The organism is Pseudomonas sp. GM78 (assembly GCF_000282475.1).
GTDB lineage: Bacteria > Pseudomonadota > Gammaproteobacteria > Pseudomonadales > Pseudomonadaceae > Aquipseudomonas.
This window is the reverse complement of the sequence record NZ_AKJF01000063.1, coordinates 1-57,671: the sequence shown is the minus strand read 5'-3', so window position 1 is coordinate 57,671 and position 57,671 is coordinate 1. Positions and strand designations below refer to the sequence as shown.

Here is a 57,671-nt window from a genome sequence, read left to right as displayed (position 1 = left end):
CTCGAATCCTCGTGTTGCAGCGCTAAACCGTAAAAAGATCGCAGCCTTCGGCAGCTCCTACATAGGTTTACGGACATCTGTAGGAGCTGCCGAAGGCTGCGATCTTTTGTTTTTGACCAGGCAAAAAAAGCCCCGATCAAGCCGTGACAGGATCGAGGCAGAGGGTACTGTTGAGGAGCTGCCGCGGGAAGGTGACCAAACCCTCGTGAAGCAAGCTGGGTCCAGTGTGCCGGTTCTCATGGCTGGTTTATAGCCCGAAAACGACCTGTTCATAGTCAATGTTGCCATTACGACAAATCGCCCTTGCCGCCACTGCGTGCCACTACCAGAATCGAGCCACGACACCATTCCCAGAAGAAGGATTCGCGTCATGATGCACGCTGATTTGATAGACCAGGAAGACCTGTTGGGCCAGCTCAAGTCATTGGGCTTTCAAGTGCCGAGCGGCGCCACGGCCGAGCAGGCTTGTGAGTTTGCTGTGCGAGGTTTGAACAACGAACGGGCCATCGTGCTGCGCACCATGGTCAAGCAGATGTACACCAGCAGCGCGACGATCCTGCCGGCTGTGCGCCAGGCCATCGACAAGCAGTTGCTGCCAGCGTTGGCGGAATATCAACAAAGTCACGTCGCCCGTTAAAACCAATCGCGGGCAAGCCCGCTCCCACAGGAAATGCGCCATTTTCGAACCGGCGCTGTACCTGTGGGAGCGGGCTTGCCCGCGATGAATGCGACTCGGTTTTAGAGCCTTACGCTGGCGAAAGTCGACTCATTACGCGCCTGACTCAACGCCGACAACGGCCCGGACAACGGCGACAGCACCAATGCCTGCGGCAGCGGCATCATCGCCACTTGTTGCGTGGTGTTGGAGCCTACACGCTCATCGCGCGGCGGAATGCCGAAGTATTCGCGGTAGCACTTGGAGAAGTGCGGCGTGGACACGAAACCACACACCGACGCCACTTCGATGATCGACATCGGCGTTTGCTTGAGCAGTTGCCGAGCGCGGATCAAGCGCAGCTTCAGGTAGTACCGCGAAGGCGAACAATGCAGGTACTTCTGGAACAGCCGCTCCAGCTGACGACGGGACACGGCGACGTACACCGCCAGTTCGTCGAGGTCGATCGGCTCCTCCAGATTGGCTTCCATCAGCGCGACGATTTCCTGCAACTTCGGCTGGTTGGTGCCGAGCATGTGCTTGAGCGGCACGCGCTGGTGATCCTGTTCGTTGCGGATGCGTTCGTAGACGAACATCTCCGAGATCGCGGCGGACAGTTCACGACCGTGATCGCGGCTGATCAGGTGCAACATCATGTCCAGCGGCGCGGTGCCACCGGAGCTGGTGAAGCGGTTACGGTCGAGGGTGAACAGGCGGGTACTCATGGCTACCCGCGGAAACGCTTCCTGCATCGCCGCCAGGCATTCCCAGTGCACGCTGCAATCGAAACCGTCCAGCAGGCCGGCGCACGCCAAGGCCCAGCTGCCGGTGCAGACCGCACCCAAACGACGGGACTGACGCGCCTGGCTCTGCAGCCAGGACACGTGTTCGCGGGTAACAGTGCGCTGAATGCCGATACCACCGCAGACGATCACGGTGTCCATGGGAGGCGCTTTGTGCATGGAGGCGTCGGGGGTGATTTGCAGACCGTCACTGGCCCAGACTTGACCGCCATCGACGGTGAGGGTGGTCCAGCGATACAGCTCGCGGCCGGACAACTGGTTGGCCATGCGCAGTGGTTCGACTGCGGAAGCCAGGGAAATCAGCGTGAAATTGTCCAGCAGCAGAAAGCCGATGGATTGAGGCGCACGGTTCTGGGGTTGGGCCCCGGAGTTGAACGTCGTCATCGCGGTATCTCCTCACACAAAGCGGGTGATGGCCTCAGGCGGAGGCTCTTGTTATTGCCATCGTTCTCGCGTGGGAGACGGGCTTTGTAATGACAGAGCAATTGCCATGCCTAAATTTGATTACGCGTTCAATAACTCCTAAAAACGACGTCGGAATGTGTCTATATATGACGCGCAGGGAGTAGGGGTTATAAGTGCCATCAAGGGCGGCAAGTGCTCTGCCCCGTTGCGTGTGAGCAAATCGGTAGCACTTGTGGGAACAGGGCTGCGAGCAGCCTGGGAAGAGTGTCACCGCAGGCACGGGTGACGGGCGGTCGGAGCAGCAATTTTACCCGATCGCCGGTGAGGCAATTTATCTGTTAGCGACGCGCCAAAAGGTGGCGCGTTTCAAATCGGATGTTCACTTTACGCGCAGTTTTGACTGGTCTGGCCCTATCGCCAGCAGGCTGGCTCCCACAGATTTTGTGGTCGATACAAATCTACTGTGGGAGCCAGCCTGCTGGCGATAGGATCGATGCGGTCTCAGCACTCCACCGCGCTAACCGCCAACCCACCCCGCGACGTCTCCTTATATTTGTCATGCATGTCGGCACCGGTATCGCGCATGGTGCGAATCACCCGGTCCAGGGAGATAAAGTGCTGGCCATCGCCGCGCAAGGCCATCTGCGCCGCGTTGATCGCCTTCACCGCGGCAATCGCGTTGCGCTCAATGCACGGCACCTGCACCAGACCACCCACTGGATCGCACGTAAGCCCCAGGTTGTGCTCCAGGCCGATTTCCGCCGCGTTGCACAGTTGTTCCGGTGTGGCACCAAGAATTTCCGCCAAGCCCGCCGCCGCCATGGCGCAAGCCGAGCCGACTTCGCCCTGGCAACCGACTTCGGCACCGGAGATCGAAGCGTTCTTCTTGCACAGGATCCCGACCGACGCCGCGCCGAGCATGTAGTCGACGACATTGGCGTCGGTCACGTCCTCGCTGAACTTCATGAAATAGTGCAACACCGCCGGGATGATCCCGGCCGCGCCATTGGTCGGCGCCGTGACCATGCGCCCGCCGGCGGCGTTCTCTTCGTTGACCGCCAGGGCGAACAGATTGACCCACTCCATGGCGCTCAACGTCGAGCCGATCACGTTGGGCTTGTTCAGCTCCTGCAAGCTGCGATGCAATTTGGCCGCGCGACGGCGCACATTCAGGCCGCCGGGCAGGATGCCCTCGTGCTTGAGGCCTTGCTCGACGCAATCCTGCATGGCGCGCCAGAGGTGCATCAGGCCACTGCGGATTTCCTCTTCGCTGCGCCAGACCTTCTCGTTGGCCATCATTAATTCAGCCACGCGCAGGTTGTGCGTTTTGCACAGCTCCAGCAGCTCGGCGGCGCTGGAGAAATCGTACGGCAGCACGGTGCGATCCATATCGACCACACCACTGCTGGCTTGCGCCTCATCGACGACAAAACCGCCGCCGACTGAATAGTAGGTATCGCGATGCAGCTCGCCGTCTTCACCTTCGGCAACCAGGGTCATGGCATTAGGGTGGAACGGCAGGTTTTCGTCGATCAGGCGCATGTCCCGAGCCCAGATGAACGGGACAGGCAGGCGACCATCGAGCAACAGCGTGTCGGTTTCACGCAAGGTGGCGATGCGAATGCCGATTTGCGACGGATCGATCGCGTCCGGCCACTCACCCATCAACCCCATGATCACTGCGTTGTCGCTACCGTGGCCAATACCGGTGGCCGATAGCGAACCAAAGAGCTGCACTTCGACACGCCGAACCTGCTCGAGCTGCCCCCGTTCGCGCAAAACCTGCACGAACAGCGCCGCTGCCCGCATAGGCCCCACGGTGTGCGAACTGGAAGGGCCGATGCCGATTTTGAACAAGTCGAAAACACTGATAGCCATTACTGCCGGACTCCTGGATGTGCCAACTCCAGGCGCAGAAGCGCCCGGTGACGGAGCTGCTACGCTCAAGCTGCAATCCGTCAGGATGGCCGCATCATCAGGCTTTTATCCTGTCGTTCGACGTCTCACACCGACGCACTCATGTCCACGAACGCCGCGTGTCTTTCACGTCGTGTTTTCGCCGTTTTTTTGCGGCTCAGACGGACAAAAGTGGCTGAAAACATCTGTAAACGACGTCACCGACACTGGATGCGACCATCCCTGTACTGGTTACGACGCACCCTGTAGGCGTCAGATTTTCACTGGTACATGATCGTATCGACTCGATTGCAAGGCGCCGTGGTAGAGATGTCTCCAGAACGCCATCCAACCGCAACCTATAAGTGCGGTGGTTCCAGTCGGAAACACTGCCAAAAAAAACACCAAGGAGTCCATCCATGAAAGGTTCCCCGTCGTTGTTGTTGGCCGCTTTGCTTAGTCTGCCGGTTCTGGCGCAAGCCGCCGAACCGGCGCAATGCAACACCGTAAACTTCTCCGATGTCGGCTGGACCGACATCACCGCAACGACCGCCACCACCAGCGTCGTGCTCAACGCCCTCGGCTACAAGACCAAGACCACCATGATTTCCGTACCCGTGACCTACAAGTCCCTGGCCGACGGCAAGAACATGGACGTGTTCCTGGGTAACTGGATGCCGACCATGGAAAACGACATCAAGGCCTACCGCGACGCTGGCACCGTGGAAACCGTGCGCACCAACCTCAAGGGCGCCAAGTACACCCTCGCCGTCCCCCAAGCCCTGTATGACAAGGGGCTGCATGACTTCGCCGACATCGCCAAATTCAAGAAAGAACTCGACGGCAAGATCTACGGCATCGAGCCGGGCAACGACGGTAACCGCCTGATCCAGAGCATGATCGACAAGAACGCCTTCGGCCTCAAGGACGCAGGCTTCAAGGTCGTCGAGTCCAGCGAAGCGGGGATGCTTTCCCAGGTCGACCGCGCACAGAAACGCGACACCGCCGTGGTCTTCCTCGGCTGGGCGCCGCATCCGATGAACAAGCGCTTCAAGATTCAATACCTGACCGGCGGCGACGACTTCTTTGGCCCGGATTTCGGTGCCGCCACCGTGGCGACCAACACCCGCAAGGGTTACGCCGAGGAATGCAGCAACGTGGGCCAGCTGCTGAAAAACCTGGAGTTCACTGTCGACATGGAGAGCGAACTGATGGGCAACATCCTGGACGACAAGATGAAGCCTGACGCGGCCGCCAAGGCCTGGTTGAAAAAGAATCCACAGGTGCTCGATACCTGGCTCGCTGGCGTGACCACCATTGACGGTAAACCAGGCCTGGAAGCCGTGAAAGCCAAACTCGCGCCTTGAATCAGGGAGCATCGCTTATGCCGGGCGGCTCACGCCGTCCGGGCTGTTAATTTCCTTGCATGCGGACGTTCACTACCATGCTGATTGATCAGAAAATCCCTTTAGGCCAGCACATCGCGAGCTTTGTCGAGTGGTTGACGCAACACGGCGCCAACACATTCGACGCCATTGCCGTGTCGCTGGAAACGATGATCCACGGCGTGACTTTCGCGCTGACCTGGTTCAACCCGCTGGCATTGATCGGCCTCATCGCCCTCCTGGCCCACTTCATCCAGCGCAAATGGGGGCTGACCGTTTTTGTCATCGCCTCCTTCCTGCTGATCCTCAACCTGGGGTACTGGCAGGAAACCATGGAGACCCTCGCCCAGGTGTTGTTCGCCACCCTGGTCTGCGTGGTCATCGGCGTACCGCTGGGTATCGTCGCCGCGCACAAGCCAATGTTCTACACTGTAATGCGACCGGTACTCGATCTGATGCAGACCGTACCGACCTTCGTTTACCTCATTCCTACCCTGACCCTCTTCGGGCTGGGTGTGGTCCCGGGCCTGATCTCCACGGTGGTGTTCGCGATTGCCGCGCCGATCCGCCTGACCTACCTGGGCATCCGCGATGTCCCGCAAGAACTGATGGACGCCGGCAAGGCCTTTGGCTGCTCGCGTCGCCAGCTGCTAACACGGATCGAACTGCCCCACGCCATGCCGAGCATCGCGGCCGGTATCACCCAGTGCATCATGCTGTCGCTGTCGATGGTGGTGATCGCGGCACTGGTGGGCGCCGACGGACTGGGTAAACCGGTGGTCAACGCACTGAACACTGCTGATATCGCCCTGGGCTTCGAAGCGGGCCTGGCGATCGTACTGCTGGCGATCATGCTCGACCGTATCTGCAAACAACCCGACGCCAAAGTAGGGGGTGACGCATGAGCATAATTCGCTTCGAAGACGTCGACGTAATCTTCACCAAAGATCCACGCGAAGCACTGAAACTTCTCGACCAAGGCTTGACCCGCAGCGAGATCCTGAAAAAGACCGGGCAGATCGTTGGCGTCGAAAAGGCCAGCCTGGATATCGAAAAAGGTGAAATCTGCGTGCTGATGGGCTTGTCCGGCTCCGGCAAATCCAGCCTGCTGCGCTGCATCAACGGCCTCAACACCGTCAGCCGTGGCAAGCTGTTCGTCGAGCACGAAGGCAAGCAGATCAACATTGCGTCCTGCACTGCCGCCGAACTGAAAATGATGCGTACCAAGCGCATCGCGATGGTGTTCCAGAAGTTCGCCCTGATGCCTTGGCTGACGGTGCGCGAGAACATCAGCTTCGGCCTGGAAATGCAGGGCCGTCCGGAGAAGGAACGCAAGAAACTGGTCGACGAAAAACTCGAACTGGTAGGCCTGACCCAATGGCGCAACAAGAAACCCGATGAACTGTCCGGTGGCATGCAGCAGCGTGTGGGCCTGGCCCGCGCACTGGCGATGGACGCCGACATCCTGCTGATGGACGAACCGTTCTCGGCGCTTGACCCGCTGATCCGCCAGGGCCTGCAGGACGAACTGCTGGAGCTGCAACGCAAGTTGAGCAAGACCATCGTGTTCGTGAGCCACGACCTCGATGAAGCCCTGAAGCTCGGCAGCCGTATCGCGATCATGAAAGACGGCCGGATCATCCAGTACAGCAAGCCTGAAGATATCGTCCTCAATCCCGCGGACGACTACGTGCGGACCTTCGTGGCCCACACCAACCCGCTGAACGTACTGTGCGGGCGCAGCCTGATGCGTACCCTGGACAACTGCAAACGCATCAACGGTTCGGTGTGCCTTGATCCGGGCGGCGATTCGTGGCTGGACCTGGCTGAAGGCAACACCATCAAGGGCGCACGCCAGAACGGTGCGAGCCTGGACCTGCAGAACTGGATTCCAGGGCAGGCGGTAGAAGGCCTGGGCCGCCGGCCGACGCTGGTGGACTCCAACATCGGCATGCGCGATGCGCTGCAGATCCGTTATCAGACGGGCAACAAACTGGTGCTGCACGACAACAACAAAGTGGTCGGGATTCTCGGCGACAGCGAGCTGTACCACGCGCTGCTCGGCAAGAACCTGGGGTAAGGCAACAGACACAAAAACGCCGCGAGAGATCGCGGCGTTTTTGTTTATCGGGACAGCGGGCGATGCCGTGTTGAAGTTGTAGGTCCCATCGCCAACAGGCTGGCTCCCACAGGGGAATGCATTCCAATGTGGGAGCCAGCCTGCTGGCGATGATGCTGACGCGGTGCTTCAGACAGAAGCACCGCATCAGTTCAGAACTTAGCTATACACCCGGCCAAGCAGCTGCCGATGGCTTTCAAACTGATCGAGCACGTCACGGGTGATCTGATCCTGGGTGAAACCCATCAAGTCGTAGTCCTGGCTGCCGTTGTGCAGGTACACCTCGGCGCGGTAGTAACGCTGACGCGCCTCATCGGATTGCGCCGATTCGGTTGGCGTCGCCAGGTAGCCGTCCAGGCTGACTTCGTAGACAAAAGGGTTGCCCTCTTCCATCTCGACCCGCACGCCCATGCAACGCTTGGACTTGCCCAGCAGCGTCTGCACTTCCAGGCCTTGGGCACGCATTTGCGTCGTCGCATCCTGCAAAGCCGGGCTCACATGCTTGTCCATGAAGCGTTGTACCACCGACTGGCTTGGTTGCAGGTCCAGCTGCGTCAAACGCTCGCTAAAGCCACGACGACCGCGTGCCGCCAGTTCCGCCTGCTCCTGTTCGATCTGCACGTCCTGGCGCATGGCCTTGTGCAAGCCGAACATGAAGAACACCAACACCACCGAGAACGGCAGGCCGGCCAGTACCACCATGGTTTGCATGGCTTCGAAGTTACCGGCGAACAGCAGGCCGATGGTCACCAGGGTGATCACCACCGACCAGAAGATCCGCAGCCAGTGCGGCGCATCTTCGTCGACGTTACCGCCCTTGCACGACAGGTTGGCCATCATCACCGCACCGGAATCCGCCGGCGTCAGGAACAGTACAAAGCCCACGAAAATCGAGACACCGATCACCACTTTCGATGCCGGGTAATGCTCAAGCAACTGGTAGATCGCCATGGACGGCTGTTCCAGCGCCGTCTTGCCCAGCTCCACCGCCCCATGGTTCATCACCAGGTCCAGGGCCGAGTTACCGAAGATCGACAGCCACGCCAGGGTGAAACCCAGCGGAATCAGCAGCACGCCAGCGACCATTTCACGCACCGTGCGACCACGGGAAATACGCGCGACGAACATGCCTACGAATGGCGCCCAGGAAATCCACCACGCCCAGTAGAACAGGGTCCACAGGCCCAACCAGCGGTCGGACTTCTCACTGTCGCCTTCGTACACATAGAGGTCGAAGGTCTTCAGCACCACGCCGTTCAGGTAATCGCCGACGTTCTGCACGAAGCCGTTGAGCAGGTGCAGGGTCGGGCCGAACAGCAGCACGAAAATCAGCAGGCCACTGAACAGCACGATATTCAGGTTGGACAGACGACGGATGCCGTTTTCCACGCCCGACACGGCAGCGATGGTCGCCACGGTGCTCATCACGATGATCACGATCAGCAGGTTGGTGTTGCTGTGCTCCATGCCGAACAGGTTTTCCAGGCCCGATGACACCTGCAGCGAACCAATCCCCAGGTTGGTCACCAGGCCCAGCAGGGTCACGAACATGCCGAAACCGTCCACCGCATGACCTGCTGCGCCCTTGACCCAACGCTCGCCCACCAGCGGATACAGCGCCGAACGCAACGCCAGCGGCTGGTTATGCCGGTAGGCAAAGTACGCCACCGCCAGGCCGACCAGGGCGTAGATCGCCCAGCCATGCAGGCCCCAGTGCAGGAAGGTGAGCTGCACGGCCTGTCGCGCGGCCAGGTTGCTGCCGGCCACGCCTTCGGGCGGGTTGAAATAGTGATCCAGCGGCTCGGACGCACCGAAGTACAGCAGCGAGATGCCGATACCCGACGAGAACAGCATCCCCGCCCAGGCGCCGTAGCTGAAGTCCGGGGTGTCGTCCTTGCTGCCCAGCTTGAGCTTGCCGTAGGACGAGAACGCCAGGCCGACCACGAAGATCAGGTAGGCGGCAATCACCACCATGTAGTACCAGCCGAAGCTGCGGGACAACCAGGCTTGCGCCGTACCGAGCAGTCTGCCGGCCTCTTGCGGGGCGATGATCAGAATGGCGGTCAACAACAGAATCAACGCGGTAGAGGTGTAGAACACCCAACCGTTGACCGTCACCTTCTCGGGTGGGGTCTTTATTAGCGAGGCAGAACTCATGGCACAGATGCTCCGGGCAGTGCGAGAGAAGAACGCAAGACAAACGTGTTACCCGACCAATCGCTTAGTGGGCAGCCGACCAGCGGGTGATATAAAGACAGCCCGACAAAGCTCGAACCCCCTTTAACGCCGTAGCGCGTGGGTTTCGAGCATTTTCGGAAGTCGTTTTTTTCGCCGCTACGCGTAGGAAAAATCTGTAGGCAGCGACGATTTGTCGCAGATCTTATTCTTTGTTGATTGAACGTTCAATCAAAACAAAATAGACTGGCCCTCAATCCGATAGACGTCTTGCGTCTGCCGGAAGGCCTAAGGAGATGTGCAAGATGCCCAAGGTCGGTATGCAACCCATCCGTCGCCAGCAGTTGATCGAAGCCACTTTGCTGGCGGTCGACCAGGTCGGAATGGGGGACGCCAGCATTGCGCTGATCGCCCGTTTGGCCGGTGTCTCGAATGGCATCATCAGTCATTACTTTCAGGACAAGAACGGCCTGATTGCCGCCACCATGGGGTACCTGATGACGGTCCTGAGCGAGAACGTCACCGCGCGCCGCTTGGCGCTGACAGATGACAGCCCGCGGGCGCATCTGCAGGTGATCATCGAAGGCAACTTCGACGCCAGCCAGGTCAATGGCCCGGCAATGAAAACCTGGCTGGCCTTTTGGGCCACCAGCATGCACCAGCCGTCTTTGCACAGGTTGCAGCGGATCAACGATCACCGTCTGTATTCCAACCTGTGCTGCCAGTTCCGCCGCGTGTTGCCGCTTGTCGAAGCGCGCAGTGCGGCCCGGGGCCTGGCAGCGTTGATTGACGGCTTGTGGTTGCGCGGCGCGCTGTCGGGAGATGCTTTCGACACCGAGCAGGCGCAACGGATCGCTTACGAATACATGGATATCCAACTGGCCAAGCGGGTGAGTTAGAGCACAACAGAACGCTCAACCCCCGAACGCGCCAATCACTTTATGCACTTGCGAGGACTTTATGGCCCGTTTCGAACTGCAAAAACTCTACATCGATGGCGGCTACAGTGACGCTGGCAGCGACGCCACGTTCGAAGCCATCAACCCGGCTAACGGCGAAGTCCTCGCAAAAGTACAACGTGCCACTAAGGAAGACGTCGAGCGCGCCGTGGTCAGCGCCGAAAAGGGCCAGAAAATCTGGGCCGCGATGACCGCCATGGAGCGTTCGCGCATCCTGCGTCGCGCCGTGGACATCCTGCGCGAGCGCAACGATGAACTGGCCGCCCTGGAAACCCTGGACACCGGCAAGTCGTACTCCGAAACCCGCTACGTCGACATCGTCACCGGCGCCGACGTGCTGGAATACTACGCAGGCCTGGTACCCGCCATCGAAGGCGAGCAGATCCCGCTGCGCACCACTTCGTTCGTCTACACCCGTCGCGAGCCGCTGGGCGTCGTGGCCGGTATCGGCGCGTGGAACTACCCGATCCAGATCGCCCTGTGGAAATCCGCACCGGCCCTGGCCGCCGGTAACGCGATGATCTTCAAGCCAAGCGAAGTCACCTCGCTGACCACCCTGAAACTGGCCGAGATCTACACCGAAGCCGGCCTGCCAGCGGGTGTGTTCAACGTCCTGACCGGCAGCGGCCGTGAAGTCGGCACCTGGTTGACCGAGCACCCGCGCATCGAGAAAGTCTCGTTCACCGGCGGCACCGACACCGGCAAGAAAGTCATGGCCAGCGCTTCGAGCTCTTCGCTCAAGGATGTGACCATGGAACTGGGTGGCAAGTCGCCGCTGATCATCTGCGACGACGCCGACCTCGACCGCGCCGCCGACACCGCGATGATGGCCAACTTCTACAGCTCCGGCCAGGTCTGCACCAACGGCACTCGCGTGTTCGTACCGGCGCACCTGAAAGCCGCTTTCGAAGCCAAGATCGTTGAACGTGTCGCGCGCATCCGCGTCGGCAACCCGGAAGACGAAAACACCAACTTCGGTCCGCTGGTCAGCTTCGCCCACATGGAAAGCGTGCTGGGCTACATCGCCAAGGGCAAGGAAGAAGGTGCTCGCCTGCTGTGCGGCGGCGAACGCCTGACCGACGGCGAATTCGCCAAGGGCGCCTTCGTCGCGCCAACCGTGTTCACCGACTGCACCGACGACATGACCATCGTGCGTGAAGAAATCTTTGGCCCGGTGATGGCGATCCTCACCTACGAGACCGAGGAAGAAGTGATCCGTCGCGCCAACGACACCGACTTCGGCCTGGCCGCCGGTATCGTCACCAAGGACCTGAACCGCGCCCACCGCGTGATTCACCAACTGGAAGCCGGTATCTGCTGGATCAACGCCTGGGGCGAGTCCGACGCGAAGATGCCGGTCGGCGGCTACAAGCAGTCGGGTGTTGGTCGTGAAAACGGCATCAGCTCGCTGAACAACTTCACCCGCATCAAATCGGTACAGGTCGAGCTGGGCGATTACGTCTCGGTGTTCTAAGGCGATATCCGCTTCGCCTGCGAGGCCGTCATCGCCAGCAGGCTGGCTCCCACAGGAGTACGCATTCCACTGTGGGAGCCAGCCTGCTGGCGATCGAGTGCGCAGCACTCGCCGAGGCCCGACCTGACCACTATCAAAGAGGGTGCATTCAATGTCCCAAGAATTCGATTACATCATCATCGGTGCCGGCTCCGCCGGTAACACCCTGGCGACCCGTCTGACTGAAGACGAAGGCGTCACCGTCCTGCTGCTCGAAGCCGGCGGCCCGGACTACCGCATGGACTTCCGCACGCAGATGCCGGCCGCCCTGGCGTTCCCGCTGCAAGGCCGTCGTTACAACTGGGCCTACGAAACCGATCCGGAGCCACACATGGACGGTCGCCGGATGGAATGCGGCCGCGGCAAGGGCCTGGGCGGTTCCTCGCTGATCAACGGCATGTGCTACATCCGTGGCAACGCCATGGACTACGACGGCTGGGCAAAACTGCCAGGTCTCGAGGACTGGTCGTACCTGGACTGCCTGCCATATTTCCGCAAGGCGGAAACCCGCGACATCGGCCCGAACGACTACCACGGTGGTGAAGGCCCGGTCAGCGTGACCACACCGAAAGCCGGCAACAACCCGCTGTTCCACGCAATGGTCGAAGCCGGCGTGCAGGCCGGTTACCCGCGTACCGAAGACCTCAACGGCTACCAGCAGGAAGGCTTCGGCCCGATGGACCGCACCGTGACGCCCAAGGGTCGTCGTGCCTCCACCGCCCGCGGTTACCTGGACGTGGCCAAGAAGCGTTCGACCCTGACCATCGTCACCCACGCCCTGACCGACAAGATCCTGTTCGAAGGCAAGCGTGCGGTCGGCGTGCGTTACCTGGTGGGCGACGCTGAAGAACGCGTTGAAGCCAAGGCGCGCAAAGAAGTGCTGCTGTGCTCCGGCGCCATCGCTTCGCCGCAGATCCTGCAACGCTCCGGCGTCGGCCCGGCCGCGCTGCTGAACAAGCTCGACATTCCGGTGGTCCACGACCTGCCAGGCGTCGGTGAAAACCTGCAGGACCACCTTGAGCTGTACCTGCAATACGCCTGCACCCAACCGGTGTCGCTGTACCCGTCGCTGCTCCTGCACAATCAACCGGCCATCGGTGCCGAGTGGCTGTTCAACGGCACCGGCATCGGCGCCAGCAACCAGTTCGAAGCCGGCGGTTTCATCCGCACCCGTCCGGAATTCGAATGGCCGAACATCCAGTACCATTTCCTGCCGGTGGCGATTAACTACAACGGCAGCAACGGTGTGAAAGAGCACGGTTTCCAGGCGCACATGGGCTCCATGCGTTCGCCAAGCCGTGGGCGCATCCAGGCCAAGTCCAAGGACCCGCGCCAGCACCCGAGCATCCTGTTCAACTACATGGCCACCGAGCAGGACTGGCAGGAATTCCGCGACGGCATCCGTCTGACCCGTGAAATCATGCAGCAACCGGCGCTGGACGCCTTCCGTGGCCGCGAAATCAGCCCGGGCATCGACGTGCAAAGTGATGAGCAGCTGGACAAGTTCATCCGCGAACACGCCGAAACCGCGTTCCACCCGTCCTGCTCGTGCAAGATGGGCACCGACGAGATGGCCGTGGTCGATGCCGAAGGTCGCGTGCATGGCATGCAAGGCCTGCGCGTGGTCGATGCCTCGATCATGCCGATCATCACCACCGGCAACCTGAACGCACCGACGATCATGATGGCCGAGAAAATCGCCGACAAGATCCGTGGGCGCAAGCCGTTGCCGCGCAGCAAGGCCGCCTACTATGTGGCCGGCGATGCGCCGGTGAAGGGCAAGCCTGTGCGTGAAGTGAGCCAGCCCGCGTAACACCGCGTCACGGCCAATCGCGAGCAAGCTCGCTCCCACAGGTACCGGGTTGGATTGCAGATTTGTGATCCACCCCGGCCACTGTGGGAGCGGGCTTGCCCGCGATGAGGCCCTTACAAACAGCGCACCTCTACCGATCCAAGCTTGATCCTCCCCCCATGCAGGCCTACTCTAGTGCCGCGCAATCGTTCCATCCCCTCGCCGCACCGCTGCACCGCCACTCCATACCAAGGAGGTTCCCGAATGTTCGATTTCCACCCCCAGCTCAAGCAGCGCTTTGCTGCCTTGCGTACGGGCGCCGAATTCTTTTCCCTGCGATATGTGCGCGAGTCCGGCCAGTATCTGTCGGTGCGCAAGAACGTCGCCGAACCGCCGAGCCTGAGCCGCGATGAAGGCGCCATGCTGACTGTACGGGTCAACGGTGTCGAAGCCTACGCGGCCACCAACGACCTGTCGCAACAGGGCCTGCAAGCCGCCCTCGAGCGCGCCGAACAGCAGGCGCGCCGACTCAAGCCCCACGCCCTGCTGGACCTGCGCGACCAAGCGGTATCCAGCGACCGTGCCGATTACTTCTCGCCGACCCTCGACCAGCCCTTCCCCTCCCTGAGCGACTGCTACCAGCTGCTGGGGGCCGAATCCGCCGCCGTGCCCAAGGACGAGCGCCTGGTGAGCTGGCAGGTCAGCCTGGGCATGACCCACGTCGAGCAGATTTACCTCAACAGCGCCGGCGCCGAACTGCGCCAGGCCCAGCGCTTCGTCTACCCGGGTCTCGACGTCACCGCCTACGACGGTAACGACAGCCAGACCCGCAGCCTGGGTCGCGAGAACTTCGGCCAACAGGGCGGCGCGGATGTGATCAATCGCTGCGGCCTGGTCGGTGCCGGCCCGCTGGTCGCCGATCAAGCGCTGCAATTGCTGCTGGCACCGAACACCCCGCAAGGTCCGCGCGACCTGCTGCTGATGCCCGACCAGATGATGCTGCAGATCCACGAATCCATCGGCCACCCGCTGGAACTGGACCGCATCCTCGGCGACGAGCGCAATTATGCTGGGACCAGCTTCGTCAAAGCCGAAGATTTCGGCCGCCTGCAATACGGCTCGAAACTGCTCAATGTGACCTTCGATCCGGACATTCCCGAACAGCTCGCCAGCTATGGCCATGACGACGACGGCACGGCTGCCAGCAAACAGTTCCTGATTCGCGAAGGCCTGCTACTGCGCCCCTTGGGCGGTGCCCTCTCGCAGTTCCGCGCAGGCCTCAACGGTGTCGCCAACAGCCGTGCCTGCGGCTGGAACCGCCCGCCGATCGACCGCATGGCCAACCTCAACATCGAGCCTGGCGACCAGCCGCTTGCGCAACTGATCGGCAACATCGAACACGGCATCCTGATGAGCACCAACCGCTCTTGGTCCATCGACGACGCGCGCAACAAGTTCCAGTTCGGTTGCGAATGGGGCCAGTTGATTGAAAACGGCGAACTCAAGGGTGTGGTGAAGAACCCGAATTACCGGGCGATTTCCGCGCAGTTCTGGAAGAGTCTCAGCGCAGTCGGCGATGCCAGCACCTTCAAGGTCCTGGGCACGCCCAATTGTGGCAAGGGCGAACCGAATCAGGTGATTCGCGTCGGCCATGCCTCGCCAGCCTGCGTATTCAGCAACGTTGATGTTTTTGGGGGAGACAGCTGATGACCACGTCGAAAGCCCAGGCCGATGCGTTCAAGGCATTGGTCAGCCGATTGCGCGACGCGTTGCGCGAGCCCGAGCAATTCACCCTCAGCTACGCAGCCGAATCGTCGGCCTTCGTGCGCTTCAACCACGCCAAGGTGCGTCAGGCCGGGCAGGTGCAGCAGGCGAGCATCGGCTTGAAACTGATCAACGATGGCCGCCACGCCGACCTGCAAATCACCCTGGCGGGCGATCCTGCAGTCGACCATCAGCGCCTGGCCGAAGGCCTGCAACAACTGCGTGAAACCCTGCCGTTATTGCCCCAGGACCCCTACCTGCTGCTCAACTACAACGGCTGGCAGAGCCAGAACGTGCAGGAGCATCCGCTGCCGGACACCGAGCAAGTGGTTGCCGAAATCACCCAGGCCGCCGAAGGCCTGGATCTGGTCGGGTTCTATGCGGCCGGGCCGATCAGCCGTGGTTTCGCCAGTTCCGCCGGCGCCTTCGGCTGGCACCAGGCCAACAGCTTCAACTTCGATTTCAGCCTGTTCCATGAAAACGGCCAGGCGGTGAAGGCCAGCTATGCCGGGCACGACTGGAACAGCGAAGGCTTTGCCAAACGCTTCCAGCAGGCACGGGAACAGCTTGAATACCTGGGACGGCCGCTGCGCACCTTGGCGCCGGGTCAGTACCGCGCCTACCTGGCGCCCGCCGCGCTGGAAGAAATCATGGGCATGCTGTGCTGGGGCGGTTTTTCGGCGCAGTCGATTGCCAGCAAAAGCAGTCCGCTGCAGAAGCTCTATGGGGGCGACCAAGCGTTCAGCCCGTTGGTCTCGCTGGACGAAAAAGTCAGCGGTTCGCTGAGCCCGGCATTCTCCGACGAAGGCTACCCACGCAGCGACCTGGGGCTGATTGTCGAAGGCAAGGCCGGTGCACAACTGGTGGGCTCACGCAGCGCCGCCGAGTACGGATTGACCGCCAACGGCGCCAGTGGCGGGGAATCGCCAACGGCCCTGAACATGCAGGCCGGGGATTTGCCCGAGGCACAAATCCTCAAGCAACTCGGCACCGGCTTGTACATCAGCAACCTGTGGTACCTGAACTTCTCGGATCAACCGGCGGCACGCCTGACCGGCATGACGCGGTTTGCGACCTTCTGGGTCGAGAATGGCAAGATCCAGGCACCGGTCAGCACCATGCGTTTCGATGACAGCGCCTACAGTCTGCTGGGCACACAGCTGGAAGCGCTGACCGCGGAGCGCGAATTGCTGTTGTCGGCGAGCACCTACAGCCAGCGGGCGACGGCATCGGCGTTGTTGCCGGGGGCACTTGTCAGCAGGCTTACATTGACCCTGTAAAAGCATCGCGGGCAAGCCTTGCTCCTACAGGATCGGGAGTTGCCCAGGTTTTGCGGACGACGCAATACCTGTAGGAGCAAGGCTTGCCCGCGATGAAGCCCCCACGGTTTACCTGATTCACACTGACAAGAGGTTCCATGCCCAACCGCCCGCCTCTCGACCCTGTCACCGCACGCTGGGTGCCCTGGGTCGTCGCCATTGCCTTCTTCATGCAGTCCCTCGACGGGACGATCCTCAACACCGCCCTGCCCGCCATGGCCCGCGACCTGGCGGAAGATCCACTGCGCATGCAGGGCGTGATCATTGCCTACATGCTCACCGTCGCCTTGCTGATCCCCGCCTCCGGCTGGATCGCCGACCGCTTCGGTACCCGGAAAATCTTCTTCGGCGCCATCCTGCTGTTCAGCTTCGGCTCGTTGCTCTGTGCAATGTCGAACACCCTGAGCATGCTGATCGGTGCCCGGGTCATCCAGGGGCTGGGCGGTGCGTTGATGTTACCGGTCGGGCGATTGGTGGTACTGCGCGCCTACCCACGCTCGGAGCTGGTGCGAATCATGGGCTTCATCACCATTCCCGGCCTGCTCGGGCCGTTGATCGGCCCGACCATGGGCGGCTGGATGGTGCAGTACCTGACCTGGCACTGGATCTTCCTGATCAACCTGCCAGTGGGACTCGTGGGCTGCTACGCCGTGTGGAAATTCATCCCGGACCTGCGCGGCTCCGAGCGTACCCGCTTCGATAGCCTGGGTTTCCTGCTGTTCGGCGCGGCGATGATCCTGATCACCATCGCCATGGAAGGCCTGGGCGAACTGCACCTGCCGCACCTGCGGGTGATGTTGCTGCTGTTCGCCGGCATGGCTTGCCTGGCGGCCTACTGGCTGCGCGCCGGGCACATCGACAATCCGCTGTTTTCGCCGTCGCTGTTCAAGACCCGGACCTTCGCCGTCGGCATCCTCGGCAACCTTTTCGCCCGGCTCGGCAGCGGCGCTCTGCCCTTCCTCGTGCCGTTGCTGCTGCAAGTGGCGCTGGGCTATTCACCGTCCCAGGCCGGGATGAGCATGCTGCCGCTGGCCGCTGCGGCGATGGTCGCCAAAGGGGTGGCGCGACCGCTGATCGAACGCCTGGGCTACCGCATCGTGCTGACAGGCAACACCCTGGCGCTGGGGATCATGCTGGCGAGCATGGGGCTGGTCAGCGAGCAGACACCGTACTGGCTACTGCTGTGCCTGCTGGCGATCCTCGGGGCGATCAACTCCTTGCAGTTCACCGCGATGAACACCGTGACCCTGATCGACCTCGACGACGCCAGTGCCAGCAGCGGCAACAGCCTGCTGTCGGTGGTGGCGCAATTGTCCCTGAGCCTGGGCGTGGCCTGCGCCGGTGCACTGCTCGGCGGTTTCACGGCAGGGATCGGGAACGATGGCGTCGAGACCGTGCTGGGTGCGTTCCAACTGACGTTTGTCACCGTCGGAATCATGGCCATGCTGGCCGCAACGATCTTTTCCCAGCTCTCAAAGGAAGACGGACGGCGCGTCAAGCGTCCGGAAGAGCACATCGAACCTTAGGGCGAATGGCCATCGGACTGGTACACTGCGCGACATTTTGTTTTGCAGGCCAGTCCCGTGACCACCATCGCCACCGAATTTAATACTTTGCCGCTGTCCGCCGCCATGCTGGCTAACCTCGACTCCCTCGGTTATGCCCAGATGACGCCGATCCAGGCGCAAAGCTTGCCGGTGATCCTCAAGGGGATGGACCTGATCGCCCAGGCCAAGACCGGCAGCGGCAAGACCGCCGCGTTCGGCATCGGCCTGCTGAACCCGATCAACCCGCGCTACTTCGGTTGCCAGGCGCTGATCCTGTGCCCGACCCGTGAGCTGGCCGACCAGGTCGCCAAGGAAATCCGTCGCCTGGCCCGTGCCGAAGACAACATCAAGGTCCTGACCCTGTGCGGCGGCGTGTCCCTCGGCCCGCAAATCGCTTCGCTGGAACACGGCGCGCACATCATCGTCGGCACCCCTGGGCGCATCCAGCAGCACCTGCGCAAGGGCTCGCTGGTCCTGCACGGCCTCAACACCCTGATCCTCGACGAAGCCGACCGCATGCTCGACATGGGTTTCTACGACTCCATCGAAGAAATCATCATGCAGGCCCCGGAACGTCGCCAGACCCTGCTGTTCTCCGCCACCTATCCGGTGGGCATCAAGCAGCTGGCGGCGAAGTTCATGCGCAACCCGCAACAAGTGAAGGCCGAGGCGTTCCACGACGATACGCAGATCGAGCAGCGCTTCTACGAAATTTCCCCGGACGATCGCATGAGCGCCGTGACCAAGGTGCTGGGCCACTTCCGCCCGGCGTCCTGCGTGGCGTTCTGCTTCACCAAGCAGCAGGTCCAGGAAACCGTTGACCACCTGACGGCCAAGGGCATCTCCGCCGTCGGCCTGCACGGCGATCTGGAACAGCGTGATCGCGACCAGGTGCTGGCGATGTTCGCCAACCGCAGTACTTCGGTCCTGGTAGCCACCGACGTCGCCGCGCGCGGCCTGGACATCGATTCCCTGGACATGGTGATCAACGTCGAGCTGGCCCGTGATTCGGAAATCCACATCCACCGTGTCGGCCGTACCGGTCGTGCTGGTGAGAAAGGCCTGGCCATCAGCCTGGTCGCGCCGTCCGAAGCACAGCGTGCCCAAGCCATTGAGCAATTGCAGAAGTCGCCGTTGACCTGGGATCAGGTGGACAACCTCACCTCCAAGGGCGGCGGCCCGCTGCTGCCGCAGATGAGCACCCTGTGTATCGGCGCAGGCCGCAAGGACAAAGTGCGTCCTGGCGACATTCTGGGTGCACTGACCGGTGAAGCCGGCATCCCGGGCGCCCAGGTCGGCAAGATCGCGATTTTCGACTTCCAGGCCTATGTGGCCGTGGAGCGCGGCGTCGCCAAGCAGGCCTTACAGCGCCTGAACGACGGCAAGATCAAGGGCCGTTCGTTGCGCGTGCGCATCCTGTAAGAACTGCACGTACCCCTGTGGGAGCGGGCTTGCCCGCGATAGCGGACTGACAGACAACATGTATGTTGGATGTGCCGGCCTCATCGCGGGCAAGCCCGCTCCCACAGTTTTTTGTGGTGACACATTAAGAGGACACCGTTTTGCGCTCTACCGAAGTCGTGATCATTGGCGCTGGCGCCGCAGGGTTGATGTGTGCACTGACCGCCGCCGGGCGCGGGCGCAAGGTGCTGCTACTTGACCACGCCAACAAGGCCGGCAAGAAAATCCTGATGTCGGGCGGTGGCCGCTGCAATTTCACCAACATGTACACAGAACCTGGCAATTTTCTCTCGCAGAACGCCCACTTCTGCAAATCGGCCCTGGCGCGCTACACCCAGTGGGATTTCATCGGCATGGTCGCCAAGCATGGCGTGCCGTACCACGAGAAAAAGCTCGGCCAACTGTTCTGCGATAACAAGTCCAGCGACATCCTCGAAATGTTGCTCGATGAGTGCAGTCAGGTCGGTGTCAGCCTGCACCTGGACACCTCGATCCAGACCATCGAGAAGCTTGAGAAGGGCTACTTGCTGGACACCACCCTGGGCCAGATCACCTGCGAATCACTGGTCGTCGCCACCGGCGGCCTGTCGATTCCAACCCTGGGCGCCACCGGTTTTGGCTATCAAGTGGCCAAGCAATTTGGTCACGAATTGCTCCCGACCCGCGCCGGCCTGGTGCCGTTCACCATCACCGATCAGCTCAAGGAACTGTGCACCGAGCTGTCCGGCACGTCGGTGGATTGCCTGGTCAGCTGCAACGACCAGAGCTTCCGCGAAAACATCCTGTTCACCCACCGCGGCCTCAGCGGCCCGGCGATCTTGCAGATTTCCTCGTTTTGGGAATCCGGCGATACGGTTGAAATCAACCTGATGCCGGACCACGACGTACCTAGCTGGCTGCAACAGCAACAAGCCGAACGCCCGAACAGCGAACTGAAAACCCTGCTGGGTGAAATCTTCACCAAGAAGATGGCCAATTTGCTGGCGGACAACTGGTTCGTCTCCAAACCGATGAAGCAGTACACCCACGCCGAACTGGCCGATGTCGCGGAAAAACTGGCGAGCTGGAAAGTCGTGCCTGCGGGCACCGAAGGCTATCGCACTGCCGAAGTGACCCTAGGTGGCGTCAATACCAATGAAGTGTCGTCCAAGACCATGGAATCGCTGAAAAGCCCTGGCCTGTATTTCATCGGCGAAGTGCTCGACGTCACCGGGCACCTGGGCGGTTTCAACTTCCAGTGGGCCTGGGCTTCCGGTTACGCGGCTGCGCAGTACGTCTGATTCAACGCAATACCTGTGGGAGTGAGCCTGCTCGCGATGGCGGTCTGACAGTCGACATGAATGTTGAATGTAACGGCCTCATCGCGAGCAGGCTCACTCCCACATTGATTTTGCACTGATCGATAAAGGAACAGATTTTGCTGTCAGATGTGATCGCCGCCATTGCGTCGGCGTCATTACTGGCTCAATTTAGCGTCATTGCCTCGGAAGGCCTTCGCACTTCATGTCATCGACCTCGCTCCGTCAGTCTCTGCGCCGCCTTTGGGCGCTGGATAAATTCAGCTACAGCGTGCGGGTATTCATCGCCCTGACCGGCACCATGGCGTTGTGCTGGTATCAGGATGAAATGGGGCTGTTGATCCCGTTGTTCCTGGGGATTATCGCCAGCGCCCTGGCTGAAACCGATGACAGCTGGCAGGGGCGCCTCAACGCGCTGGCGGTGACGCTCGTATGTTTCGCCGTCGCCGCGCTGTCGGTCGAACTGCTGTTCCCCTACCCCGTTCTCTTTATCATCGCCTTCGCCCTGGCCGCCTTCTGCCTGACCATGCTCGGCGCCTTGGGCGAACGTTATGGGGCGATTGCCTCGGCGACGCTGATTCTTTCGGTCTACACCATGATCGGCGTCGATCAGCGAGGCGGCGCGGTCACCGATTTCTGGCATGAGCCGGTGCTGCTGGTGGCGGGCGCCGCCTGGTACGGGTTGCTCTCAGTGCTGTGGCAGGCGATGTTTTCCAATCAGCCCGTGCAGCAGAGCCTGGCGAAACTGTTCCGGGAGCTGGGTTATTACCTGAAATTGAAGTCGTCACTCTTCGAGCCCATCCGCCAGATGGACGTGCAAGCCCGTCGTCTGGAACTGGCCCAGCAGAACGGCCGCGTGGTTGCGGCACTCAACGCGGCCAAGGAAATCATCCTGCACCGGGTCGGCAACGGTCGCCCCGGCTCGAAAGTCAGCCGCTACCTGAAGCTGTACTTCCTCGCCCAGGACATCCACGAACGCGCCAGTTCCTCGCACTACCCTTACAACGCCCTGGCCGAAGCCTTCTTTCACAGCGACGTGCTGTTCCGCTGCCAGCGCCTGCTGCGCCAGCAAGGCAAGGCCTGCCGCGCCCTGGCCGAATCGATCCAGATGCGCCAGCCATTCACCTATGATGCGAGTTTCGCCGAAGCCCTCGGCGACCTGCACGCCTCCCTCGAACATCTGCGCATCCAGAGCAATCCCGCCTGGCGCGGGCTGCTGCGCTCACTGCGAGCACTGGCGGCCAACCTGGGCACACTCGACCGCCTGCTCAGCGATGCCAGCAACCCCGACACCCTGGCCGACGCTACCGACAGCAGCCTGCTCGACCGCTCGCCACGCAATTTGAAGGATGTCTGGGTACGCTTGCGCACGCAGCTGACGCCGACCTCGCTGCTGTTCCGTCATGCCCTGCGCTTGCCCCTGGCCTTGAGCATCGGCTACGCGATGGTGCATTTGATCCACCCGTCCCAAGGTTACTGGATCATCCTCACGACGCTGTTCGTCTGCCAACCGAACTACGGCGCAACAAGGCGCAAGCTCGGCCAGCGGATCATCGGCACCGCGATCGGCCTGACCCTGGCCTGGGCCCTCTTCGACCTGTTCCCCAACCCGCTGATCCAGTCGTGTTTCGCGATTGCCGCCGGGGTGGTGTTCTTTACCAACCGCACCACACGTTATACCTTGGCGACGGCGGCGATCACCCTGATGGTGCTGTTCTGCTTCAACCAGGTGGGCGACGGGTACGGGCTGTTCCTGCCTCGCCTGTTCGATACCTTGCTCGGCAGCCTGATCGCCGGCCTGGCGGTGTTCCTGTTCCTCCCGGACTGGCAGGGTCGGCGCCTGAACAAAGTGCTGGCCAACACCCTGACCTGCAACAGCATTTACCTGCGCCAGATCATGCAGCAATACGCCGCCGGCAAAAGCGATGACCTGGCGTATCGCCTGGCGCGGCGTAACGCACACAATGCCGACGCGGCGCTGTCGACCACCCTGGCCAACATGCTGATGGAGCCGGGGCATTTCCGTAAGGAAGCGGATGTCGGGTTCCGCTTCCTGGTGTTGTCGCACACCTTGCTCAGTTATTTGTCCGGGCTGGGCGCACACCGGGAAACTCAATTACCGCAGGATGTACGCGAACACCTGATTGAAGGCGCGGGGGTGAAACTGGCCGCCAGCATCGATGAAATCGCCCAAGGCCTGGCGAGTAAAGCCGCCATTGCCATTCAGAGCGATGAGGAGGAAGCGCTGGCCAACACGCTCGAGCAGATGCCCGATGAAATCGACGAGGGGCAGCGATTGGTGCAGACGCAACTGGCGCTGATCTGCCGACAGTTGGGGCCGTTGCGCACGCTGGCGGCGCATTTGATCAAGGACACCAGCGAGGATTGAGCGCGGTGGTGGCAGCCACACCTTACATTCCGTGTCGCTTCATCAGCCGTGCATAACTGCCGTCGGCCTTCATTGCCGCTATGGCGCGGTCAAAACCGGCGACGATCTGCTCATGCTGCGGATTTTTCAGGCTGACCAGGATGTGCAAGCCATTCTCGGTCAACGGCTTGGGCAAGAACTCCACCGCATTACGGACCTTGGGGGACTCGCGGGCCAAGTAGTAACGAGCGACGTATTCGTCTTCCAGGGTCAGCTTGACCCTATCGGCAGCGACCATGCGCACAGCCATGGCGAAGTTGTGTACCGGAATCTTCTGCAATGACACATCTTGATCGAAGCTGGGTGAGTAGGCGTAGCCACGAACCACCGAAATCGGGTAGGTGTAGAGCTGCTGCAAATTGGCGAATTCGATGGGCACATCTTTACGCTTGAGAAAGCGCACGCGATTGACCAGGTACTCGCCCGAAAACTGACCGAGCCTTGTGCGCTCCTCGTCGAACCAGGCATTGACCAGAACGTCATAGCGGCCCTCGCCCACTCCCAGCAAGGCCCGGGCCCAGGGCACCTGCTCGAAATCACTGGCATAGCCGGCCCGCGCCAGGGCGGTACTGACAATATCCGTGGCCAGCCCGCCGTTATACAACGTGGCGTCGGTAAAGGGCGGCCAGGCATCCGCCACCAGCCGCAACTTTTCTGCTGCCACCGTTCCGGTCAGCAACAGCAATCCAATCAAGGCAAAGGCTCGATGCAATCGCGGCATGCCAGAAAATCCTTAGCGGGCGGGTTGCCCGACGTGTTTTCAGCCAAAACGCCAAGACCCCGTACCGGCACCCCCAGGCCCTCGATGTCAGCGCGTTGCAGCACTGCACATCGCTTGATTTCAGATTACACAAAGAAGACAGCGTCGCGTTAAATGAATGATGGCATTTTGGTCATTGTTTCAGATTCCTACGCCATCAAGACATCTGTCGTCGAGGCGCCTAGTATCACCAGGACGTTTTCAGGGAATCGACACATGACAATCAACTGGGTCTGCAAACACCACAGCGATCTGGGCAAAGAGCAGCTGTATGCCATTTTGCAGCTGCGCGCCGAAGTGTTCGTCGTGGAGCAGAAATGCATCTATCAGGACATCGATGGCCAGGACCTGGAGGGCGATACCTGCCACTTGATGGCCTGGGACGAAGATCGGCTGGTGGCCTACCTGCGCTTGCTCGATCCCGAGCTACAGGGCGGAGATGTGGTGATCGGCCGTGTGATCATTGCGCCACAGGCGCGAGGCACCGGGCTGGGCCATGAGATGATGGCCCAGACGCTGAAGCAGATTGAAAAGCGCTGGCCCGAGATGCCGGTCTATCTCTCGGCCCAGGCGCATTTGCAGGGGTATTACGGGCGGTACGGGTTTGAGGTCGCGGGTGAGGAGTATGTCGAGGACGGGATTCCACATATCGGCATGCGGCGTTCCTGAGGCCCCCATCGCGAGCAGGCTCGCTCCCACAGTAGATCTTTGCTACGCCGAAGATCTGTATGGGAGCGGGCTTGCTCGCGAAGGAGTCAGATCAAACACCGCGGAAATTCAGGGATACTCCAACACCGCCTTGATCTGCCGAAGATTGCGCTCGATCCAGCCGCGATCAATCGCTCCCCACCCGCGAATCCGATAGCGCCCGGCATGGTTGCGCGCGCCCTCTTCCTGCTCGAACTCGCAAACGATATCCAGATCCGCCAGGGCGGCGATGGTGTCCTGGGCTGTGCGCCGGGGCATGCCGGTGACTTCGGTCAATGCCGGAACGCTGCTGGCCAGGCCGCTGTCGATCAGGTACGCCACGTACAGGCGGCGGTAGAAGCTGCTCCTGGTCTTGCTTACTTCTGTCACGTTTGCTCCTTTTTAAGATCAAGAGATCGCAGCCTGCGGCAGCTCCTACGCGCCTGTGGGCGCCGGCAAATCCCGCCAGGTCAGGTACACCCGCACATCGAACTCCACCTGGTGATACCCGGGCAACATGTGCTCGCACAGTTTGTAGAATGCCTTGTTGTGGTCGGATTCCTTGAAGTGCGCCAACTCATGCACCACGATCATTTTCAGAAACTCCGACGGCGCCTCCTTGAACAATGAGGCAATGCGGATTTCTTTCTTGGCCTTGAGCTTGCCGCCTTGCACCCGGGAGATCGTGGTGTGCAGGCCAAGCGCACGATGGGTCAGGTCCAGACGGTTGTCGAAGAGCACCTTGTCGATGGATGGGGCGTTACGCAGGAATTCCTGCTTGAGGTCCAGGGCATAGGTATACAGCGCCTTGTCGCTCTGCACGGCATGCTTTTGCGGGTAGCGCTGGTTCAGGTAATCGCCCAGCCGGCCGTCGGCGATCAACTGACGCACCTGGTCCTGCAAGCTGGCCGGGTAGGCCTGGAGGTATTTCAACGCAGTCATCTGGGCAGCAACGTAAATCAGCAAAAGGCGGCCAGTGTAGCGAATTCAGCGGCTCAGCGCGCCCCAGTCGAAGGGCTGTACAAAGCTTTCGGTGTCTTCGGCCATCATCGGCCGGGCTACCAGAAAACCTTGCACATATTCGCAACCGTTGGCTTGCAGCCACTGGTATTGCGCCAGGGTTTCGACCCCTTCGGCAATCACCAGCATCCCGTACTCCTTGCACAGGTCGATCACATTGCGCACCAGGGCCGCATCCCTCGAGGACGCAGGAAGACGGCTGATCAGATGGCGGTCGAGCTTGAGCGTATCCATTTCCAGATCGCGCAAGTGGGACAAAGAACACGGGCCAGAGCCGAAATCATCCAGCGCCACCCGCACCCCCAGATTGCGCAGCAAACGCAGCTGTTTACGTGTTTCCTCAGGGTTATGCATCAAGGCCGCTTCCGTCACTTCGACTTCCAGATGACGCGACTTCAAACCATGCCGTTCCACGACCTGGCGCAACTCGGTGACCAGGTTGGGCATGGCAAACTGGGTGTTGCTCAAACTGACGCTCACCACCAGATCCTCGCCAAACAGGCTCTCCCAGGCTTTGCGCTGCCCGGCACTGTGCTGGTAAATCCAGCTGCCCAGGCGACTGATCAATCGCGCCTCTTCCAGCAGCGGTAAAAACAATCCTGGTGGAACGTCGCCGACGCTCGGGTGCTGCCAGCGCAGCAACGCCTCGAACCCGCGCGTGCGCCCATCGGCAACAGCCACCTGGGGCTGATACACCAGATTAAAATCACGATTCTCGATGGCCGTGCGCACGCTTTCTTCGAGCATCAGCCGCGAGCGCGCCCGACCGTTCATTTCGTGATCGTAAAACCGATACTGTTGACGACCGGCGCGTTTGGCTTCGTACATGGCGATGTCAGACGCGCGCATCAAGCCGTCGAGATTGGCGCCACAGTCGGGAAACGTGGCAATGCCAATGCTTGCACCAAGGACGATATCCAGGCCGTCGATTTGCTGGCAGATCGACACCCGTTCGATGAGCTTCTCCGCAATTTTCGCCGCTTGCTCGGGAAACTCCAGGTCCAGCAGCGCCGTGAATTCATCGCCGCCCATGCGGGCGAGGATATCGAACGGGCGCAAGCAAGCCTTCAACTGTTCGGACACCCAGCGCAATACCCGGTCGCCGGCATCGTGGCCGAGAGAATCATTGACCCGCTTGAAGCCGTCGAGATCCAGGTACAGCAGGACCCACGCGCTGTCCGAGCGTTCGCCGCGCAACAGCAGGTTTTCCACGGTCTGGTAGAAGCCGCGACGGTTGAGCAGCCCGGTCAGCGGATCGGTGACCGCCTGGAATTCGAGTTGCTGATGCAGGTGGCGCACCACCGACATGTCCAGCACTGTCACCACCATCGCGTGCTGATCCGACGGCAGTGGCGCGCAAGACAGTGCCACCGGTACCTGTTGCCCGGGGGCGGTACGCAGCAATGCGTCGTGCAGGCGCAAGGTCTCGCCGCGCTTGTAGCCGGTTAACAGATCGGAATCGGCCCAGACCGGTATGTGCGGTTTTTGCAGGAAATCCAGGAACTCCTTGCCCTGCAGCTCCTGCACCGTTGCGCTGAGCAGCCGCGACATCGCCGGGTTGGCAAAACGAATCAGGCCGTCCTCACCAACCACCAGGATGCCTTCGGCGGCATTATCGAGCACCGAGGCGTTGAACGCGCGAGCGGCCTCCAGGTCCTGACTAAGACGCTGCAAGGCCCGGCGATTACGCTGATGTTCGAGCAGCGCCTGGACCTTGGGCTTGAGAATCTGCGGGTCGAAGGGTTTGAACAGGTAATCCACTGCGCCACTGGCGTAACCCTTGATCACGGCGTCCTGGGACTGTTCATTGGCGGTCAGGAAAATGATCGGTGTCAGACGCGTCCGTTGACTGCCGCGCATCAGGCGCGCCACTTCGAAACCGTCCATGCCCGGCATTTGCACATCCAGCAACACCAGGTCGATATCGTGTTCAAGCAACAGCCCGAGCGCCTCGAAACCGGAGGCAGCGGTGATGACCTGCCAATCCTGGCGCTGCAGCAATGCACGCATGCTGACCAGGTTTTCTGGGTAATCATCGACAATCAACAGGGTTGAATGGCCTTCAGCTGGCATTGGGTGCGCGCATTCCATGCTGCTTCTCTAGGTCTGGATGTCAGGCCGACTTCTCGTGAAAACCGGACAGATACTGTGCCTTCACTCTAGACCGTGATCAGTGAAAGCAGTAGGTGTCAGAGCGCCATCATTCGACCGAAGCGTTATTTGCCGACTAACGGTCAGCCATGCAGCCCGCTAAAACCGGGAAGGATGGCATTTCGACAGGATGTTGACGCCAATTAACTGCCCGGCGGGCGTTAACAAAATAACCCGCTACGCTTATAAAGACCGCCCCAAAAGGCACGTGCTAGAGCCATTGGCACGTGCGTGCAGAAATATTTCGCGGAAGCTTTGACTATGATTGACCTCGCAACCTGGAATCTCAGTGTCCCTGTCGGCAGCCCGCCATACACTGTTGAAACCTCAAAACTGGTGGACGGCTTCAAGGATCAATACTTCCATTCTGACACGGGCACCCTGTTTTTCTGGTCACCGGTAACCGGTTCACGCACTGAAAACGCGATCTACCCCCGCACTGAGCTACGTGAAACCTATAGCAACGGCACGCTGCGCAACTGGTACTACCCGGATGCCGACAACTTGCTTCACGCCACCCTGGCAGTGAACCAGGTCCCTAGCTCGGGCAAGATCGTGATCGGGCAGATCCACGCCTATAAAAGCCAGAAGCCGATGGTCAAACTCGAATACCAATACAAAACATCAACCGAGACCGGCAACCTCGTCATCAAAGTGCGCATGCACCCCGACGACTCCGAAAGCAGGGTCATCACCCTTGCCACCGGAATCAAGCTCAATCGTGAGTTCAACTACCTTATTCACCTGAGCCCCGGCGGCGCACTGGGCGTCAGCGCGGCGGGCTACCAGTGGGACACCAATATCAGCGCCACCTGGCGCGACAAGCCGCTGTACTTCAAGGCCGGCGTGTATGTGCAGGACAACACCGGGTACACCAGTGAGGGTGGGAAAGTGACGTTCAGCAAGCTGGATATTGATCACGATAAGTAGCCTTACAGTGATCGTTCCCACGCTCTGCGTGGGAATGCCTCAAGGGACGCTCCGCGTTCCAGTTCCAGAAGGGACGCAGAGCGTCCCGGACTGCATTCCCACGCAGAGCGTGGGAACGATCTGGATAAAAAAACCCGCATTTCTGCGGGTTTTTTGGGTTGGGCTAGAACGCGGAAGGCTTAGTTGACCTTGGCGTTCAACTCACCTTTCAGATAACGCTGATACATCCCTTCCAGGGAGATCGGCTTGATCTTCGAAGCGTTGCCCGCGGTACCGAAGGCTTCGTAACGGGCGATGCACACGTCGCGCATGGCGGTCACGGTGGCGCCGAAGAATTTACGTGGGTCGAATTCGCTCGGGTTGGTGGCCATCAGGCGACGCATCGCACCGGTGGACGCCAGGCGCAGGTCGGTGTCGATGTTGACCTTGCGCACGCCGTGCTTGATGCCTTCGACGATTTCTTCAACCGGTACGCCGTAGGTTTCCTTGATGTCGCCGCCGTACTGGTTGATGATCGCCAGCCACTCTTGCGGAACCGAAGACGAACCGTGCATCACCAGGTGAGTGTTCGGAATGCGCTTGTGGATTTCTTTGATGCGATCGATCGCCAACACGTCGCCAGTAGGCGGCTTGGTGAACTTGTAGGCGCCGTGGCTGGTGCCGATGGCGATGGCCAGGGCGTCGACCTGGGTACGCTTGACGAAGTCAGCGGCTTCTTCCGGGTCGGTCAGCATCTGGCTGTGATCCAGAACGCCTTCAGCGCCGATACCGTCTTCTTCACCGGCCATGCCGGTTTCCAACGAGCCCAGGCAGCCCAGCTCGCCTTCCACCGATACGCCGCAAGCGTGAGCCATGGCTACGGTTTGTTGGGTAACGCGCACGTTGTAGTCGTAGTCGGTCGGGGTCTTGCCGTCTTCGCCCAGGGAACCGTCCATCATCACCGAGCTGAAGCCCAGTTGGATGGAGCGCTGGCAGACGTCAGGGCTGGTGCCGTGGTCCTGGTGCATGCACACCGGGATGTGCGGGAATTCTTCGATGGCGGCCAGGATCAGGTGACGAAGGAATGGTGCGCCGGCGTATTTGCGAGCACCGGCCGAAGCCTGGACGATCACCGGGGAGTCAGTCTTGTCAGCGGCTTCCATGATGGCGCGCATCTGCTCAAGGTTGTTGACGTTGAAGGCTGGAACGCCGTAGCCGAACTCGGCTGCGTGGTCCAGCATCTGGCGCATGCTGATAAGTGCCATTGTGTGTGTGTCTCCCGGTTTGGGTCGTTAATCGTGCCAGCCTGCCGTAGCGGCGGCGGCTATTCAAGTTATTGCAGATCGAGGGTTGGTCCCGGGCTGCGAATTCGGTGTTGTGTCAGTTACTGCGCCTTACAGCCACGGCCAATCAAATCATTGGTGGCGACCCAATAAACCAGGCCTTCCTCACCTTTCATGTGAAACGCCAGCATGTTGTCGCTGTACAGCGAACCCGACGCGCCCGGCTCCTGCTTCAGGCGATGGACCTGATCGGCGCCGCCCAGGCGTACATCGACTTCGTTGCGGCTGTCGTCGGTGTAGCGCCACACCACCTTGGCTTGGCTGTCGCAAGTCCAGGTGGTCCAGTCATCCGCCGGGGCGGACGACTGGAACGGGTTCAAGTTAGCGCACCCGCCCAGCAATGCCAGCGCCGTAATGGCGATAAAGCCTTTCATCCGTGTCCCTCGACTGACGGCAAACACCGCCAGCCCTGAGTAAAGAGTCAGACCCGTCAAGGACAACCATGTTCCTTGGCGGGAGTCTGTGTCTCGTATTTGTCCAGGCCATCAGGCCCGGAACGCTTGTTGAGCACCGGGTTGGTTTCCGCCTGCCAGTCGGCTTGATAGCAACCGCCCTGGGGCGCGGACGGCGCGGGTTCCGGCGTGGCTTTGGGGTTACTCCCGCAAGCCGCCAGCGAACCCGCGACGATCAACAGCGCTAAGGTCTTGACCATGTCAACACTCCCTTGCCTGGTCAAACGGGCGACCCTCAGGCCTTGGCCCGGCTTTCCAGGACTTCAACGGCTGGCAACACCTTGCCTTCGACGAACTCCAGGAACGCGCCGCCACCGGTAGAAATGTAGGAGATTTGCTCGGCAACGCCATATTTATCGATGGCCGCCAGGGTGTCGCCGCCGCCAGCAATGGAGAATGCCGCGCTGTCGGCGATCGCCTGGGCCAGCACTTTGGTGCCGTTACCGAACTGGTCGAATTCAAACACGCCAACCGGACCGTTCCACAGGATAGTCTTGGACGATTTCAGCAGTTCGGCGAAATTCGCCGCCGTCTGCGGGCCAATATCGAGAATCATGTCGTCAGCGGCAACATCGGCGATCAACTTGACCGTGGCCGTCGCGCTTTCAGCGAACTCCTTGGCAACCACCACGTCCACCGGCAGCGGCACGCTGACTTTGGCGGCGATGGCGCGAGCGGTGTCCAGCAGGTCCGGCTCGTACAGCGATTTGCCAACCGGGTGACCGGCAGCCGCCAGGAAGGTGTTGGCGATACCGCCGCCGACGATCAACTGGTCGCAGATCTGGCTCAGGCTGTTAAGAACGTCAAGCTTGGTCGATACCTTGGAGCCGGCAACGATCGCGGCCATCGGCTGGGCCGGTGCGCCCAGGGCCTTGCCCAGCGCGTCCAGTTCGGCGGCGAGCAGCGGGCCCGCGGCGGCAACCTTGGCGAACTTGGCCACGCCGTGGGTCGAACCCTCGGCACGGTGCGCGGTGCCGAAGGCATCCATCACGAACACGTCGCACAGGGCGGCGTATTGCTTGGCCAGCTCGTCGGCGTTCTTCTTTTCGCCCTTGTTGAAACGCACGTTTTCAAACAGCACGATGTCGCCGGCTTTCACCTCGACGCCGCCCAGGTAGTCAGCTACCAGCGGCACTTCGCGACCCAGAGCCTTGCTCAGGTAGTCGGCGACTGGCTTGAGGCTGTTCTCGGCCGAGAATTCGCCTTCGGTCGGACGGCCAAGGTGCGAGCAGACCATCACGGCCGCGCCTTTTTCCAGGGCCAGCTTGATGGTCGGCAGCGAAGCCAGGATTCGCGCATCGCTGGTGACAGCACCGTCCTTGACTGGGACGTTGAGGTCTTCGCGAATCAGTACGCGCTTACCTTGCAGATCGAGGTCGGACATCTTCAACACGGTCATGGGTCGCATTTCCTGAGTAGCTGTTCTTAGAGAGCAGGTTTTGTTGAGGCTGTGTGCAGATAGTGTTCCGCAACATCCAGCATTCGGTTGGCAAAACCCCATTCGTTGTCGAACCAGGCCAGGATGTTCACCAGCCTTGGGCCGGAAACTCGGGTCTGACTGGCATCGACGATCGCCGAATGTGGGTCGTGGTTGAAATCACAACTTGCGTGGGGCAACTCGGTGTAGGCCAGAAGGCCTTTGAGCGGGCCGCGGGTGGCAGCCTCGCGCAGGATCCGGTTGACCTCGGTGGCGTCGGTGTCGCTCACGGTCTGCATCGTGATATCGAGGCAAGACACGTTAACCGTCGGCACACGTACGGCTTTGGCCTGAATTCGCCCGGCAAGTTCCGGCAGCAAGCGTTCAATGCCGCGCGCCAGACCAGTGGACACCGGAATCACCGACTGAAACGCCGAACGGGTGCGGCGCAAATCTTCGTGATGATAGGCGTCGATCACCGGCTGGTCATTCATGGCCGAATGGATGGTGGTAATCGACACGTACTCGAGCCCGATGGCCTGATCCAGCAGTCGCAACAACGGCACGCCGCAGTTGGTCGTGCAGGAGGCGTTGGACACCAGCAACTCATCACCCGTCAGGCAATCCTGGTTCACGCCGTACACGATGGTGGCATCGACATCCGCTTCGCTGGCCATCGGCTGGGAAAACAGCACGCGCGGTGCGCCGGCGTCGAGGAACCGCTGGCCGTCTTCGCGAGTGTGGTAAGCGCCGGAGCACTCCAGCACCAGATCGACGCCCAACGACGCCCAATCGATGCCTTCGGGAGTGGCACTGCGCAGGACCTTCACGCAGTCGCCATTAATATGCAGACAATCGCCATCGACCTTCACCTCACCGGGAAAGCGCCCGTGGGTAGAGTCGAAGCGTGTCAGGTATTCGATGCTGGCCATGTCAGCCAGATCGTTGATCGCGACAATCTCGAACCCGGCCTTTTCGCCTCGCTCGAACAACGCACGCAAGACGCAACGACCAATCCGGCCGTAGCCGTTGAGTGCAACTTTGTAGGGACGCGGTTGAGGCATGGGGGTTCTCGATAGACGCAGTCAGACGAAATCTCGTTAATAACACAACCCCCTGTAGGAGCGAGCCTGCTCGCGATGGTGGCCCAGACAACGCGGGCATTCAGGCACCCAGCGTTATCGTTAACGACCATCGCGAGCAGGCTCGCTCCTACAAGGGACCGCGGTGGTCGTGAGACCACCGCGCCGTGTTTTAGTCTTCCAGCAGCTCTTCAGCCTGACCCAGGATGTTTTCCAGGGTGAAGCCGAACTCTTCGAACAAGGCAGGCGCAGGCGCCGACTCGCCGTAAGTGGTCATGCCGATCACGCGGCCTTCCAGGCCGACGTACTTGTACCAGTAGTCGGCGATCGAAGCTTCGATGGCGATACGGGCGCTGACCTGCAACGGCAGGACCGATTGCTTGTAGCCGGCATCCTGGGCGTCGAACACGCTGGTGCAAGGCATGGAAACCACACGCACCTTGCGGCCCTGCTCGGTCAGCTTGTCGTAAGCCTGAACGGCCAGGCCGACTTCGGAACCTGTGGCGATCAGGATCAGCTCAGGCTCGCCTGCGCAGTCCTTCAACACATAGCCACCACGGCTGATGTCGGCGACCTGCAGGGCATTGCGGGTCTGGTGCTGCAGGTTCTGACGCGAGAAGATCAGGGCCGAAGGACCGTCTTTACGCTCCAGCGCATACTTCCAGGACACCGCCGATTCAACGGCATCGGCCGGACGCCAGGTGTCGAGGTTCGGCGTGCAGCGCAGGCTGGCCAGTTGCTCGATTGGCTGGTGAGTCGGGCCGTCTTCGCCCAGACCGATGGAGTCGTGGGTGTAGACGTGAATCACACGCTGCTTCATCAGGGCCGACATGCGCACTGCGTTGCGCGCGTATTCCATGAACATCAGGAAGGTCGCGCCGTAAGGCACCAGGCCGCCGTGCAGGGCAACGCCGTTCATGATCGCGGTCATGCCGAACTCGCGCACGCCGTAGTACATGTAGTTGCCGCTGGCGTCTTCGGCGGTGACGCCTTTGCAGCCTTTCCACAGGGTCAGGTTGGAACCGGCCAGGTCAGCCGAACCGCCGAGGAACTCTGGCAGCAGCGGGCCGAACGCGTTCAGGGCGTTCTGGCTGGCTTTACGGCTGGCGATGGTTTCGCCCTTCGCGGCCACTTCGGCGATGTAGGCATCGGCCTTTTCGCTGAAGTCGGCCGGCAGTTCGCCGCTCAGACGACGGATCAGTTCGTTGGCTTCGGTCGGGAACGCCGCGGAGTAGGCCGCGAAACGCTGGTCCCACTCGGCTTCGACCGCACGGCCGGCTTCCTTGGCATCCCACTCGGCATAAATGTCGGCCGGGATTTCGAACGGGCCGTGGTTCCATTTCAGCGCCGCACGGGTCAGGGCGATTTCCGCGTCACCCAGTGGGGCGCCGTGGCAGTCTTCCTTGCCTTGCTTGTTCGGCGAACCGAAGCCGATGGTGGTCTTGCAGCAGATCAGGGTTGGCTGCGGGCTTTTACGCGCCGTCTCGATCGCGATCTTGATCTCTTCCGGGTCATGACCGTCGACGTTGCGGATCACTTGCCAGTTGTACGATTCGAAACGCTTTGGCGTGTCATCGGTGAACCAGCCTTCGACTTCGCCGTCGATGGAGATGCCGTTGTCATCGTAGAAGGCGATCAGTTTGCCCAGGCCCAGGGTACCGGCCAGGGAGCTGACTTCGTGGGAGATGCCTTCCATCATGCAGCCATCACCCAGGAACACGTAGGTGTGGTGGTCGACGATGTTGTGGCCAGGACGGTTGAACTGCGCCGCCATGACTTTTTCAGCCAGGGCAAAGCCCACCGCATTGGCCAGGCCCTGGCCCAGGGGACCTGTGGTGGTCTCGACGCCCGGGGTGTAGCCGAATTCCGGGTGACCCGGGGTGCGGCTGTGCAGCTGGCGGAAGCTCTTGAGGTCATCAATGGTGACGTCATAGCCGGTCAGGTGCAGCAGCGAGTAGATCAGCATCGAGCCGTGGCCGTTGGACAGCACGAAGCGATCACGGTCGGCGAACGATGGATTGCTCGGGTTGTGCTTGAGGTAGTCGCGCCACAGCACCTCGGCGATATCCGCCATACCCATAGGGGCACCGGGATGGCCGCTGTTGGCTTTTTGCACGGCATCCATGCTGAGGGCACGAATGGCGTTGGCACGCTCACGACGGCTAGGCATCGCTGTTCTCCTGCGGGTTCTGAATCGAGAGTGATAAAAATGAAACGGAAAAAAGGCGAGCATTTTCCCTCACCGGGACGCCTCGGGGCAATGACAGAAAGTCATCTGGAGGCGTTTTTCCAACGCTTGACGACGGATTAGGCGGGTGAAACCTTTCCGCTATCGGTTTGTAGAGTTAACCAGTTCGTGAGAAGTGCCATCTATCGATCAATATCAAAACTTTTTGATATTGATCTTGCGATGCTTCCGGCGCGTGACTAGACTGCCGCCCTATGAATTTACGCGCGCCCTCCATTCGCCCAGACGATTGTGATGAGCTGGCGGCCTTGTGCAAGGCCGGCGGCGATCCCTTGCGCCTGAATGTCTTGCGCGCACTGACCAACGATTCGTTCGGCGTACTGGAACTGGCGCAGATCTTCGGCATCGGCCAATCGGGCATGAGCCATCACCTCAAGGTGCTGGCCCAGGCCGATCTGGTCGCTACTCGCCGTGAAGGCAACGCGATTTTCTACCGTCGCGCCCTGCCCCACACCGAGTTACCAGGGGGCAAACTGCACGCGGCCTTGCTCGAAGAAGTGGACAACCTGACCTTGCCTGCCGACGTGCAGATGCGGATCACCCAGGTTCATAAGCAACGCGAGGCGGCCAGCCAGGATTTTTTCTCACGGGTCGCCGAGAAATTTCGCGCTCAGCAAGACTTGATCGCCGGCCTGCCACAGTACCGCGAAAGCGTGGTGGCCCTGCTCGACAAATTGAGCTTCTGCAGCGCTGCCACGGCGATCGAAGTCGGCCCCGGCGACGGTGCATTCCTGCCGGAACTGGCACGCCGCTTCACTCAGGTCACGGCACTGGACAATAGCCAGGCGATGCTCGAACTGGCGCGCCAGGTATGCGAACGCGATTCGCTGACTAACGTTAGCCTGCAACTGGCCGATGCCCTGAACGGTGTCAGCCTCAAGGCCGATTGCGTTGTACTGAACATGGTATTGCATCACTTTGCCGCGCCGGCCGATGCGCTCAAGCACATGGCCAACTTGCTGCAACCAGGCGGCAGCCTGTTGGTGACAGAATTATGTAGCCACAACCAGAGTTGGGCCAAGGAGGCCTGCGGTGATCTCTGGTTGGGGTTTGAACAGGACGATCTGGCCCGTTGGGCCACCGCTGCGGGGCTCGCCCCCGGAGAAAGCCTCTATGTAGGCTTACGTAATGGTTTCCAGATTCAGGTCCGCCATTTTCAGCGGTCGGCTGGCGACACTCACCATCGGTAATTTCAGGAAAACATCGAGATGAGCGAATACTCCCTTTTCACCTCCGAGTCCGTGTCTGAAGGGCATCCGGACAAAATCGCCGACCAGATTTCTGATGCGGTGCTGGACGCCATCATCGCTGAAGACAAGTTCGCCCGCGTGGCGTGCGAGACTCTGGTGAAAACCGGCGTGGCGATCATCGCTGGCGAGGTCACTACCTCGGCCTGGGTTGACCTGGAGCAGATCGTTCGTGACGTCATCACCAACATCGGCTACACCAGCTCCAACGTCGGCTTCGACGGTGCGACCTGCGGCGTGATGAACATCATCGGCAAGCAGTCCCCTGACATCAACCAGGGTGTCGACCGTGCCAAGCCTGAAGATCAGGGCGCTGGCGACCAGGGCCTGATGTTCGGCTACGCCAGCAACGAAACCGACGTGCTGATGCCAGCACCGATCACGTTCTCGCACCAGCTTGTGCAACGTCAGGCCGAAGCCCGTAAATCCGGCCTGCTGCCTTGGCTGCGTCCGGACGCCAAGTCGCAAGTGACCTGCCGCTATGAAAACGGCAAGGTTGTCGGCATCGACGCGGTGGTCCTGTCGACCCAGCACAACCCGGAAGTGTCGTACACCGACCTGCGCGAAGGCGTGATGGAACTGATCGTCAAGCACGTGCTGCCTGCCGAACTGCTGTCCAAGGACACTCAGTTCCACATCAACCCGACCGGCCAGTTCATCATCGGTGGCCCGGTGGGCGACTGTGGCCTGACCGGCCGCAAGATCATCGTCGACAGCTACGGCGGCATGGCCCGCCACGGTGGCGGTGCATTCTCCGGTAAGGATCCATCGAAGGTTGACCGTTCGGCTGCCTATGCCGGTCGTTACGTGGCCAAGAACATCGTCGCCGCCGGCCTGGCCGAGCGCTGCGAGATCCAGGTGTCCTACGCCATCGGCGTCGCTCAACCGACTTCGATCTCGTTGAACACTTTCGGCACCGGCAAGATCAGCGACGACAAGATCGTCAAGCTGGTCCGCGAAGTGTTCGACCTGCGTCCTTACGCAATCACCACCATGCTTGACCTGCTGCACCCGATGTACCAGGAAACCGCGGCGTACGGCCACTTCGGTCGCACCCCGGCAACCAAGACGGTTGGCGATGACACCTTCACCACCTTCACCTGGGAAAAAACCGACCGCGCCGACGACCTGCGTACCGCTGCCGGCCTGTAAGACTTCCCAGTGGTACCTCAAGCCCCGCACGGTTCGCCGTGCGGGGCTTTTTAATGGGTGGAAACAATCCGAAAAACAGCATTAAGCCCATCAGCCCGCCGCTGACTAACCTTCAGGCACCTCCATCGAGCAAGGAAGCTCACGATGCTGCCCCGCCTGCTGACCGGCTTACTCCTGACCTGCCTGTGCCTGAACACTGCTGCTGGCGAATGTCCTGCCTGGCCCCCTGCGCGCGCCGCGCAAGAACTCGCTGCGCTGCAAAAACAAATCGACCTCTGGGATGACAGCTATCACCGTGAAGGTCGTTCGCTGGTCGCCGACGAACTCTACGATCAATCCTTCGCACGACTGACCCAATGGCGCCAATGCTTCAGTCCCGGTTCGGGCACCGATCCATTGCGCACCGCGAGCGGCCCGCTGGCCCACCCGGTGCCGCATACCGGCCTGGAAAAACTGCCCGGCGGCGGCGCAGTCGAACACTGGCTGCGTGATCGTGCGCAGGTCTGGGCCCAGCCCAAGGTCGACGGTGTGGCGGTAACCCTGGTCTACCGCAACGGTCTGCTGACTCAGGCGATCAGTCGAGGCGATGGTGTGCATGGCCAGGACTGGACAGCCTCGGCCCGCCAGATCGGCGCCATTCCTCAACGCCTGCCCGAGCCACGGGACCTGGTGGTACAGGGCGAGCTCTACTGGCGCCTGACTGACCACGTGCAAGCCATCGCCGGCAGCCTGAACGCCCGCGGCACGGTAGCCGGCTTGATGGCCCGCAAGACGTTGAGTATCAAGCAGGCCGAGGGGATCGGCCTGTTTGCCTGGGAATGGCCCCACGGGCCGACAAGCTTGCCAGCCCGTATCGCGGAACTGGAAAAACTCGGCTTTGCCAGCACCGCACAGTACACCCAGCGCATCAGTTCAATTGCCGAGGTCGAGCGCTGGCGTGATCACTGGTATCGCTCGCCCCTGCCATTTGCCAGCGACGGGATTGTCCTGCGCCAGGAGCAGCGCCCGCCCGCCGAGCGCTGGCAGGCAAAAGCGCCGTACTGGATCATTGCCTGGAAATATCCCTTCGCCCAGGCACTGGCCGAGGTGCGCAAGGTTCATTTCAAGATTGGCCGCACGGGACGGATCACCCCCGTGCTGGAGTTGGTCCCGGTGACCCTTGATGACCAGCAGGTCAAGCGCGTCAGTGTGAGTTCCCTGCAGCGCTGGCAAACGCTGGATATTCGACCGGGCGACCAGGTCTCCATCAGCCTGGCCGGCCTGACCATTCCCAGGCTCGATGGCGTTGTGCTGCGCAGTACCGAACGCGCTGAAATGAATGTACCGCTGGCAGCCGACTTTCATCCATTGAGTTGCTGGCAGCCGACCCCTGGATGCGAAAGCCAGTTTCTCGCGCGCCTGACCTGGCTCAGCGGCAAGCACGGATTGGGCCTGCCCCATGTCGGCCCCGGCACATGGGAAAAACTTCTTGAAACAGGTCGCCTGAACAGCCTGTTGGATTGGTTGACCCTCGATGCCCAAGAGCTTGCTAACATTGACGGTTTAGGCGAGCTCAGCGCTGCCCGGCTGGCCAATAGTTTCAACGGTGCCCGGCAACGCCCATTCGCCCGCTGGCTTAAAGCCCTGGGCATGCCGCCGACTGGCCAGGCGCACCTCGGCGATTCATGGCGGGAGCTGGCGCAACGAGACATCGAGCAATGGCAGACCCAACCCGGCATCGGACCAGGCCGCGCAGCGCAATTGAGTGCATTTTTTCGCGATCCGCAGGTCCTGGCCCTGAGTGAAACACTGCGCCGGGCCGCCATGGACGGTTTTTAGTTTTAGCCCCGGTGATGCCCTTGCGCCCGGGAACCCCGAAGTCCCGATGGGCTCAAACATGCCATCGCTGCATCGACACGAATGCTTTTTCACCTGGAGCTTTTATGAAATTTCTTCCATCGCTGGCCCTGTTGACCCTTTGCAGCGTTATGGCCACTCCATTGATGGCTGTCGAAGAGGCCCCGGGCCTGACCGGCTGCGCCGCCAAGAAGCAAGGCATCATCAATCAGATCGAACTGGCCAAATCCCACGGCAATGCCGAACAGCAGGCCGGCCTGGAGAAAGCCCTGAGCGAAGTCAGCGCCAATTGCACCGATGCCTCGCTGAAGAAAGAACGGGAAAACAAGGTGCTCGACGCCAAGCACGAAGTCAGCAAGCGTCAGGCCGACCTCGACAAAGCCATGAAACAAGGCGACGCCGAGAAGATCAACAAGCGCAAGGACAAACTCGCCGAGTCCCGCAAGGAGTTGCAGGAAGCGGTGGATGAGCTGGATAAATAAAAGCGCTTTTCAAGCGCTTTAATGATCCCGAAACTCTTTATGGCACGCACTGCAGGCATCTTCGACCTTCTGTACCGCCGGCCCCAGATTACTGGCCTTGTAGGGTTGAACCTGACTGGCGATTACCAACTCGCCGGTCGCGGTTTCAAGACTGCGAGCCATTTGCTCGAAGCGTGCCTGCTTCTCCCAGACGTCACTTTTGGCGCTGGTGTGGTCTTCTTCGCGCACCTGCGGAAAATGTTTCCACGGCTCACGGGACAGCGCATCGAGTTTCACCGCGCCGTCAGCGAATTTGGGGCCATCGAACGCAATACGGCCACGCAACATGCCGCCCAGGTCTTCACCGGTCTTGAGCATCTGCTTGAAAATGGCCTTGCGCTGCCCGAGGGGCGAGTTGGGGTCGACGCCGCCACAAGCGGACAGCGTCAGGCAGGCCAGCAATACAACAGAAAGTCTTTTAAGAGTCATGGTGGCTTCAGGTCACGGAAAACGTCGGCCAGTATCCTCGCGTCACCGGCAAACACCAATACCCCTATCATCAATACGGATTGCATGAACGCACACCACACTCAGGCAACCGGCAAAGGAATTACCCCATGAACAGCCGTTTCAAGGCCTGGTGTCACCCCCTGGCCTGGACGCTTCCAATAGTGGCCGTGCTCGCGGGCTGCACCGGCGGCGAAGACAAGCAACCGAAGACCCACGCCCTGGCCACCTACTCCAGCGCCACCTGGGAAGCGTTGCCGGTGGTCTCCGACAACGACCTCGTGGCCGGTTTCGGCTCCTGGCGCAGCGCCTGCACCCGACTCAAGGCCGACCCGGTCTGGGGTGGCACCTGCGCAGCGGCGGCCAACGTGCCGCAGAGCGCCAGCGACATCCGCGGCTTTCTCAAGCAGAACCTGGATGTCTACGGCCTGCGCGCCGCCAACGACAATCCCAACGGATTGATCACTGGCTACTACGAACCGGTCTACCCCGGCAGCCTGACCCAAACCGCAACGGCGAACATCCCGGTATATGGCGTGCCTGAGGACATGATCATCGTCTCGCTGGACAGCATCTACCCGGAACTCAAGGGCAAACGCCTGCGCGGCCGGCTTGAAGGCCGTGTGCTCAAGCCTTACGACGATGCCGCAACCATCGGCAGCAACGGGGTCAAGGCGCCGGTCGTGGCCTGGCTGACCGATCCGATGAACCTGCAGTTCCTGCAAATCCAGGGCTCAGGTCGGATCCAGCTCGACGGCGGTCGCCAGCTGCGAATCGCTTACGCCGACCAGAACGGTCACCCTTACCGACCGATCGGGCGCTGGTTGGTGGAGCAAGGCGAGTTGAAGAAAGAAGACGTGACCATGGGGGCGATCAGCAACTGGGCCAAGGCCAATCCTTCGCGCATTCCAGAACTGCTCGGCAGCAACCCGAGCTATGTGTTTTTCACCAGAAACCCCGATAGCAACGAAGGGCCGCGCGGCTCGCTGAACGTGCCGTTGACGGCCGGTTACAGTGCGGCGGTGGATCGCAAGGTGATTCCGCTGGGCAGCCTATTGTGGCTGTCCACCACCAAGCCGGACGGCACCGCACTGGTACGCCCGGTAGCTGCCCAGGACACCGGCGGTGCAATTGCCGGCGAGGTTCGTGCAGATCTGTTCTGGGGTACCGGCGACGCAGCCGGGCAACTGGCTGGTGACATGAAACAGCAAGGGCAAATCTGGATGTTATGGCCCAAAGGCGCGGCACTGCCACAGGTGCCGCAAGTCGCCGACAAGCTTTAAATCAAAAGATCGCAGCCTGCGGCAGCTCCTACATTGACCGCATCCGCCGCATTATCGTGGATGCACTCGATCGCTGCAGGAGCTGTCGAGTGAAACGAGGCTGCGATCTTCTGATCTTGCCTCTAAACCGAAACGACAAAGAAGCTGATGATCAACCCCATCCCCACAAACCACACCAACGACCGCAAGGTCGCCCAGTCCGCCAGATAGAAAATGATGTAGAGAAGCCGACTGGTGATGAACAACACCGACAACACATTGAGGGTCACCAGCTCCGCATTGCCGACCAGGTGCGCCACGATCACGGCTGCCGCGAACGCCGGGGCCACTTCGAAGCTGTTCAGTTGCGCCGCATGCGCCCGCTTGCCCAAGCCCTCCAGGGAATCGAGGAATCCCCGGGGATCATGATTGTGTCTCAAACCGTAGCCGCCGCTGATCTTGGCCACCGCTATACACACATACGGCAGGATGATCGCGATTAAAATGCACCACAGAGCAACATTCATTCAGCAGTCCCTTTCTCAGATTTTGACCCGTCAAAATTTCATCACCAGCATACCGACCAGGACCAGCCCGCAGGCCAGGAGCCTTGGCCCGCCGAAAGGCTCTTTCAGGTAACGCATGCCGAACAGCACCACCAGAATCACGCTGATCTCGCGCAAGGCCGCCGCTTCGGCAATCGAGCCCAGCTGCATGGCCCACAGCACCAGAGCGTAGCTGAACAACACGCAGAACCCGACCGCCAGCCCCAATCGCCATTGCTCGCGCCAGAACAGTTTGAACGCCGGGCGCTTGCGCACCCAGGCCAGCAACGGAAAAGGCCAGGCACTGAGCAACGTCACCCAGACCAGGTAATCCAGTGGATGCGACCAGCGCCGCAAGGCCTGACCGTCGATGAAGGTGTAGCAACCAATGCACAAGCCGATCAACGCGACCACAGGCAGCATCGACCACGGCAAGCGCGCACCGCCTCCCCCCTGCCAGAGCAGGCAAAGCATGCCGAGCGGGATCAGCAGAATGCCGAAGATCTGCTGGTGGGTCAGCACTTCCCCGGCAAACACCAGGGTCAGTGCCAACACCACCAGCGGCGACAGCCCACGCATCAGCGGATAGACCAGACCGAGGTCGCCGACTCGATAGGCCTGGATCAGCAAGTAACGGTAGAGCAACTCGAACGCCGCCGAGGCGAGAATCCACGGCCAGATGTCCAGTGGCGGCAGCTCCACGAACGGCAACATAAGCGCGACGAAGAGCATTGCCACGCTGTCCATGCAGGCCACCACCAGCAAACGCTCGGCACTGAACTTGATCAGGGTATTCCACGCCGCATGCAGCAGCGCCGCCACCAACACCAACGCCGTCGCAAGCACGGCCTACTCCTTTTGTTGTCCCGCGCTCCCCCTGTAGGAGCGAGGCTTGCCCGCGAAGAACGATAACGCGGTACAGCAGATACACCGCGGTGACTGGTTCGCGGGCAAGCCTCGCTCCTACAGGGTCAGAGTCTGGGCAGAGAATTGATTCGCCATATGTCAGCAGCTGTTTATACTGCAACCGACCACGCCGCACTCAGTTGCGCACAGACTAATTCCAATAACAATGCCCTTGGCCGTTCTCATCGAGATCGGCCTTTGGCATGCGTATGCCTGATCAGAGCGTCAAGACTACCGACAGAGACCCTGCGCATGCCACTCGCTTTGCTTGCCCTCGCTGTTGCCGCGTTCGGCATCGGCACCACTGAATTTGTCATCATGGGCTTGTTGCCCGATGTTGCCCGCGACCTCGCGGTCAGCATTCCCCACGCCGGATTGCTGATCACCGGCTATGCCCTGGGCGTGGTGTTCGGTGCGCCGATCCTCGCAGTCGGTACGGCCAACATGCCACGCAAAGCGACACTGCTGGGCATGACACTTATGTTCATCCTCGGCAACGTGCTTTGCGCACTAGCGCCGAACTACGCCACCCTGATGGCCGCACGCGTGATTACCGCGCTGTGCCACGGCGCGTTCTTCGGCATCGGTTCGGTGGTTGCCGCGGGCCTTGTGGCGCCGAACAAACGAGCCCAGGCGATTGCCATGATGTTCACCGGCCTGACCCTGGCCAACGTGCTTGGAGTGCCACTGGGTACCGCGCTCGGGCAGTACGCCGGCTGGCGCTCAACGTTCTGGGCGGTGTCGGTGATCGGCGTGATCGCTGCCATTGCGCAGTGGGTCTGGCTGCCGAAGCACATCGTGATGGATAAAGCCAACCTGGCGAGCGAGTTCAAGGTACTGGGCAAGGCCAACGTGCTGCTCGCACTGGGCATGAGCGTATTGGCCTCGACCAGCCTGTTCAGCGTATTCACCTACATCGCGCCGATCCTGCAGGACATCACCGGTGTCAGCCCCCATGGCGTGACCATCATGCTGTTGTTGTTCGGCGTGGGCCTGACCGCGGGCAGCATGCTCGGCGGGCGATTGGCCGACAGCCGCTTGCTGCCTTCACTGGTCGGCATGGCGCTGGCCGTGGTGGTGGTCCTGGCCGCGTTCAGCCAGACCAGCCACTCAGTGATTCCCGCAGCGATCACCCTGGTGTTGTGGGGCATTTTCGCCTTCGCCCTGTGCCCGATCCTGCAACTGCTGATCATCGATCAGGCCCATGAAGCGCCCAACCTGGGTTCGACGCTGAACCAGAGCGCATTCAATCTCGGTAACGCCGCAGGTGCCTGGATCGGCGGGCTGGTGGTCGCCAGCGGTGCAGATCTGGCGGACCTGCCGTGGACCGGCGCACTGGTCAGTGGCTTGACCGTGTTGGCCGCGCTGTACTTTATCCACCTGCAAAGGCGTGGTGCCGCTGCGCTGGATGCGGCCGGCTGACCTGGCCTCCGCAAGCTGGTCAGAAACGGGTTGCCTTACACCAAGGTAATCTGGACGCACGTTGTGCGACATTTCTTCAGGTCTTTTGATCGATAGCCTTGAATCCAGCTGAAAGCCCCATGGCAGAGCCATTCGAGTAATGCCAAGGGGGCTTCCCAACCGACTGCAGGCAAGTATTTCAAGTTAATGCATCGCGCTCCCCGGGCATTCACCACTCTCCTAAAGTGCAGCTTCCGAACCGCCCTCAAAGGAAGAGGCACTTATGAGCAACCCAATACCTACCACAACGCCTTCAACACTCCCCTCGATCAACGAGGGCACTGCCACTCAAGGCTCATCTTCAGGTCCGATTGACAGTCACTGGAGTGATTTCATGAGCGGGTCGGCGCAAGTCGGTCAGGGCCACGCCGAAACCCTGTTGCGGTCATTGAGCGATCAAGGCCTGTCAATCCTTCGCTATGAAAACGGCGTAGTCGAAATACACCTCAAGCGCCCCCAACGATTCGCCTTCTCCGGCCATGAACCCAACGAAAAATACACCTTCAACTCCATGGGTGACGCTCTCTTGGCCCTCGATGACCAAATGTTCGAAGCGGCGACGCTGGAGCTGCAGAACGATCAAGCCTGCGAAGCAGTCATCGCCTTCCGACAGCAAGCTCAACATGCCTTGGACGACTTGAAACAGGCAGTGATTGACGCCTTTTCCATATCGAGGGAAAGATTGGAACTCTCAGGAGAAATGCACCAAGCGATGCATTACCTGGATCAACTTGGCGATACACCAGGAAAAACCGCGTGGCTGGCGATCAAGCTCAACCACAGAAGCGCCCCGGGCTTTCGGGAGCTGCTTCAAGCTGTCAAACGCCTGCATGCTGAAACTCCGGGTCCGAAGCCTGCGGTGTTGACCGAGGCAATCAAACGAATGGACATCCGCGATATCTGAGACCTGCACAGTTCCGTAAAGGCCGGCCGAGCACTGAAACCTCATCCGGCCTGCTACCTAGCGCTCCTCGGGTGTCGACTTGGCTTCGCTCCCCTTGTCTTTAGGCGCCCCGCTCTCGCTGCGAATCTGTGCATGGCTGATCAACGCAAAAATAAAGCTGCCACCCACGATGTTCCCCACCAGCGTGGGACCGGCGAACACCAGCCAGAAATCCTTCCACGGCAATTGGCCCGCAAACACCAGGTACGAGACCTCCAGCGAACCGACCACGATGTGCGTGAAATCCCCCAGCGCCATGAGGTAAGTGATGAGGATGATGATCCACATCTTGGCGCTCTCCATGGACGGGATCATCCAGACCATGGTGGCGATCATCCAGCCCGAGATGATGCCCTTGGCGAACATCTGGCTGGCGTCGTTCTCCATGACCTTGCGGCCGATGTCGAGGAAGGCCACGTCGGTCTTGCTGTCGAAAATCGGCAGCTCCAGCATGACGTAGGCCACCAGTATCGTGCCGCAGAGGTTACCCACCAGCACCACTCCCCACAGCCGCAGCAATCGGCCGAAGTTCCCAAGCGTGGGCTTGCTCATGATCGGCAGCACGGCGGTCAGGGTGTTTTCGGTGAACAGTTGCTGGCGGGCCAGAATCACCGCGAGGAAGCCGGCGCAATAGCCGAAACTGGCAATCACCTTGAAACCTTCGCCGTCCGGCAGGCGGGAATTGAGCAAGCCCATGCCCATCAACGACAGGCCCATGGTCAAGCCGGCGGCCAGTGCCGACCACCACAGCGCGGCAACGCTGCGTTCCAGTTCCTGATCGCCCTGGGTGCGGATGATTTCGTGCAGCACCGCCGCGCGCGGTGGCTGGTTCTTTTCGACTTCGTGCTGCTCTTTTGCCGAGAGGTCGGGGGTCTTGCCGTCTTTTTTAGTGTCCATGGAACTCCTGAACCGCTGGCGTGCGATTTAATTACGACCCCTGCGGTTCAGCTTACGTTCTTACACGCCGAACATTATTCGACGGCGCCCTCATCCTTGAACTGGTCCTTGACGTACTTGATCTCGGTGCGCCCGTGGGGCGCAGGCAAGCCGTCTTCACCCAAGTTGACGAAAACGATCTTCTCCACCGTCAGGATGCTTTTGCGGGTGATCTTGTTACGCACTTCGCACTTGAGGGTGATCGAGGTGCGACCGAACTCGGTGGCGGTGATACCCAGCTCGATGATGTCGCCCTGGCGCGAGGCGCTGACGAAGTTGATCTCGGAAATGTACTTGGTGACCACGCGCTGGTTGCCCAGCTGGACGATGGCGTAGATCGCCGCTTCTTCGTCGAGCCAGCGCAGCAGGCTACCGCCGAACAGCGTTCCATTGGGGTTCAGGTCTTCGGGCTTGACCCATTTGCGGGTGTGGAAATTCATATGCACTCCTGAGCGTCTTGCCGAATGATGGACGGTATCTTGGCAGACCCCGGGCCAGAGCTCTATTCGGCATCTTCTATGGCCACCATTACCGTTCGCACATTGACCGACAGAAACCCTTTGGAAGATCAGCATAGCCCGCTATAATCGCCCCCGTTTCAAAACGGTAATCTTCACTTGCTACCGTTTTCCCGCCACCTGTCCGAGGGGCGCTGCAGCAGGCTAGGCCTGTCAGGCTCGGATGGGGCGTTGCTTGGCCATCACCGGCCAGACACTAAACGCACAACGGCGCCCATTCGCATACATTACGAATGGAGGCTCTTCATGAGCGCTGTTATCACGCCTGCAGATTTTAACGATTACAAAGTCGCCGACATGTCCCTGGCTGCCTGGGGCCGTCGCGAAACCATCATCGCCGAATCGGAAATGCCAGCCCTGATGGGTCTGCGTCGCAAGTACTCCGAAGAGCAACCGCTCAAGGGCGCGAAGATCCTCGGCTGCATCCACATGACCATTCAGACCGCCGTGCTGATCGAAACCCTGGTTGCCCTGGGTGCCGAAGTACGCTGGTCGTCCTGCAACATCTTCTCGACTCAAGACCAGGCTGCCGCGTCCATCGCCGCTGCCGGCATTCCGGTTTTCGCCTGGAAAGGTGAAACCGAGCAGGAGTACGAGTGGTGCCTGGAGCAGACCATCCTCAAGGATGGCCAGCCATGGGACGCCAACATGATCCTCGACGACGGCGGCGACCTGACCGAACTGTTGCACAAGAAGTACCCACAGGTACTGGATCGCGTTCACGGCGTGACCGAAGAAACCACCACCGGCGTGCACCGCCTGCTGGACATGCTGGCCAAGGGCGAGCTGAAAATCCCGGCCATCAACGTCAACGACTCGGTGACCAAGAGCAAGAACGACAACAAGTACGGCTGCCGTCACAGCCTGAACGATGCAATCAAGCGCGGTACCGACCACCTGCTGTCCGGCAAGCAAGCGCTGGTCATCGGTTACGGTGACGTGGGCAAGGGCTCGGCTCAGTCCCTGCGTCAGGAAGGCATGATCGTCAAGGTTTCCGAAGTCGACCCGATCTGCGCCATGCAAGCCTGCATGGACGGTTTCGAACTGGTTTCGCCGTTCATCGACGGTATCAACACCGGTACCGAAGAAAGCATCGACAAGGCCCTGCTGGGCAAGATCGACCTGATCGTGACCACCACCGGTAACGTCAATGTTTGCGACGCGAACATGCTCAAGGCCCTGAAGAAGCGCGCTGTTGTCTGCAACATCGGCCACTTCGACAACGAAATCGACACCGCTTTCATGCGCAAGAACTGGGCATGGGAAGAAGTGAAGCCGCAGGTTCACAAGATCCACCGTACCGGCGCTGGTGCATTCGATGCCCAGAACGACGACTACCTGATCCTGCTGGCCGAAGGCCGCCTGGTTAACCTGGGCAACGCCACTGGCCACCCGAGCCGCATCATGGACGGTTCGTTCGCCAACCAGGTACTGGCGCAGATCTTCCTGTTCGGCCAGAAGTACGCCGACCTGTCGCCAGCCCAGAAAGCCGAGCGCCTGACCGTTGAAGTACTGCCGAAGAAACTCGACGAAGAAGTGGCCCTGGAAATGGTCCGCGGTTTCGGCGGCGTTGTGACTCAACTGACCAAGACCCAGGCCGACTACATCGGCGTGACCGTCGAAGGTCCGTTCAAGCCGCACGCTTATCGCTACTAAGAGCAGCTGCAAGCTTTAAGCTTCAAGCGGCAAGCAAGTGCCAAAAGCCGACCTTGCCGCGCGAAGCCGATCGCTTTGACCCAATTTGCCAAAACAGTTTCAGGCAGCAGGTTCCAGGCACAAGAGACAAGCGCACCTCCGCTTCTCTTGCAGCTTGTAGCTTGTAGCTTGTAGCTGGAGGTCCCCTCCATGTCCCAAGATCGTCGCTACAGCTTCGAGTTCTTCCCTACCAAGACCGACGCTGGGCATGAAAAGCTGCTCGCCACTGCCCGTCAGCTGGCCACGTACAACCCCGATTTTTTCTCCTGCACCTACGGTGCGGGTGGCTCGACCCGCGATCGCACGCTCAACACCGTGTTGCAGCTCGAAAGCGAAGTCAAAGTCCCGGCCGCACCGCACCTGTCGTGCGTGGGCGACAGCAAGGCCGACCTGCGCGGCCTGCTGAGCCAGTACAAGGCCGCCGGCATCCAGCGCATCGTCGCTTTGCGCGGTGACCTGCCTTCGGGCATGGGCATGGCCAGCGGTGAAATGCGCCACGCCAACGACCTGGTTGAATTCATCCGTGAAGAAACTGGCGACCATTTCCACATCGAAGTCGCCGCCTACCCGGAAATGCATCCGCAGGCGCGCAACTTCGAAGACGATATCAACAACTTCGTGCGCAAAGCCAACGCTGGCGCCGACAGTGCGATCACCCAGTACTTCTTCAACGCCGACAGCTACTTCTACTTCGTCGAGCGTGTACGGGCCAAGGGCGTGAACATCCCGATCGTGCCGGGGATCATGCCGATCACCAACTACAGCAAGCTGGCACGCTTCTCCGATGCCTGCGGTGCGGAAATCCCGCGCTGGATCCGCAAGCAGCTGGAAGCCTACGGTGACGACACCCAGAGCATTCAGCGTTTCGGCGAGCAAGTCATCACCGAGATGTGCGAACGCCTGCTGCAGGGCGGCGCGCCAGGGCTGCACTTCTACACACTGAACCAGGCTGAAGCGAGCCTGGCGGTGTGGAACAACCTGAAGTTGCCGCGTTAAACAAAGCAAGATCAAAAGATCGCAGCCAGCGACGGCTCCTACAGGAAATAAACATTCCAACGTAGGAGCTGTCGCAGGCTGCGATTTTTGCTTTCAACGCACTTTTATTGTGCGGCAATCCACGGAGTTAGAGCATCTGCTGCCAGTTTCTGGCTCTTTCGCGTTTCTCGTCGTAATCTCAAGCCCATGCCTTTGATCACGCAGTTCGTCGCCCTGCTTGTTTTCACTTGCCTTAGCTTTGCCGCTAGGGGCGAGAAGCTGCGCATTGTCACCGAACCCTGGGCACCTTACGTGTACGAGGAGAACGGCAAGGCACAGGGACTGGACTACGAAACCACCGCCATCGTCTTCAAGCGCTTGGGCATCGAAGTGGAATGGCAGTTCCTGCCATGGAAACGCTGTCTGTCGATGCTTGAAACCGGTCAGGCCGATGGCGCGCTGGACATCTTCCATAGCGATGAGCGCGATGCGACCCTGCTCTACCCCAGCGAACCGCTGTCGGACGTGCAGTTCGTGATGTTCTACGCCAACGCCAGGCCCCACCCGTTTCGCACCCTCGACGAACTGCGCGGCCTGACCATCGGCATCTCTCCTGGCTACCTGTACAGCCAGGACTTCAGGAACTCGACCCTGTTCACCCGGGAACCCGCGCCGAGCCATGAGGCGAACTTCGGCAAACTGGTGCGCGGGCGGATCGACTTGCTGATCACCGACCGCAGGGTGGGCCAGCACTTGCTCGACGAACTGAATATCCGCAACCAGATCACCGAAAATCCCGTCGTCATCAGTCAGCAGAGCCAGTTCCTGGCGGTGCGACGCAATGCCGGCATGGACTTGCTGGTGCAGCGCTTCGGCGCCGAACTCAAACGTTTCAAGCGCGAACCCGCCTACGCCGAGCTCAGCGCGCGATATGGCGCCGCCCCGGCCGATACCCCCAACGCCGGACGGACCACGGCCAACACGGAAAAAACCGTTGAGCAGCAGGAAAGCGGCGCGCAGTGATTGCTCTGTTATACTCCGGCCTTCCCGCCAGGCTCACGCCCGGACGCTCGGAACCGTTCAAGGCATCTCGACCCCGCTACAGCGCAGCTTTTCAGCCCGCGCGAGCGCTCCAGACGAGCCTTCGTGACCGAAGCAGGACCGGACGGGATTGCGTTCCTCATAAACGCCATTCGCGCCAGGCAAGACTCCCATTGGGCCAAGCCCTAACTTAAAACAGGATTACTCATGTCCTTTGCTTCCCTCGGTCTCTCCGAGGCTTTAGTCCGCGCCATCGAGGCAGCGGGCTATACCGAGCCTACTCCGGTGCAACAGCGGGCCATTCCCGCCGTGTTGCAAGGTCGCGACCTGATGGTCGCGGCACAGACAGGTACTGGTAAAACCGGCGGTTTCGCCCTTCCGATCCTGGAGCGGTTGTTCCCCAACGGTCACCCGGACAAATCCCAGCGTCACGGCCCGCGCCAACCGCGCGTACTGGTCCTGACCCCTACTCGCGAACTCGCGGCGCAAGTGCACGAAAGCTTCAAGGTCTATGCCCGTGACCTGAAGTTCGTCAGCGCCTGCATCTTCGGCGGCGTCGGCATGAACCCTCAGGTCCAGGCCATGTCCCGTGGCGTAGACGTGCTGGTGGCCTGCCCTGGCCGCCTGCTCGACCTGGCCGGCCAAGGCAGCGTCGACCTGTCCCACGTGGAAATCCTCGTGCTGGACGAAGCCGACCGCATGCTCGACATGGGCTTCGTCCATGACGTGAAGAAAGTCCTCGCCCGTCTGCCGGCCAAGCGCCAGAACCTGCTGTTCTCGGCGACCTTCTCCAAGGACATCACCGACCTCGCCGGCAAGCTGCTGCACAACCCGGAACGCATCGAAGTCACGCCGCCGAACACCACGGTCGAGCGCATCGAACAGCGCGTATTCCGCCTGCCGGCCAGCCACAAGCGTGCACTGCTGGCGCACCTGATCACCGCTGGCGCCTGGGAACAGGTGCTGGTGTTCACCCGCACCAAGCACGGCGCCAACCGCCTGGCCGAGTACCTGGACAAACACGGCCTGAGCGCCGTCGCGATCCACGGCAACAAGAGCCAGAACGCTCGCACCAAAGCCCTGGCCGACTTCAAGGCCGGTACCGTGCGCATCCTGGTTGCCACCGACATCGCCGCCCGCGGCCTGGACATCGACCAGTTGCCACACGTGGTCAACTTCGAACTGCCGAACGTCGATGAAGACTACGTGCACCGCATTGGCCGTACCGGCCGTGCCGGTCGTTCGGGCGAAGCGATCTCGCTGGTGGCCCCGGACGAAGAAAAACTGCTGAAAAGCATCGAGCGCATGACCAAGCAGAAAATCGCCGACGGCGACCTGATGGGCTTCGATGCCAGCGCCGTGGAAGCCGAGAAACCCGAGGCACGCGAGCGTCCGGACATGCGCAACCCGCGCAATCCACGTGGCCCGCGCGGCGACGGTCCGAATGGCAGCGGTGGTGGTGGCGGTCGCAAGGACAAAGGCAAGGACAAGGGCAAGGAAAAACCGGCAGGCGAGCGCGGTGAGCGCCCAGCCCGTCAGCAAAAGCCGCGCGAAGGCACCCCGGCCCGCGAACAGCGTCAGCCAAGCCAGCCGCCGCGCGCCGCAGCTGATCGTGCTCCTGACGAGTTCCTGGACGACGATATCGATAACTTCGGTAACCGCGTCGACTACGTGCCACAGCAGAAACCGGCCCAGGGCCGCGGCCGTCGCCCAGGTGCTCCGGCACAAGGCACAGCTGCAGGTGCAGGCGCACCACGTGGCGGCAAGCCACAGGGTGGTCGCCAGAGCGGTCCGCGCAACAGCGATGGCGCCAGCACCGGCACCCCGCCAGCCAAGCGCAGCGGTCCACGCAGCGGCGCACCACGTGATGGCCAGGCCCGTCGCGAAGACTCGCGCAACCGCCGCCCGGCCCGTGACGAGCAATCGCGTTCGGAACCGGCCGTGCAGAACCCACGTGGCCCCGCGCCGAAGATCATGCACAAGGAGTCGAAAGCCGATCGCTTCCCGACACCTGAGCAGCTGGATCAACTGCCAAGCCGTCCTCGTGGCGAAAAACCGGCATTGCTGACCCGCAATCGCTGAGTTATCGCTGCAATAAAAAATGCCCCGTACCGAAAGGTCCGGGGCATTTTTTTGAGCGATACAAAACCTGTAGGTGCGAGCCTGCTCGCGATGGACGTGAACGATAACGCGTTAAACCAGATGCCCAGCGGCGCCTATAGGTTTTTCGCGAGCATGCTCGCTCCTACAAGGGGGTTGCGTGCGGCAATAAAAAACGCCCGCGCTCGGGAGAGCAGCGGGCGTTTTTGTCAGCAGCGAAAGTTACTTCGCTTTGACACCTTCAAACGTCACGTACATTTCAACTGCATCGGACGATGGACCCAGGTCTTTCTGCTTGCCGAAATCGGAACGCTTGAGGCTGAAGGTACCCTCGAAGCCTGCACGGTAGCCGCCCCATGGATCCTTGCCTTCACCAAGGAAAGTGGCTTTGACCACGATTGGCTTGGTCACACCGAGGATAGTCAGGTCGCCAGCCACGTCAGCAGTGTCCTTGCCAGCAGCGTTTTTGCCGGTAGGTTTGACGCTGGTGGAAACAAACGTGGCTTTGCTGCCGTTCAGGAAGTCTTTGCTGGAGATGTGCTTGTCGCGCTCGGCGTTGTTGGTGAACACGCTGGCAGTATTCACGTTGAACTCGATCTTGCTGTCTTCAGGCTTGGCAGCGTCAAAGCTGAACTTGCCGTCGATGTCCTTGAAAGTACCGGTGATGAAGCTGTAGCCCAGGTGGCTGATCTTGAAGTCAACGAAGGCGTGCTGGCCTTCCTTGTCGACCACGTAGTCAGCGGCCATGACGCTACCGGCGGACAACAGGGCGGAACTGATTGCCAGAGCGGCCAGAGTCTTTTTCAACATGCTTTGTTTTCCTTTGGAGTCGAGGTTGAACTTCAGGCTTTGCGACCCAGCATTCGCTTGAGGGTCACATCACGGTCGATAAAGTGGTGCTTCAATGCTGCCAACGCATGGAGGCCGGAAAAAATTACCAGCACCCACGCCAGCCAGAGGTGAATCACACCGGCGGTATCTGCCTGGTCCGGTAGTCCGGACACCAGCGCAGGCACTTCAAACAAGCCGAACACCGGGATACCGACACCTTCTGCGGTGGAAATCAGGTAACCGGCAATCATCACAGCGAACAGACTGAGATACAGAAAGCCATGGCCGAAATGGGCGCCCAGGCGCGTCAGACGGCTGTAGCTGGACAGGGTCGGTGGCGGCGGACTGATGAAACGCCACAACACCCGCAGCACCATCACACCCAGCAACACCAGGCCGATGCTCTTGTGCAGGTCCGGCGCGTCTTTGCGCCAGGTGCTGTAGTAGTCGAGCCCGACCATCCACAGCCCCAACGCGAACAGACCGAAGACCGCCAGCGCCACACTCCAGTGAATGAAAATGCTGACCCAGCCGTAACGGGAAGTAGAGTTTCGTAGCTGCATTGCCTAGATCCTGTATGTGCTGGCCCAAGACTATCGATTTATCCATCGAATTAAAGCCGAAAATTTCGCTTTGAAATATCGAGAAATGCGATCGAAAGCCTAAATCACGCGGGTTAAGGAAAGATTAAAGTCGAAATTGTGAGAAAAAGTGAATACAAAGCAGAGAACACCTGTATCAAAAGATTTATTCGATTTCGCTCCCGGTTTTTTTCCGGACATAAAAAAGCGCGACCCTGGGGCCGCGCTTTTTTTACACCTGAACGTTACTGGGCCTTGGTAACAGTGGCCGCCGCTGGCTTCTTCGCCGGTTCAGCCTTTTTCGCCGGGGCTTTTTTTGCCTCGGTCTTGGCTGCCGGTTTCTTCGCCGGGGCTTTGGCTGGCGCTTTCTTGGCCGGCTCAGCCTTCACCGGTGCAGCAGGCTTCGCTGCCTCGACCGGTGCAGCTGCTGGTGCCGGCGTTGGCGCTGGTGCAGGCGCCGGTGCGACAGGTTCTGGTGCCTTGACCGGTTCCGGTTTCTTCTCGTCATCCGAGCCGCCGAACAGATTGCTGAAGAAGTTGCCCTTCTTCGCCGCCACCGCGCCGGCTGCAGCTGCCGCGGCTACTGGAGCGGCCTTCGCCGGGTCAAACGACTTGCCAGCCGCCAGGTCTTCAACTTGACCTGCCGCACGCTGACCGGTGCGCAACGCGCCTTCCAGGGTGCCCGGGTACAGGGCGTCGGTGTGCTCGCCAGCAAAGGCTACGCGTTGAACCGGACGTTCCCACAGGCGCCAGAACTTGCTGATCTGACCTGGACCGAACGCCAGGTAAGCGCCGCCCATCGAAGGGTCGGTACTGTACCGACGGATTTCATAACCGGTAAACGAACCACGCGCCTGTGGATAAAACGCGTGCAGGCGAATCAACACCTGATCGGCCATTTGCTTGTCGCCGAACGCCTGCATTACGCGTGCGTTATCGCCGGACAGGTTGATCACCACGTTGGCGCCGCCCTTCAGCGCAGGCTCGACCCACAACATGCCCAGGCCGGTGTTGCTGTAGATCTCGCCGGACATGCGCGCCTTGCTTTCCCACACTGGCGTCTTGAACTTCAGCATGATCTGGTCGCGCCAGCCGTAGTTGGTGCCCTTGATCGCCGCCAGGTGCTGGGCGTCCAGTGCCGGGGTCATCTGGATCTTGTTCAGTGCACGCAGAGGCACGGCCAGTACGACGTAGTCAGCCTGATAACCAACGCTGCCGACCTTGACGGTGACGCCGTCCTTGTCCTGGCTGATGGACGAGACCGGGGAGCTGGTCTTGATGGTTTTCAGTTGCTTGACGAAGGCCTGGGCCAGCACTGGGCTGCCACCGACCAGGCGCGAAGCGCGCAGGTCACGGTCGGAAACGCCACGATAAACGCGGCTCTGCTGGGCGAAGTACAGCAGCGAGATGCGCGAAGGTTCGTCGTAACGGGTACGAATCTGCTGGTTCACCAGCTGACGGGCAGTCGGCGGCAGGCTCAGGCGATCAAGCCAGTTGGACACGTTGATCTGGTCCAGGGCGTGCAGCGTGTTGTTGGCTGCCGGGTTCAGCGGGTCTTCGATCGAGCGCGCCAGGTCATCCACAGTCTTTTCGTAGCGCTTGAGCGCTTCGGCAGTGGTTGGATCCTTGGTGGCCAGATCGGCCGCGGTGTAATACACGCCATCGATCAGGTAGCTGGGTGTGCGCACGAATTCCGGCGCTGGCGTGGTGCTCAGCTTGAACGTCGAGACGTACTTGTTCAGGACTGGCTGGGTCTTGTCGTTGCCGATCCACTCGCTGGTGGCCATGCCGGAGCGGCCACCCAGGCTCGGCTTGGCTTCCAGCAGCGTGACCTGCCAGCCTTTGTTCTGCAGCTCATAAGCAGCCGTGAGGCCCGAGACCCCGCCGCCGATCACGATCGCGGTTTTATCCTTGGCCAGCGCAGACACGCTGAACAGCCCCAACATCACCAGCGCACAGGCGCGCAGCCAACCGACAGACATTCAGCGAACTCCGGAAATTCAGGAAAAAATAGCGGTTTTACGAGCCAGGCGGCCCAAGAACCGCGAAGGATACGTCAGCCGTCAGACGCCCGCCAGCAACGTCTACCGCCCTATACAAAGTAGCTCAATCGACACAATGGGTTGTTCCCGAGGCACGCTTTGCATAGGCTTGCGCGATTGTATGTCCGCGCGTGTCACGGACCGCCTCGAGGAGACTGAACATGGGCCTGAACAATCAGTGGATGCAGCGCGATCTCGCGGTGTTGTGGCATCCCTGCACCCAGATGAAAGATCACGAACAACTGCCGCTGATCCCGATCAAGCGCGGTGAAGGCGTGTGGCTGGAAGATTTCGAAGGCAAACGCTACCTCGACGCGGTGAGCTCCTGGTGGGTGAACGTGTTCGGCCATGCCAACCCGCGCATCAACCAGCGCATCAAGGATCAGGTCGATCAACTGGAACACGTGATCCTCGCCGGCTTCAGCCATCAGCCGGTGATCGAGCTGTCCGAGCGCCTGGTGAAGATGACGCCCGAAGGTCTGACCCGGTGCTTCTACGCCGATAACGGTTCGTCCTGCATCGAAGTCGCGCTGAAAATGAGCTTTCACTACTGGCTCAACCGCGGCCTGCCGAACAAGAAGCGCTTCGTCACCCTGACCAACAGCTACCACGGCGAAACCATGGCGGCGATGTCGGTGGGCGACGTGCCGCTGTTCACCGAAACCTACAAGGCGCTGCTGCTCGACACGATCAAGGTGCCGAGCCCCGATTGCTACCTGCGCCCTGAGGGCATGAGCTGGGAAGAACACTCGCGCAACATGTTCGCCGCCATGGAACAGACCCTGGCCGAGAACCATGACACCGTCGCCGCCGTGATCGTCGAGCCGCTGATCCAGGGCGCCGGCGGCATGCGCATGTACCACCCGGTGTACCTCAAGCTGCTACGTGAAGCCTGCGACCGCTATGGCGTGCACTTGATCCACGACGAAATCGCCGTTGGCTTCGGCCGCACCGGAACGATGTTCGCCTGTGAACAGGCCGGCATCCGGCCGGACTTCCTCTGCCTGTCCAAGGCCCTGACCGGCGGCTACCTGCCACTGGCGG

Annotated in this window: 49 protein-coding genes and 1 riboswitch (1 of these 50 running past the window's edge); of the genes, 28 read left to right on the top strand and 21 right to left on the bottom strand. The window is 60.7% G+C overall.

Annotated elements, in window-relative coordinates; genetic code table 11:
- Together PMI35_RS23075 and PMI35_RS23080 are read left to right on the top strand one after the other, a co-directional pair.
- On the top strand, positions 1–26 hold the 3' end of the coding sequence (locus tag PMI35_RS23075) for a gamma-butyrobetaine dioxygenase (protein ID WP_008057090.1). 1,138 nt of this gene lie to the left of the window's left edge; the window shows 26 of its 1,164 coding nt (coding positions 1,139–1,164); its start codon lies off the left edge, out of view; the stop codon is at positions 24–26.
- A gap of 344 nt (positions 27–370) precedes the next feature.
- On the top strand, positions 371–637 hold the full coding sequence (locus PMI35_RS23080; protein ID WP_008057089.1) for a hypothetical protein: 267 nt from the start codon (positions 371–373) through the stop codon (positions 635–637).
- A gap of 101 nt (positions 638–738) precedes the next feature.
- On the opposite strand, the gene PMI35_RS23085 is transcribed toward PMI35_RS23080, so the two are convergent.
- Entirely contained in the window at positions 739–1,842 is a 1,104-nt protein-coding gene (locus tag PMI35_RS23085) for a GlxA family transcriptional regulator (RefSeq protein ID WP_007975492.1), read from the bottom strand.
- Positions 1,843–2,364: 522 nt separating this feature from the next.
- Positions 2,365–3,741: an L-serine ammonia-lyase gene (locus PMI35_RS23090; RefSeq protein ID WP_008057088.1), complete on the bottom strand. Its 1,377-nt coding sequence runs from the start codon at positions 3,739–3,741 to the stop codon at positions 2,365–2,367.
- A 437-nt stretch (positions 3,742–4,178) separates the two neighbouring features.
- Between PMI35_RS23090 and PMI35_RS23095 the strand changes: the two genes are divergently transcribed.
- From PMI35_RS23095 to choV, 3 genes are all read left to right on the top strand, one after another.
- Positions 4,179–5,126, top strand: a complete 948-nt coding sequence (locus tag PMI35_RS23095; RefSeq protein WP_008057087.1) for a choline ABC transporter substrate-binding protein — start codon at positions 4,179–4,181, stop codon at positions 5,124–5,126.
- Positions 5,127–5,203: 77 nt separating this feature from the next.
- Positions 5,204–6,049 (top strand): choline ABC transporter permease subunit, encoded by an 846-nt coding sequence (gene choW, locus PMI35_RS23100; protein ID WP_008057086.1) that lies wholly within the window; start codon positions 5,204–5,206, stop codon positions 6,047–6,049.
- Entirely contained in the window at positions 6,046–7,224 is a 1,179-nt protein-coding gene (choV, locus tag PMI35_RS23105) for a choline ABC transporter ATP-binding protein (RefSeq protein WP_008057085.1), read from the top strand. The genes choW and choV overlap by 4 nt, the downstream gene beginning before the upstream one ends.
- A gap of 198 nt (positions 7,225–7,422) precedes the next feature.
- Here the strand turns inward: choV and PMI35_RS23110 are convergent, their stop codons facing one another.
- Positions 7,423–9,363 (bottom strand): BCCT family transporter, encoded by a 1,941-nt coding sequence (locus PMI35_RS23110; RefSeq protein WP_238543155.1) that lies wholly within the window; start codon positions 9,361–9,363, stop codon positions 7,423–7,425.
- 380 nt (positions 9,364–9,743) lie between these two features.
- Here PMI35_RS23110 and betI point away from each other — a divergent pair, with 380 nt between their 5' ends.
- From betI to yccS, 9 genes are all read left to right on the top strand, one after another.
- Entirely contained in the window at positions 9,744–10,337 is a 594-nt protein-coding gene (betI, locus tag PMI35_RS23115) for a transcriptional regulator BetI (RefSeq protein WP_008057083.1), read from the top strand.
- A 61-nt stretch (positions 10,338–10,398) separates the two neighbouring features.
- Complete coding sequence (gene betB, locus PMI35_RS23120; protein ID WP_008057081.1) at positions 10,399–11,871, top strand: betaine-aldehyde dehydrogenase; 1,473 nt, start codon at positions 10,399–10,401, stop codon at positions 11,869–11,871.
- A 151-nt stretch (positions 11,872–12,022) separates the two neighbouring features.
- Positions 12,023–13,723: a choline dehydrogenase gene (betA, locus tag PMI35_RS23125; protein WP_008057079.1), complete on the top strand. Its 1,701-nt coding sequence runs from the start codon at positions 12,023–12,025 to the stop codon at positions 13,721–13,723.
- Positions 13,724–13,966: 243 nt separating this feature from the next.
- Positions 13,967–15,409 (top strand): TldD/PmbA family protein, encoded by a 1,443-nt coding sequence (locus PMI35_RS23130; protein WP_008057078.1) that lies wholly within the window; start codon positions 13,967–13,969, stop codon positions 15,407–15,409.
- Positions 15,409–16,746 (top strand): TldD/PmbA family protein, encoded by a 1,338-nt coding sequence (locus PMI35_RS23135; protein ID WP_008057076.1) that lies wholly within the window; start codon positions 15,409–15,411, stop codon positions 16,744–16,746. Before PMI35_RS23130 ends, PMI35_RS23135 begins: the two co-directional genes overlap by 1 nt.
- Before the next feature lie 137 nt (positions 16,747–16,883).
- A complete protein-coding gene (gene mdtD, locus PMI35_RS23140; protein WP_008057075.1) occupies positions 16,884–18,311 on the top strand; it encodes a multidrug transporter subunit MdtD in 1,428 nt (475 codons plus the stop codon).
- A gap of 105 nt (positions 18,312–18,416) precedes the next feature.
- Positions 18,417–19,754, top strand: coding sequence for an ATP-dependent RNA helicase DbpA (gene dbpA / locus PMI35_RS23145; protein ID WP_238543154.1), 1,338 nt, complete (start codon positions 18,417–18,419; stop codon positions 19,752–19,754).
- 140 nt (positions 19,755–19,894) lie between these two features.
- On the top strand, positions 19,895–21,073 hold the full coding sequence (locus tag PMI35_RS23150; RefSeq protein WP_008057073.1) for an NAD(P)/FAD-dependent oxidoreductase: 1,179 nt from the start codon (positions 19,895–19,897) through the stop codon (positions 21,071–21,073).
- Between the two features lie 223 nt (positions 21,074–21,296).
- Positions 21,297–23,480: a YccS family putative transporter gene (yccS, locus tag PMI35_RS23155; protein WP_008057072.1), complete on the top strand. Its 2,184-nt coding sequence runs from the start codon at positions 21,297–21,299 to the stop codon at positions 23,478–23,480.
- A 22-nt stretch (positions 23,481–23,502) separates the two neighbouring features.
- On the opposite strand, the gene PMI35_RS23160 is transcribed toward yccS, so the two are convergent.
- A complete protein-coding gene (locus PMI35_RS23160; RefSeq protein WP_008057071.1) occupies positions 23,503–24,240 on the bottom strand; it encodes a substrate-binding periplasmic protein in 738 nt (245 codons plus the stop codon).
- 255 nt (positions 24,241–24,495) lie between these two features.
- Here PMI35_RS23160 and PMI35_RS23165 point away from each other — a divergent pair, with 255 nt between their 5' ends.
- On the top strand, positions 24,496–24,948 hold the full coding sequence (locus PMI35_RS23165; RefSeq protein ID WP_008057070.1) for a GNAT family N-acetyltransferase: 453 nt from the start codon (positions 24,496–24,498) through the stop codon (positions 24,946–24,948).
- A 108-nt stretch (positions 24,949–25,056) separates the two neighbouring features.
- On the opposite strand, the gene PMI35_RS23170 is transcribed toward PMI35_RS23165, so the two are convergent.
- The 3 genes from PMI35_RS23170 to PMI35_RS23180 are packed head-to-tail and all read right to left on the bottom strand — an operon-like array spanning position 25,057 to position 28,077.
- Entirely contained in the window at positions 25,057–25,356 is a 300-nt protein-coding gene (locus tag PMI35_RS23170; RefSeq protein ID WP_008057069.1) for a winged helix-turn-helix domain-containing protein, read from the bottom strand.
- Positions 25,357–25,401: 45 nt separating this feature from the next.
- Entirely contained in the window at positions 25,402–25,908 is a 507-nt protein-coding gene (locus PMI35_RS23175) for a M48 metallopeptidase family protein (RefSeq protein WP_008057068.1), read from the bottom strand.
- A 45-nt stretch (positions 25,909–25,953) separates the two neighbouring features.
- Positions 25,954–28,077, bottom strand: coding sequence for a putative bifunctional diguanylate cyclase/phosphodiesterase (locus PMI35_RS23180; protein WP_008057067.1), 2,124 nt, complete (start codon positions 28,075–28,077; stop codon positions 25,954–25,956).
- 321 nt (positions 28,078–28,398) lie between these two features.
- Here PMI35_RS23180 and PMI35_RS23185 point away from each other — a divergent pair, with 321 nt between their 5' ends.
- A complete protein-coding gene (locus PMI35_RS23185; protein WP_008057066.1) occupies positions 28,399–29,067 on the top strand; it encodes a polysaccharide lyase family 7 protein in 669 nt (222 codons plus the stop codon).
- A gap of 179 nt (positions 29,068–29,246) precedes the next feature.
- On the opposite strand, the gene fba is transcribed toward PMI35_RS23185, so the two are convergent.
- The 6 genes from fba to tkt form a co-directional block, all read right to left on the bottom strand.
- Complete coding sequence (fba, locus tag PMI35_RS23190; protein WP_007975467.1) at positions 29,247–30,311, bottom strand: class II fructose-bisphosphate aldolase; 1,065 nt, start codon at positions 30,309–30,311, stop codon at positions 29,247–29,249.
- A gap of 119 nt (positions 30,312–30,430) precedes the next feature.
- Positions 30,431–30,763: an MliC family protein gene (locus tag PMI35_RS23195; protein WP_008057065.1), complete on the bottom strand. Its 333-nt coding sequence runs from the start codon at positions 30,761–30,763 to the stop codon at positions 30,431–30,433.
- A gap of 56 nt (positions 30,764–30,819) precedes the next feature.
- Positions 30,820–31,041 carry a hypothetical protein gene (locus PMI35_RS23200; RefSeq protein ID WP_008057064.1) on the bottom strand — a complete coding sequence of 74 codons (222 nt, stop codon included), beginning with the start codon at positions 31,039–31,041 and terminating at the stop codon, positions 30,820–30,822.
- A gap of 35 nt (positions 31,042–31,076) precedes the next feature.
- The gene (locus tag PMI35_RS23205) at positions 31,077–32,240 is read right to left on the bottom strand and encodes a phosphoglycerate kinase (RefSeq protein WP_008057063.1); all 1,164 of its coding nucleotides are present in this window, start codon (positions 32,238–32,240) and stop codon (positions 31,077–31,079) included.
- 26 nt (positions 32,241–32,266) lie between these two features.
- On the bottom strand, positions 32,267–33,322 hold the full coding sequence (gene epd, locus PMI35_RS23210) for an erythrose-4-phosphate dehydrogenase (RefSeq protein WP_008057062.1): 1,056 nt from the start codon (positions 33,320–33,322) through the stop codon (positions 32,267–32,269).
- Between the two features lie 190 nt (positions 33,323–33,512).
- A complete protein-coding gene (tkt, locus tag PMI35_RS23215) occupies positions 33,513–35,510 on the bottom strand; it encodes a transketolase (protein ID WP_008057061.1) in 1,998 nt (665 codons plus the stop codon).
- A 272-nt stretch (positions 35,511–35,782) separates the two neighbouring features.
- Here tkt and PMI35_RS23220 point away from each other — a divergent pair, with 272 nt between their 5' ends.
- The 4 genes from PMI35_RS23220 (at position 35,783) to PMI35_RS23235 (ending at position 40,305) form a co-directional block, all read left to right on the top strand.
- Positions 35,783–36,778 (top strand): ArsR/SmtB family transcription factor, encoded by a 996-nt coding sequence (locus PMI35_RS23220; protein ID WP_008057060.1) that lies wholly within the window; start codon positions 35,783–35,785, stop codon positions 36,776–36,778.
- Between the two features lie 18 nt (positions 36,779–36,796).
- Entirely contained in the window at positions 36,797–37,987 is a 1,191-nt protein-coding gene (gene metK / locus PMI35_RS23225; RefSeq protein WP_008057058.1) for a methionine adenosyltransferase, read from the top strand.
- Positions 37,988–38,131: 144 nt separating this feature from the next.
- The gene (gene ligB, locus PMI35_RS23230; RefSeq protein ID WP_008057056.1) at positions 38,132–39,805 is read left to right on the top strand and encodes an NAD-dependent DNA ligase LigB; all 1,674 of its coding nucleotides are present in this window, start codon (positions 38,132–38,134) and stop codon (positions 39,803–39,805) included.
- Positions 39,806–39,909: 104 nt separating this feature from the next.
- Positions 39,910–40,305, top strand: a complete 396-nt coding sequence (locus tag PMI35_RS23235; RefSeq protein WP_008057054.1) for a DUF1090 domain-containing protein — start codon at positions 39,910–39,912, stop codon at positions 40,303–40,305.
- Between the two features lie 18 nt (positions 40,306–40,323).
- Here the strand turns inward: PMI35_RS23235 and PMI35_RS23240 are convergent, their stop codons facing one another.
- Positions 40,324–40,773, bottom strand: a complete 450-nt coding sequence (locus tag PMI35_RS23240; protein ID WP_008057049.1) for a c-type cytochrome — start codon at positions 40,771–40,773, stop codon at positions 40,324–40,326.
- Positions 40,774–40,901: 128 nt separating this feature from the next.
- On the opposite strand from PMI35_RS23240, the gene mltA reads away from it, so the two are divergent.
- The gene (gene mltA / locus PMI35_RS23245; RefSeq protein ID WP_008057048.1) at positions 40,902–42,074 is read left to right on the top strand and encodes a murein transglycosylase A; all 1,173 of its coding nucleotides are present in this window, start codon (positions 40,902–40,904) and stop codon (positions 42,072–42,074) included.
- A 122-nt stretch (positions 42,075–42,196) separates the two neighbouring features.
- Here the strand turns inward: mltA and PMI35_RS23250 are convergent, their stop codons facing one another.
- Complete coding sequence (locus tag PMI35_RS23250) at positions 42,197–42,580, bottom strand: MAPEG family protein (protein ID WP_008057047.1); 384 nt, start codon at positions 42,578–42,580, stop codon at positions 42,197–42,199.
- Between the two features lie 30 nt (positions 42,581–42,610).
- Positions 42,611–43,444, bottom strand: a complete 834-nt coding sequence (locus tag PMI35_RS23255) for an EamA family transporter (protein ID WP_008057046.1) — start codon at positions 43,442–43,444, stop codon at positions 42,611–42,613.
- 312 nt (positions 43,445–43,756) lie between these two features.
- Between PMI35_RS23255 and PMI35_RS23260 the strand changes: the two genes are divergently transcribed.
- Positions 43,757–44,926, top strand: coding sequence for an MFS transporter (locus tag PMI35_RS23260; RefSeq protein WP_008057045.1), 1,170 nt, complete (start codon positions 43,757–43,759; stop codon positions 44,924–44,926).
- A gap of 262 nt (positions 44,927–45,188) precedes the next feature.
- Complete coding sequence (locus tag PMI35_RS23265; RefSeq protein ID WP_157295601.1) at positions 45,189–45,869, top strand: hypothetical protein; 681 nt, start codon at positions 45,189–45,191, stop codon at positions 45,867–45,869.
- 57 nt (positions 45,870–45,926) lie between these two features.
- On the opposite strand, the gene PMI35_RS23270 is transcribed toward PMI35_RS23265, so the two are convergent.
- A complete protein-coding gene (locus PMI35_RS23270; protein ID WP_008057043.1) occupies positions 45,927–46,805 on the bottom strand; it encodes a formate/nitrite transporter family protein in 879 nt (292 codons plus the stop codon).
- A 74-nt stretch (positions 46,806–46,879) separates the two neighbouring features.
- On the bottom strand, positions 46,880–47,284 hold the full coding sequence (locus PMI35_RS23275; RefSeq protein WP_008057039.1) for an acyl-CoA thioesterase: 405 nt from the start codon (positions 47,282–47,284) through the stop codon (positions 46,880–46,882).
- Positions 47,285–47,482: 198 nt separating this feature from the next.
- Positions 47,483–47,585, top strand: a riboswitch (S-adenosyl-L-homocysteine riboswitch).
- Between the two features lie 23 nt (positions 47,586–47,608).
- Here PMI35_RS23275 and ahcY point away from each other — a divergent pair.
- The 4 genes from ahcY to PMI35_RS23295 all read left to right on the top strand — a co-directional run bounded on the left by ahcY (position 47,609) and on the right by PMI35_RS23295 (position 53,155).
- A complete protein-coding gene (gene ahcY, locus PMI35_RS23280; RefSeq protein ID WP_008057038.1) occupies positions 47,609–49,018 on the top strand; it encodes an adenosylhomocysteinase in 1,410 nt (469 codons plus the stop codon).
- Between the two features lie 189 nt (positions 49,019–49,207).
- Complete coding sequence (metF, locus tag PMI35_RS23285) at positions 49,208–50,053, top strand: methylenetetrahydrofolate reductase [NAD(P)H] (RefSeq protein WP_008057037.1); 846 nt, start codon at positions 49,208–49,210, stop codon at positions 50,051–50,053.
- 186 nt (positions 50,054–50,239) lie between these two features.
- On the top strand, positions 50,240–51,055 hold the full coding sequence (locus PMI35_RS23290; RefSeq protein ID WP_008057036.1) for a substrate-binding periplasmic protein: 816 nt from the start codon (positions 50,240–50,242) through the stop codon (positions 51,053–51,055).
- A 225-nt stretch (positions 51,056–51,280) separates the two neighbouring features.
- Positions 51,281–53,155: a DEAD/DEAH box helicase gene (locus tag PMI35_RS23295; protein WP_008057035.1), complete on the top strand. Its 1,875-nt coding sequence runs from the start codon at positions 51,281–51,283 to the stop codon at positions 53,153–53,155.
- A 240-nt stretch (positions 53,156–53,395) separates the two neighbouring features.
- Here the strand turns inward: PMI35_RS23295 and PMI35_RS23300 are convergent, their stop codons facing one another.
- From PMI35_RS23300 to PMI35_RS23310, 3 genes are all read right to left on the bottom strand, one after another.
- Positions 53,396–53,983, bottom strand: a complete 588-nt coding sequence (locus tag PMI35_RS23300) for a YceI family protein (RefSeq protein WP_008057034.1) — start codon at positions 53,981–53,983, stop codon at positions 53,396–53,398.
- Positions 53,984–54,015: 32 nt separating this feature from the next.
- A complete protein-coding gene (locus PMI35_RS23305) occupies positions 54,016–54,567 on the bottom strand; it encodes a cytochrome b (protein WP_008057033.1) in 552 nt (183 codons plus the stop codon).
- Positions 54,568–54,830: 263 nt separating this feature from the next.
- Positions 54,831–56,567 carry a flavin monoamine oxidase family protein gene (locus tag PMI35_RS23310; protein ID WP_008057032.1) on the bottom strand — a complete coding sequence of 579 codons (1,737 nt, stop codon included), beginning with the start codon at positions 56,565–56,567 and terminating at the stop codon, positions 54,831–54,833.
- Positions 56,568–56,788: 221 nt separating this feature from the next.
- Between PMI35_RS23310 and bioA the strand changes: the two genes are divergently transcribed.
- The coding region (gene bioA, locus PMI35_RS23315; RefSeq protein ID WP_008057031.1) for an adenosylmethionine--8-amino-7-oxononanoate transaminase at positions 56,789–57,671 on the top strand (883 nt) is incomplete at its 3' end.

Coding starts and splice junctions, on each gene's coding strand:
- PMI35_RS23085 (WP_007975492.1), bottom strand. CDS start 1,842: ATGACGACGTTCAACTCCGGGGCCCAACCCCAGAACCGTGCGCCTCAA.
- PMI35_RS23220 (WP_008057060.1), top strand. CDS start 35,783: ATGAATTTACGCGCGCCCTCCATTCGCCCAGACGATTGTGATGAGCTG.
- PMI35_RS23310 (WP_008057032.1), bottom strand. CDS start 56,567: ATGTCTGTCGGTTGGCTGCGCGCCTGTGCGCTGGTGATGTTGGGGCTG.
- choV (WP_008057085.1), top strand. CDS start 6,046: ATGAGCATAATTCGCTTCGAAGACGTCGACGTAATCTTCACCAAAGAT.
- choW (WP_008057086.1), top strand. CDS start 5,204: ATGCTGATTGATCAGAAAATCCCTTTAGGCCAGCACATCGCGAGCTTT.
- PMI35_RS23265 (WP_157295601.1), top strand. CDS start 45,189: ATGAGCAACCCAATACCTACCACAACGCCTTCAACACTCCCCTCGATC.
- ligB (WP_008057056.1), top strand. CDS start 38,132: ATGCTGCCCCGCCTGCTGACCGGCTTACTCCTGACCTGCCTGTGCCTG.
- PMI35_RS23180 (WP_008057067.1), bottom strand. CDS start 28,077: ATGGAATGCGCGCACCCAATGCCAGCTGAAGGCCATTCAACCCTGTTG.
- betA (WP_008057079.1), top strand. CDS start 12,023: ATGTCCCAAGAATTCGATTACATCATCATCGGTGCCGGCTCCGCCGGT.
- metF (WP_008057037.1), top strand. CDS start 49,208: ATGTCCCAAGATCGTCGCTACAGCTTCGAGTTCTTCCCTACCAAGACC.
- PMI35_RS23130 (WP_008057078.1), top strand. CDS start 13,967: ATGTTCGATTTCCACCCCCAGCTCAAGCAGCGCTTTGCTGCCTTGCGT.
- fba (WP_007975467.1), bottom strand. CDS start 30,311: ATGGCACTTATCAGCATGCGCCAGATGCTGGACCACGCAGCCGAGTTC.
- betB (WP_008057081.1), top strand. CDS start 10,399: ATGGCCCGTTTCGAACTGCAAAAACTCTACATCGATGGCGGCTACAGT.
- PMI35_RS23295 (WP_008057035.1), top strand. CDS start 51,281: ATGTCCTTTGCTTCCCTCGGTCTCTCCGAGGCTTTAGTCCGCGCCATC.
- epd (WP_008057062.1), bottom strand. CDS start 33,322: ATGCCTCAACCGCGTCCCTACAAAGTTGCACTCAACGGCTACGGCCGG.
- PMI35_RS23300 (WP_008057034.1), bottom strand. CDS start 53,983: ATGTTGAAAAAGACTCTGGCCGCTCTGGCAATCAGTTCCGCCCTGTTG.
- PMI35_RS23235 (WP_008057054.1), top strand. CDS start 39,910: ATGAAATTTCTTCCATCGCTGGCCCTGTTGACCCTTTGCAGCGTTATG.
- PMI35_RS23250 (WP_008057047.1), bottom strand. CDS start 42,580: ATGAATGTTGCTCTGTGGTGCATTTTAATCGCGATCATCCTGCCGTAT.
- PMI35_RS23080 (WP_008057089.1), top strand. CDS start 371: ATGATGCACGCTGATTTGATAGACCAGGAAGACCTGTTGGGCCAGCTC.
- tkt (WP_008057061.1), bottom strand. CDS start 35,510: ATGCCTAGCCGTCGTGAGCGTGCCAACGCCATTCGTGCCCTCAGCATG.
- PMI35_RS23165 (WP_008057070.1), top strand. CDS start 24,496: ATGACAATCAACTGGGTCTGCAAACACCACAGCGATCTGGGCAAAGAG.
- dbpA (WP_238543154.1), top strand. CDS start 18,417: ATGCTGGCTAACCTCGACTCCCTCGGTTATGCCCAGATGACGCCGATC.
- PMI35_RS23175 (WP_008057068.1), bottom strand. CDS start 25,908: ATGACTGCGTTGAAATACCTCCAGGCCTACCCGGCCAGCTTGCAGGAC.
- PMI35_RS23090 (WP_008057088.1), bottom strand. CDS start 3,741: ATGGCTATCAGTGTTTTCGACTTGTTCAAAATCGGCATCGGCCCTTCC.
- PMI35_RS23185 (WP_008057066.1), top strand. CDS start 28,399: ATGATTGACCTCGCAACCTGGAATCTCAGTGTCCCTGTCGGCAGCCCG.
- mltA (WP_008057048.1), top strand. CDS start 40,902: ATGAACAGCCGTTTCAAGGCCTGGTGTCACCCCCTGGCCTGGACGCTT.
- metK (WP_008057058.1), top strand. CDS start 36,797: ATGAGCGAATACTCCCTTTTCACCTCCGAGTCCGTGTCTGAAGGGCAT.
- PMI35_RS23135 (WP_008057076.1), top strand. CDS start 15,409: ATGACCACGTCGAAAGCCCAGGCCGATGCGTTCAAGGCATTGGTCAGC.
- PMI35_RS23260 (WP_008057045.1), top strand. CDS start 43,757: ATGCCACTCGCTTTGCTTGCCCTCGCTGTTGCCGCGTTCGGCATCGGC.
- PMI35_RS23205 (WP_008057063.1), bottom strand. CDS start 32,240: ATGACCGTGTTGAAGATGTCCGACCTCGATCTGCAAGGTAAGCGCGTA.
- ahcY (WP_008057038.1), top strand. CDS start 47,609: ATGAGCGCTGTTATCACGCCTGCAGATTTTAACGATTACAAAGTCGCC.
- PMI35_RS23095 (WP_008057087.1), top strand. CDS start 4,179: ATGAAAGGTTCCCCGTCGTTGTTGTTGGCCGCTTTGCTTAGTCTGCCG.
- PMI35_RS23200 (WP_008057064.1), bottom strand. CDS start 31,041: ATGGTCAAGACCTTAGCGCTGTTGATCGTCGCGGGTTCGCTGGCGGCT.
- PMI35_RS23305 (WP_008057033.1), bottom strand. CDS start 54,567: ATGCAGCTACGAAACTCTACTTCCCGTTACGGCTGGGTCAGCATTTTC.
- PMI35_RS23275 (WP_008057039.1), bottom strand. CDS start 47,284: ATGAATTTCCACACCCGCAAATGGGTCAAGCCCGAAGACCTGAACCCC.
- yccS (WP_008057072.1), top strand. CDS start 21,297: ATGTCATCGACCTCGCTCCGTCAGTCTCTGCGCCGCCTTTGGGCGCTG.
- PMI35_RS23290 (WP_008057036.1), top strand. CDS start 50,240: ATGCCTTTGATCACGCAGTTCGTCGCCCTGCTTGTTTTCACTTGCCTT.
- PMI35_RS23195 (WP_008057065.1), bottom strand. CDS start 30,763: ATGAAAGGCTTTATCGCCATTACGGCGCTGGCATTGCTGGGCGGGTGC.
- betI (WP_008057083.1), top strand. CDS start 9,744: ATGCCCAAGGTCGGTATGCAACCCATCCGTCGCCAGCAGTTGATCGAA.
- PMI35_RS23270 (WP_008057043.1), bottom strand. CDS start 46,805: ATGGACACTAAAAAAGACGGCAAGACCCCCGACCTCTCGGCAAAAGAG.
- PMI35_RS23160 (WP_008057071.1), bottom strand. CDS start 24,240: ATGCCGCGATTGCATCGAGCCTTTGCCTTGATTGGATTGCTGTTGCTG.
- mdtD (WP_008057075.1), top strand. CDS start 16,884: ATGCCCAACCGCCCGCCTCTCGACCCTGTCACCGCACGCTGGGTGCCC.
- PMI35_RS23240 (WP_008057049.1), bottom strand. CDS start 40,773: ATGACTCTTAAAAGACTTTCTGTTGTATTGCTGGCCTGCCTGACGCTG.